This is a genomic window from Brachybacterium sp. EE-P12 (genome assembly GCF_003711805.1).
Taxonomy (GTDB): domain Bacteria; phylum Actinomycetota; class Actinomycetes; order Actinomycetales; family Dermabacteraceae; genus Brachybacterium.
Genome location: NZ_QXCP01000012.1, coordinates 286,142 through 342,176 on the forward strand (window position 1 = coordinate 286,142; position 56,035 = coordinate 342,176).

The 56,035-nt window shown below is 72.3% G+C and carries 48 protein-coding genes and 2 pseudogenes (1 of these 50 only partly in view); 18 read left to right on the forward strand and 32 right to left on the reverse strand.

Annotation, left to right across the window (positions count from 1 at the left end):
- Positions 1–3: 3 nt before the first annotated feature.
- Positions 4–1,056 carry an FUSC family protein gene (locus D1648_RS17175; RefSeq protein WP_122943807.1) on the reverse strand — a complete coding sequence of 351 codons (1,053 nt, stop codon included), beginning with the start codon at positions 1,054–1,056 and terminating at the stop codon, positions 4–6.
- Positions 1,057–1,270: 214 nt separating this feature from the next.
- On the opposite strand from D1648_RS17175, the gene D1648_RS17180 reads away from it, so the two are divergent.
- The 3 genes from D1648_RS17180 (at position 1,271) to D1648_RS17190 (ending at position 4,495) form a co-directional block, all read left to right on the forward strand.
- Positions 1,271–2,785, forward strand: a complete 1,515-nt coding sequence (locus D1648_RS17180) for a cytosine permease (RefSeq protein ID WP_122943808.1) — start codon at positions 1,271–1,273, stop codon at positions 2,783–2,785.
- Positions 2,786–2,941: 156 nt separating this feature from the next.
- Positions 2,942–3,544 (forward strand): cysteine hydrolase family protein, encoded by a 603-nt coding sequence (locus D1648_RS17185; RefSeq protein ID WP_122943911.1) that lies wholly within the window; start codon positions 2,942–2,944, stop codon positions 3,542–3,544.
- A gap of 105 nt (positions 3,545–3,649) precedes the next feature.
- Positions 3,650–4,495, forward strand: coding sequence for an SDR family oxidoreductase (locus D1648_RS17190; protein ID WP_122943809.1), 846 nt, complete (start codon positions 3,650–3,652; stop codon positions 4,493–4,495).
- A gap of 288 nt (positions 4,496–4,783) precedes the next feature.
- Here D1648_RS17190 and D1648_RS17195 read toward each other — a convergent pair whose 3' ends face one another.
- The 7 genes from D1648_RS17195 to D1648_RS17225 all read right to left on the reverse strand — a co-directional run bounded on the left by D1648_RS17195 (position 4,784) and on the right by D1648_RS17225 (position 13,366).
- Positions 4,784–6,001: a M4 family metallopeptidase gene (locus tag D1648_RS17195; protein ID WP_164518789.1), complete on the reverse strand. Its 1,218-nt coding sequence runs from the start codon at positions 5,999–6,001 to the stop codon at positions 4,784–4,786.
- 101 nt (positions 6,002–6,102) lie between these two features.
- The gene (locus D1648_RS17200; RefSeq protein WP_122943810.1) at positions 6,103–7,089 is read right to left on the reverse strand and encodes a TerC family protein; all 987 of its coding nucleotides are present in this window, start codon (positions 7,087–7,089) and stop codon (positions 6,103–6,105) included.
- 329 nt (positions 7,090–7,418) lie between these two features.
- Positions 7,419–8,738 (reverse strand): amidohydrolase family protein, encoded by a 1,320-nt coding sequence (locus D1648_RS17205; protein WP_122943811.1) that lies wholly within the window; start codon positions 8,736–8,738, stop codon positions 7,419–7,421.
- A gap of 122 nt (positions 8,739–8,860) precedes the next feature.
- Positions 8,861–10,543, reverse strand: a complete 1,683-nt coding sequence (hutU, locus tag D1648_RS17210; protein WP_122943812.1) for a urocanate hydratase — start codon at positions 10,541–10,543, stop codon at positions 8,861–8,863.
- Positions 10,544–10,662: 119 nt separating this feature from the next.
- Complete coding sequence (locus D1648_RS17215; RefSeq protein ID WP_122943813.1) at positions 10,663–11,541, reverse strand: alpha/beta fold hydrolase; 879 nt, start codon at positions 11,539–11,541, stop codon at positions 10,663–10,665.
- A 31-nt stretch (positions 11,542–11,572) separates the two neighbouring features.
- Complete coding sequence (locus D1648_RS17220; protein WP_122943814.1) at positions 11,573–12,373, reverse strand: IclR family transcriptional regulator; 801 nt, start codon at positions 12,371–12,373, stop codon at positions 11,573–11,575.
- Positions 12,374–12,445: 72 nt separating this feature from the next.
- Positions 12,446–13,366: a formate/nitrite transporter family protein gene (locus D1648_RS17225; protein ID WP_122943815.1), complete on the reverse strand. Its 921-nt coding sequence runs from the start codon at positions 13,364–13,366 to the stop codon at positions 12,446–12,448.
- Positions 13,367–13,413: 47 nt separating this feature from the next.
- Here D1648_RS17225 and hutG point away from each other — a divergent pair, with 47 nt between their 5' ends.
- A complete protein-coding gene (gene hutG, locus D1648_RS17230) occupies positions 13,414–14,448 on the forward strand; it encodes a formimidoylglutamase (protein WP_122943816.1) in 1,035 nt (344 codons plus the stop codon).
- Between the two features lie 63 nt (positions 14,449–14,511).
- Here hutG and D1648_RS17235 read toward each other — a convergent pair whose 3' ends face one another.
- Positions 14,512–15,519 carry a YdcF family protein gene (locus tag D1648_RS17235; RefSeq protein WP_122943817.1) on the reverse strand — a complete coding sequence of 336 codons (1,008 nt, stop codon included), beginning with the start codon at positions 15,517–15,519 and terminating at the stop codon, positions 14,512–14,514.
- Between the two features lie 40 nt (positions 15,520–15,559).
- Positions 15,560–16,483 carry a sulfite exporter TauE/SafE family protein gene (locus D1648_RS17240; RefSeq protein ID WP_122943818.1) on the reverse strand — a complete coding sequence of 308 codons (924 nt, stop codon included), beginning with the start codon at positions 16,481–16,483 and terminating at the stop codon, positions 15,560–15,562.
- Positions 16,484–16,591: 108 nt separating this feature from the next.
- On the opposite strand from D1648_RS17240, the gene D1648_RS17245 reads away from it, so the two are divergent.
- On the forward strand, positions 16,592–17,764 hold the full coding sequence (locus D1648_RS17245; protein ID WP_122943819.1) for a phosphotransferase family protein: 1,173 nt from the start codon (positions 16,592–16,594) through the stop codon (positions 17,762–17,764).
- Between the two features lie 102 nt (positions 17,765–17,866).
- The gene (locus tag D1648_RS17250; protein ID WP_122943820.1) at positions 17,867–18,655 is read left to right on the forward strand and encodes a fructosamine kinase family protein; all 789 of its coding nucleotides are present in this window, start codon (positions 17,867–17,869) and stop codon (positions 18,653–18,655) included.
- Positions 18,656–18,803: 148 nt separating this feature from the next.
- Here the strand turns inward: D1648_RS17250 and D1648_RS17255 are convergent, their stop codons facing one another.
- Positions 18,804–19,622: a helix-turn-helix domain-containing protein gene (locus tag D1648_RS17255; protein WP_122943821.1), complete on the reverse strand. Its 819-nt coding sequence runs from the start codon at positions 19,620–19,622 to the stop codon at positions 18,804–18,806.
- A 129-nt stretch (positions 19,623–19,751) separates the two neighbouring features.
- Between D1648_RS17255 and D1648_RS17260 the strand changes: the two genes are divergently transcribed.
- Positions 19,752–20,318, forward strand: coding sequence for a TIGR03086 family metal-binding protein (locus tag D1648_RS17260; RefSeq protein ID WP_122943822.1), 567 nt, complete (start codon positions 19,752–19,754; stop codon positions 20,316–20,318).
- Positions 20,319–20,502: 184 nt separating this feature from the next.
- Here D1648_RS17260 and D1648_RS17265 read toward each other — a convergent pair whose 3' ends face one another.
- The 6 genes from D1648_RS17265 to D1648_RS17290 form a co-directional block, all read right to left on the reverse strand.
- Positions 20,503–21,945, reverse strand: coding sequence for a hypothetical protein (locus D1648_RS17265; RefSeq protein WP_122943823.1), 1,443 nt, complete (start codon positions 21,943–21,945; stop codon positions 20,503–20,505).
- 187 nt (positions 21,946–22,132) lie between these two features.
- Complete coding sequence (gene gdhA / locus D1648_RS17270; RefSeq protein WP_122943824.1) at positions 22,133–23,476, reverse strand: NADP-specific glutamate dehydrogenase; 1,344 nt, start codon at positions 23,474–23,476, stop codon at positions 22,133–22,135.
- A 191-nt stretch (positions 23,477–23,667) separates the two neighbouring features.
- Positions 23,668–24,285, reverse strand: a complete 618-nt coding sequence (locus D1648_RS17275) for a TetR/AcrR family transcriptional regulator (RefSeq protein WP_122943825.1) — start codon at positions 24,283–24,285, stop codon at positions 23,668–23,670.
- A 34-nt stretch (positions 24,286–24,319) separates the two neighbouring features.
- Positions 24,320–24,865 (reverse strand): O-acetyl-ADP-ribose deacetylase, encoded by a 546-nt coding sequence (locus tag D1648_RS17280; RefSeq protein WP_122943826.1) that lies wholly within the window; start codon positions 24,863–24,865, stop codon positions 24,320–24,322.
- A gap of 16 nt (positions 24,866–24,881) precedes the next feature.
- Entirely contained in the window at positions 24,882–27,296 is a 2,415-nt protein-coding gene (locus D1648_RS17285) for a beta-N-acetylglucosaminidase domain-containing protein (RefSeq protein ID WP_164518790.1), read from the reverse strand.
- A 293-nt stretch (positions 27,297–27,589) separates the two neighbouring features.
- Positions 27,590–28,318: a glycerophosphodiester phosphodiesterase family protein gene (locus D1648_RS17290; RefSeq protein WP_122943828.1), complete on the reverse strand. Its 729-nt coding sequence runs from the start codon at positions 28,316–28,318 to the stop codon at positions 27,590–27,592.
- A 227-nt stretch (positions 28,319–28,545) separates the two neighbouring features.
- Here D1648_RS17290 and D1648_RS17295 point away from each other — a divergent pair, with 227 nt between their 5' ends.
- Positions 28,546–29,190 (forward strand): hypothetical protein, encoded by a 645-nt coding sequence (locus tag D1648_RS17295; RefSeq protein ID WP_126282003.1) that lies wholly within the window; start codon positions 28,546–28,548, stop codon positions 29,188–29,190.
- Between the two features lie 12 nt (positions 29,191–29,202).
- On the opposite strand, the gene D1648_RS17300 is transcribed toward D1648_RS17295, so the two are convergent.
- The 4 genes from D1648_RS17300 to D1648_RS17315 form a co-directional block, all read right to left on the reverse strand.
- Positions 29,203–29,970, reverse strand: a complete 768-nt coding sequence (locus tag D1648_RS17300) for a glycerophosphodiester phosphodiesterase family protein (protein WP_122943830.1) — start codon at positions 29,968–29,970, stop codon at positions 29,203–29,205.
- Positions 29,971–30,102: 132 nt separating this feature from the next.
- Positions 30,103–31,491 carry an ABC transporter substrate-binding protein gene (locus D1648_RS17305; RefSeq protein WP_122943831.1) on the reverse strand — a complete coding sequence of 463 codons (1,389 nt, stop codon included), beginning with the start codon at positions 31,489–31,491 and terminating at the stop codon, positions 30,103–30,105.
- 97 nt (positions 31,492–31,588) lie between these two features.
- Entirely contained in the window at positions 31,589–32,503 is a 915-nt protein-coding gene (locus D1648_RS17310; RefSeq protein ID WP_122943832.1) for a carbohydrate ABC transporter permease, read from the reverse strand.
- Positions 32,500–33,528, reverse strand: coding sequence for a carbohydrate ABC transporter permease (locus D1648_RS17315; RefSeq protein WP_122943833.1), 1,029 nt, complete (start codon positions 33,526–33,528; stop codon positions 32,500–32,502). Before D1648_RS17315 ends, D1648_RS17310 begins: the two co-directional genes overlap by 4 nt.
- Positions 33,529–33,952: 424 nt before the next feature.
- Between D1648_RS17315 and D1648_RS17320 the strand changes: the two genes are divergently transcribed.
- Both D1648_RS17320 and D1648_RS17325 read left to right on the forward strand, forming a co-directional pair.
- On the forward strand, positions 33,953–35,038 hold the full coding sequence (locus D1648_RS17320; protein ID WP_122943834.1) for a LacI family DNA-binding transcriptional regulator: 1,086 nt from the start codon (positions 33,953–33,955) through the stop codon (positions 35,036–35,038).
- Positions 35,039–35,254: 216 nt separating this feature from the next.
- Positions 35,255–35,776 (forward strand): ferritin, encoded by a 522-nt coding sequence (locus D1648_RS17325; RefSeq protein WP_122943835.1) that lies wholly within the window; start codon positions 35,255–35,257, stop codon positions 35,774–35,776.
- A 74-nt stretch (positions 35,777–35,850) separates the two neighbouring features.
- Here the strand turns inward: D1648_RS17325 and D1648_RS17330 are convergent, their stop codons facing one another.
- Positions 35,851–36,843 carry a LysR family transcriptional regulator gene (locus tag D1648_RS17330; protein ID WP_241155562.1) on the reverse strand — a complete coding sequence of 331 codons (993 nt, stop codon included), beginning with the start codon at positions 36,841–36,843 and terminating at the stop codon, positions 35,851–35,853.
- A gap of 89 nt (positions 36,844–36,932) precedes the next feature.
- Here D1648_RS17330 and D1648_RS17335 point away from each other — a divergent pair, with 89 nt between their 5' ends.
- The gene (locus D1648_RS17335; protein WP_122943837.1) at positions 36,933–38,687 is read left to right on the forward strand and encodes an FAD-binding protein; all 1,755 of its coding nucleotides are present in this window, start codon (positions 36,933–36,935) and stop codon (positions 38,685–38,687) included.
- Between the two features lie 62 nt (positions 38,688–38,749).
- Here the strand turns inward: D1648_RS17335 and D1648_RS17340 are convergent, their stop codons facing one another.
- From D1648_RS17340 to D1648_RS17350, 3 genes are all read right to left on the reverse strand, one after another.
- A complete protein-coding gene (locus D1648_RS17340; protein WP_122943838.1) occupies positions 38,750–40,030 on the reverse strand; it encodes an AAA family ATPase in 1,281 nt (426 codons plus the stop codon).
- Between the two features lie 127 nt (positions 40,031–40,157).
- Entirely contained in the window at positions 40,158–40,991 is an 834-nt protein-coding gene (locus D1648_RS17345; RefSeq protein WP_122943839.1) for a phosphosulfolactate synthase, read from the reverse strand.
- A gap of 33 nt (positions 40,992–41,024) precedes the next feature.
- Positions 41,025–42,485: an MmgE/PrpD family protein gene (locus D1648_RS17350; protein WP_122943840.1), complete on the reverse strand. Its 1,461-nt coding sequence runs from the start codon at positions 42,483–42,485 to the stop codon at positions 41,025–41,027.
- A 219-nt stretch (positions 42,486–42,704) separates the two neighbouring features.
- On the opposite strand from D1648_RS17350, the gene D1648_RS18550 reads away from it, so the two are divergent.
- From D1648_RS18550 to D1648_RS17365, 3 genes and pseudogenes are all read left to right on the forward strand, one after another.
- Positions 42,705–42,962, forward strand: a complete 258-nt coding sequence (locus D1648_RS18550) for a VOC family protein (RefSeq protein ID WP_370239935.1) — start codon at positions 42,705–42,707, stop codon at positions 42,960–42,962.
- Between the two features lie 204 nt (positions 42,963–43,166).
- Positions 43,167–43,415, forward strand: a pseudogene (locus D1648_RS17360) (LLM class flavin-dependent oxidoreductase); the annotation flags it as partial.
- 447 nt (positions 43,416–43,862) lie between these two features.
- Complete coding sequence (locus tag D1648_RS17365; RefSeq protein ID WP_241155563.1) at positions 43,863–45,200, forward strand: MFS transporter; 1,338 nt, start codon at positions 43,863–43,865, stop codon at positions 45,198–45,200.
- Positions 45,201–45,256: 56 nt separating this feature from the next.
- Here the strand turns inward: D1648_RS17365 and D1648_RS18555 are convergent, their stop codons facing one another.
- The 7 genes and pseudogenes from D1648_RS18555 to D1648_RS17405 all read right to left on the reverse strand — a co-directional run bounded on the left by D1648_RS18555 (position 45,257) and on the right by D1648_RS17405 (position 51,438).
- Positions 45,257–46,159 (reverse strand): hypothetical protein, encoded by a 903-nt coding sequence (locus tag D1648_RS18555; protein ID WP_370239922.1) that lies wholly within the window; start codon positions 46,157–46,159, stop codon positions 45,257–45,259.
- A gap of 367 nt (positions 46,160–46,526) precedes the next feature.
- Positions 46,527–46,889, reverse strand: a pseudogene (locus D1648_RS18560) (relaxase/mobilization nuclease domain-containing protein); the annotation flags it as partial.
- 140 nt (positions 46,890–47,029) lie between these two features.
- A complete protein-coding gene (locus D1648_RS17380; protein WP_122943845.1) occupies positions 47,030–47,617 on the reverse strand; it encodes a hypothetical protein in 588 nt (195 codons plus the stop codon).
- The gene (locus D1648_RS17385) at positions 47,614–49,035 is read right to left on the reverse strand and encodes a Rep family protein (protein WP_122943912.1); all 1,422 of its coding nucleotides are present in this window, start codon (positions 49,033–49,035) and stop codon (positions 47,614–47,616) included. Before D1648_RS17385 ends, D1648_RS17380 begins: the two co-directional genes overlap by 4 nt.
- A gap of 324 nt (positions 49,036–49,359) precedes the next feature.
- Positions 49,360–49,608 carry a hypothetical protein gene (locus tag D1648_RS17395; RefSeq protein ID WP_122943847.1) on the reverse strand — a complete coding sequence of 83 codons (249 nt, stop codon included), beginning with the start codon at positions 49,606–49,608 and terminating at the stop codon, positions 49,360–49,362.
- Complete coding sequence (locus D1648_RS18565) at positions 49,608–49,820, reverse strand: hypothetical protein (protein ID WP_122943848.1); 213 nt, start codon at positions 49,818–49,820, stop codon at positions 49,608–49,610. Before D1648_RS18565 ends, D1648_RS17395 begins: the two co-directional genes overlap by 1 nt.
- A 181-nt stretch (positions 49,821–50,001) precedes the next feature.
- Positions 50,002–51,438, reverse strand: a complete 1,437-nt coding sequence (locus D1648_RS17405; protein ID WP_122943849.1) for a recombinase family protein — start codon at positions 51,436–51,438, stop codon at positions 50,002–50,004.
- Positions 51,439–51,476: 38 nt separating this feature from the next.
- On the opposite strand from D1648_RS17405, the gene D1648_RS17410 reads away from it, so the two are divergent.
- The 4 genes from D1648_RS17410 to D1648_RS17425 form a co-directional block, all read left to right on the forward strand.
- On the forward strand, positions 51,477–52,304 hold the full coding sequence (locus D1648_RS17410) for an LLM class flavin-dependent oxidoreductase (RefSeq protein ID WP_122943850.1): 828 nt from the start codon (positions 51,477–51,479) through the stop codon (positions 52,302–52,304).
- 280 nt (positions 52,305–52,584) lie between these two features.
- Entirely contained in the window at positions 52,585–53,565 is a 981-nt protein-coding gene (locus D1648_RS17415; protein ID WP_122943851.1) for an exodeoxyribonuclease III, read from the forward strand.
- A gap of 255 nt (positions 53,566–53,820) precedes the next feature.
- Positions 53,821–55,470, forward strand: a complete 1,650-nt coding sequence (locus D1648_RS17420) for an alkaline phosphatase (protein WP_122943852.1) — start codon at positions 53,821–53,823, stop codon at positions 55,468–55,470.
- Between the two features lie 99 nt (positions 55,471–55,569).
- On the forward strand, positions 55,570–56,035 hold the 5' portion of the coding sequence (locus tag D1648_RS17425) for a hypothetical protein (protein ID WP_122943853.1). 473 nt of this gene lie beyond the right edge of the window; only the first 466 of its 939 coding nucleotides appear in the window; it begins with the start codon at positions 55,570–55,572; its stop codon lies beyond the right edge, outside the window.

Here is a 56,035-nt window from a genome sequence, read left to right on the forward strand (position 1 = left end):
AGCCTACGACCGTGCCCCGCGACGCTCCCAGGCGAAGCGCCCCAGGACCAGCGCGAGGCCGACGACGACTCCGATCGCGGTCTCGAGCACGCGCGCCTCGAGGATCGGGCCGACGGGCTGGGGATGGCCCAGCTGCACCATGAGCAGCGCCAGCGGGGTGATGAACAGCAGGGCGAGGGAGTAGTTGCGCAGCACGAACATCTCGGCGAGGAACTGGAGCAGGACCACCCACACCACGAGCTGCCAGGGCTCGGCCGGGAAGGACAGCAGGAAGGCCGTGACCCCGACGCCGAGAGTCGTCCCCACCAGGCGGTGCACCGCCTTCTCGACGCGGGCGCCGTGGCCGGGCGGGGCCAGCGGGGCGACCGCCGCGACCTGCGCCCAGTACGGGAAGGGCAGGCCCGAGAGGAGACCGAGTGCACCGGCGACGAGCGCCGCAGCGGTGTAGCGGACGAACTCGGTACCCAGCTCCCGGGAAGTGACGAGCTCGTGGTCCCGGCCCAGCACCACGTCCGGGTGCCGTTCCCCGGCCCAGTGGCCCAGCAGCCCGAGCACCACGCACAGCCCCGCGACCGCCGCGGCGATCAGGCCCGCACCCCAGAACGGGGCGGCGACCGGCGCGGAGGCCACCGCCGCGGTCGCGAAGACGGGGAAGATCGCCCCGCCGGGCTTGAGCCCGTTCGCGGTCACGAAGACCGCCGAGCCGCCGGCGACCAGAGCGGCGACGACGATGATCAGCCAGGAGGCGACCGCCTGCGGGAGCACCTCTCCGAGCTGGGCAAGGCCCGCGCCGAGCGCCACGCACAGGGCGAGCATCGCGCCGGCCAGGGACTGCCTCCGGAACCGCGTCCGCGTCGGCTCGTAGCGGGAGTAGATCCCGGTGAACGCCCCGAACCCGACGTACATCGCCCACTCGATGCGCCCCGCGAGCAGCAGCACGGCCAGCGGGATCGCGAGCCCGACCGCGATGCGGAAGGCGGGGACGTGGTCGACGCGGGCAGGGGCGATGGTGAGCAGGCCGCGCAGTCGCGCGGAGACGGACTCGGTCCGGGGCACGTGGCTCCTTCCGTGGGACGGACGCGACCGCTGTCGGGGCGCACGAGGAGGAGGCACGACCGGGGTCGTCGTCGAGGGTGGGATCCGGCCCGGCCGGGCGCATCGGAGGCGCGGGGGCGGAGCACGGGGTGCTCTCAGGATACGCCCGCCCCGTCGGCCCCCGCCATGATGCAGCAGACACCGTGCGGGGCTGTGACGTGGGAGACTCTCGCTCATGTCCCTCTCCTCGCCCGCGCCCGAGGGCGCCCGCACCTCGCCCCTCGTCGAGACCACCGGCATCGAGATCATCGCCGAGTCCGAACGGACCGCCCGCCCGCGCGACCTGTTCTGGCCGTGGTTCGCCGCGAACGTGTCCGTGTTCGGGATGAGCTACGGCTCCTACCTGCTCGGCTTCGGGATCAGCTTCTGGCAGGCGACCGTCGTCGCCGTCATCGGCATCGTCATCAGCTTCGCGCTGTGCGGCCTGGTCGCGATCGCGGGCAAGCGGGGCTCCGCGCCGACGATGGTGCTCTCCCGGGCGGCCTTCGGCGTGCACGGGCAGAAGGTGCCGGGGATCGTCTCGTGGCTGACCTCGATCGGCTGGGAGACCTCGCTGGCGATCTCCGCCGTGCTCGCGACCGCCACCGTGTTCGAGATCCTCGGCATCGGGGCGGGAAGCGCCGTCACCGTCATCGCGGCGCTCGCGATCGCGGCGCTGATCGTCGGCGCCTCCGTGCTCGGCTATCACACGATCATGCGCCTGCAGTCGATCCTGACCTGGGCGACCGGCGCGATGACGATCCTGTTCATGATCCTCACGATCCCCCACATCGACGTCGCCGCGGTGCTCTCGGCGCCGGCCGGACCGCCGCAGGCGATGATCGGCGCGCTCGTGATGGTCATGACCGGCTTCGGCCTGGGATGGATCAACATCTCCGCGGACTGGTCGCGGTATCAGAAGCGCTCGGCGTCCGACGGGTCGATCGTGCTGTGGAACACGATCGGCGGCGCGGCCGCACCGGTGGTGCTGGTGATCTTCGGGCTGCTGCTGGCGGGCTCCGATCCCGCGCTGGACACGGCGATCGAGTCGGACCCGATCGGGGCGCTGATCTCGATCCTGCCGCTGTGGGCGCTGGTGCCCTTCTGGATCGTGGCCGTGCTGACCCTGGTCTCCGGCGCGGTGCTCGGCATCTACTCCTCGGGGCTGACGCTGATCAGCCTCGGCATCCGCATCCCCCGCCCGGCCGCCGCCGCGGTCGACGGGGTGATCCTCACGGCCGGCACGATCTGGGTGGCGTTCTTCGCGCAGAACTTCATCGGCCCGTTCCAGAGCTTCCTGATCACGCTCGGCGTGCCGATCGCGGCCTGGGCCGGGATCCTCATCGCCGACGTCCTCTCCCGCCGCGCCGACTACGACGAGCAGGCGCTGTTCGATCCGCGGGGCCGCTACGGCTCGGTCGACTGGATCTCCGTGGGGACCATGGTCGTCGCCTCGGCGATCGGCTGGGGCCTGGTGGTGAACTCCTTCGCGGAGGACGCCCCGTGGAACAACTGGCAGGGCTACCTGCTCGAGCCGCTGGGTCTGGGCACATTCGTCGCGGACCCGGCCGGGGCGTACTGGGACGGGAACTGGGCGTACGCGAACCTCGGCGTGCTCTTCGCGCTGCTGTTCTCCTTCGCCGTGACCTGGTTCGCGCGGCGCGGCCGGATCCGGGCGCAGGAGCGGAGGGCGTGCCTCCCCGCGTCCTGAGCGGCAGGCCGGGCCCCGTGCCGCCCCGCGCCACTGCAAGAACTGGCGCTGAGCCAGCATCCACCCCCGTGTATCGACCTCGATGCCGGCTCAGCGCCACTGTTCGCAATGCCCCCCGAGACGCCCGCACCGGATCGGCCCTCTACAGTGCCGATCATGGACCCCACAGCGCGGAGCGCGGGCGCCCCGGCCCCCTGGCTCCTGATCATCGACCCGCAGCGGATCTTCGCCGATCCCGGCTCGGACTGGGCCTCCCCGTTCTGGGAGGGGGCCTGGGCGCGGATCCGGGAGCTCGCCGCGCTGGTCGGCCCCGAGCGCACGCTCGTGAGCCGCTGGCTGCCGACGGCCGATCGCGAGACGTCCTGGGGTGACTACTTCGCGGTCTGGCCCTTCGCGGACGTCCCCGCGACGGATCCGCTCTACGATCTGGTCGACGGCGCCGCGGAGCTCACCGCGCACCCGACGCTCGACGAGCCGACCTTCGGCAAGTGGGGACCGCAGCTGGTCGAGCGTCTCGGCACTGCGGCGACCCGGGCACCGCTGCTGGTCACGGGGGTCTCCACGGACTGCTGCGTGATCACGACCGTGCTCGCCGCCGCGGACGCGGGTGCCCGCCTCACGGTGGTCACCGATGCGTGCGCCGCCTCGGACGAGGCGAGCGGCGCCGCCGCCCTGCACACCATGAGCCTGTTCGGCCCGCAGGTCGCGCTCGCGAGCACGGCCGAGGTCCTCGCCCGTGCGGCCGGACCTGCGCGCTGAGGCCCCTGGCAGCGGATCGACGCCGTGCCGGCCGGGGCTCCCACCCCACTCGCGGGGCACGAAAAGTGCTGGCCGCGGCGGCGGAGCGCTCCGTAGGGTGCGTCCATGCACCTCGCCCCTGCTCTTCCCCGCACCGCCCTGCTCACCGGCGTCGGCCGACGGCGCGGGATCGGTGCCGCGATCGCGCGCGGCCTCGCCGAGGACGGCTACGACCTCGCGCTCTCCTTCCACGCCGACTACGACCGACGCGTGCTCGGGGAGGACGCCGACGTCGAGCTGCTCGCCGAGGAGCTGCGCGCCAGGGGCCGACGTGTCGAGCTGCTGCCCGGCGACCTCGCCGCTCCGGCCGTGCCCGCCCGGCTGGTCTCCGCCGCCCGCGACGCGCTCGGGCCGCTCGGCGCCCTGGTCATGTGCCATTGCGAGTCGGTGGACTCCTCGATCCTGGACACGACGGTGGAGAGCTTCGACCGTCACTACGCGGTCAACGTGCGCGCGAGCTGGCTGCTGCTGAAGGCCTTCGCGGAGCAGGTGCCCGCCGGCGCCGGCGACACCGCACGCGTCGAGGGCGCGGGCAGGAGCGCGAGCGGAGCGGACAGCGGTGGCGACGCGAGCGGCAGGGGCGGCGCGGTGATCGCACTGACCAGCGACCACACCGCGCACAACCTCCCCTACGGGGCGACGAAGGGGGCGCTGGACCGCCTGGTGCTGGCCGGAACGCACGAGCTCGCGGACCGCGGCATCCGCACCAACGTCATCAACCCCGGTCCGATCGACACCGGCTGGATGGACGAGGAGACCCGCACCGCCTGCGCCGCGCAGACCCCCGGCGGGCAGCTCGGCGGCCCGGGCACGGTCGCGGACCTGGTGCGCTTCCTGGTCTCCGAGCGCGGGGCCTGGATCCGCGGGCAGCTGCTGCTGTCCAACGGAGGCTTCGCGACCCCGGCGGTGTGAGCGCGGGGGCTGCGCCTCACGGCTCGCCGCGCGCGGCTCCGTCCGACGGACCGTCCTCCGAGCCCGGCAGGTCTCGCGGGTCCGACCGACCGTCCGGCTCCGTCTCCCGCACCGTGCCGCATCTCCAGCACGGCACGCGCGGGTCCCGCGCCCCCTCGCCCTCCGGCATCGCCCCGCACTCCGGGCACAGCATGCCCAGCCAGCACGCCGCCTCGCCCTCCGGGACCTCCTCCATCCCGGGCAGCCCGGCCCGGCCCGTCCCTCCCGCACCGTCCTGGTCCATGTCGCTCAGCTCCTCCCCGTCGGCGCCGAGAGCACGCCGACGGTGCGCCAGGCCTGCTCGACCGCCTCGTGCTGCGAGGAGCCCTCGCCGTGGCGCGATGCAGCGGCCGCGAGCGTCGCCTCGGCGAAGGTCGCGAAGTCCGCGTCCTTGGGCAGGCCGCCGCGGGTGAGCGCGTCGTACCAGAGCGGGCCCGCCCCCTCCCAGGAGCGTCCCCCGATACCCGTCGCGGCGAGATGGAAGGCCCGGTTGGGGATGCCGGAGTTGATGTGCACGCCGCCGTTGTCGTTCGCCTCGTCGTGCGGGAGATCCGCGTAGTGCGCCATCGAGTCCGGCTGGGGGTCCTTGCCGAGCACGGGGTCGTCGTAGGCGGTGCCCGGCGCCTTCATCGAGCGCAGCGCCTCGCCCTGGACCGCAGCGGTGAACACGCCCTGGCCGATCAGCCAGTCCGCCTCGGCCGCCTCCTGGCCGAGCACGCGCTGCTTGACCATCGCGCCGAAGCAGTCCGCGATCGACTCGTGCAGAGCACCGGGCTGGGCGACGTAGATCAGCCCCGCGGTGTACTGCACGACGCCGTGCGTGAGCTCGTGCCCGATGACGTCCACCGCGCCGGTGAAGGAGGCGAAGCGGATCCCGTCCCCGTCGCCGAAGATCATCTGCTGCCCGTCCCAGAACGCGTTGAGGAAGTCCTGGCCGTAGTGGACGGTGGCGACGAGTCCGAGGCCCTCCCCGTCGAGGGAGTCGCGGTCGAAGGCCTGGTCGAAGAGCTCCCAGGTCGCGCCGAGGCCGTCGTAGGCCTCGTCGGCGGAGGCATCTCCCGTCGGCTCCTCGCCCTCGGCGCGCACGAGTCGGCCGGGCAGGGCGGTGCCGCCGCCGGCGTCGTGGACGCTGCGATGCGGGGCGGGCTGCTCCTCGGCCGCGGTGCGGGGCGCGAGGGCCGCCCGGTCCGGGACCCGCTGCGCGAGATGCGGGGGCAGCAGGCCGGCGCCGGACCCCGGCACGTCTGCTCGAGAGGCACCCGTCTCCCGGCCGACGGGCCCCGGCGCCCCGGGGCGTCGAGCGCGGGCAGCACGCACCTCGCGGCGTCCGGCCAGGTCGCGCCCGACGGCGAGGGTGCGCTCCGCGGCGCGCTGCGCCGGCTCGGCGTCCGCGAGCCGGCGCAGCAGGTGCGGGGGGACGATCCCGTGCACGGGACCGTCCCGGCGGGGCCTCTGGGCGGTGCTCATGAGGCCATCCTCGTCCTCCGCCCGGACGGGCGGAAGCCCCGCCCGGGCACGGCGGGCGGCCGCAGGCTCGCTGCGTGCCCGGCCGGGCACCGGCCCGGCCGTCAGTCGCGGGTGATCGTCTCGCCCTCGCGTCGGCCGGCGACCACGAGCGACGCCGCGATCGCGACGCCCATCGCCACCACGATGAAGCCCAGCGACAGCCAGATCGGCACCTCGGGGATCCTCTGCAGGACGTCGAAGCCGGGCACGAAGCCCAGCGGAGCCTCGTGGATCGCGTGGATCACCAGCTTCACGCCGATGAAGCCCAGGATCGCGGCGATGCCGTACTTGAGGTACGCCAGGCGGTCCAGCATCCCGCCGAGCAGGAAGTACAGCTGGCGCAGACCCATGAGTGCGAAGATGTTCGCGGTGAACACGAGGAACGGGTTGCGGGTGACGCCGAAGATCGCGGGGATCGAGTCCAGCGCGAACATCACGTCGGTGACGCCCAGGGTGATGAACACCAGCAGCATCGGGGTGAACAGCTTCTTGCCGTCCACGACGGTGCGGAGCTTGTTCCCGTCGTACTCCTCGGAGACCGGGATGAAGCGGCGTACCAGGCGCATGACCGGCGACTCCGAGTCGTCGTCATCGTCGCCGAAGGCCTGCTTCCACGCGGTGTACAGCAGGAACAGGCCGAAGATGTAGAACACGCCGACGAAGTGCTCGATGATCACGGCGCCGGCGAGGATGAACAGGCCGCGCGCGATGAGCGCGATGATGATGCCCACCATCAGCGCTTCCTGCTGATACTTCCTGGGCACCCCGAACTTCGCCATGATCAGGATGAACACGAAGAGGTTGTCGATGCTCAGCGAGTACTCGAGCAACCAGCCGGTGAGGAACTCCGAGGACGGCTTCGAGCCGCCCACGAAGAACAGCACGACCGCGAACACCAGCGCGAGGCCGACGTAGAAGCCGATCCAGCCCGCGCATTCCTTCATGGAGGGGAGATGCGGCCGCTTGATCACGATCAGCAGGTCGGCGACGAGGATGGCGCAGAGCACAACCAGCGCCGCGATCTCGAAGCCGAGGTGCAGTTCTCCCATGGGACTTCTTTCAGGGGGCTCCGGGGGCAGGCGCTCCGGGGCGGCGGACGGGGCGTGGCGGCCGCTCCAGGACCTTCGGGGGCGGGCGGCGACCCTCAGAGTACCGCCCGACGCCGCTCCCGACCCGTCCGCGCGGGGTGAACATGCTCATCGCCGACCTCGCGCCGCACCGACGCACCGACGCACCGACGCACCGACGCACCGACGCACCGACGCACCGACGCACCGACGCACCGACGAGTGCGCAGTTCTGAACCTCTCCGGGCACGATTCCGGTTCAGAATCGAGCATTCCTCGGCGCCGGGGCCCTGCGGCCAGGGCAGGCTGGGTCACGCGATCCGCTGCCCGCGCCGCCGCACCTGGTGGGTCAGCGGCATGCCGGGCCGGTAGGCGAGGTGGATCGCGGCCGGCGCATCGAGCACGTGGAGGTCGGCGCGGGCGCCGACGGCGAGGTGGCCGACGTCGCCGCGGCGCAGGGCGAGGGCCCCGCCTCGGGTCGCGGCACGCACCGCTTCGGCGAGCGAGAGACGCATCTGCAGCACGGCGGTCGCGACGCAGAAGCTCATCGCGCTGGTATAGCTCGTGCCGGGGTTGCAGTTGCTCGCGATCGCGAGGACGGCGCCCGCATCGAGCAGCTCACGAGCCGGGGCGAGCGGGGCGCGGGTGGAGAGATCGCAGGCGGGGAGCACTGTGGCGACGGTCGGCCCGGCGTCGACGGCGAAGCGGTCCGGGGAACCGTCGACCGGGGCGTCCGCACCGGCTGGCTGCGAGGCTGCGGGCTCCGCGGCCACCGGCCGGGACGCGGTGGCCGCGAGCGCCTCGACGTCGCCGGTCGAGAGGTGGTTGAGGTGGTCGACGCTCGCAGCGCCCAGCTCGACGGCGAGCGCGACCCCGCCGCTGCGGCCCAGCTGGTTGCCGTGGACCCGCAGGCCCAGCCCCGCTGCGGCCCCGGCGCGCAGCACCCGCGCGGACTGCTCCGGGTCGAAGGCCCCCTCCTCGCAGAACACATCGATCCAGCGCACGTGCGGGGCGACCGCGGCGAGCATCTCCCCGGCGACGAGGTCGACGTAGTCCTCGGCATCCGGGCGGCCGTCCCGCCCGTCGTACTCGCCCGGCACGAGGTGGGCGCCGAGGAAGGTCACCTCGTCGAGCTCGCCGGCCGCGGCGAGCCCCCCGAGCAGGCGGGCGGCGCGCAGCTCGTCGGCGAGGGTGAGCCCGTAGCCGGTCTTGGTCTCCATCGTGGTGGTGCCGCCCGCGGCGGCCTCGGCGAGTCGAGCGCGCACGAGGCCGCGCAGGCGCTGGTCAGAGGCGTCCCGGGTGGCCGACGTGGTCACGCCGATGCCGCCGGCGGCGTAGGCCTGACCCGCCATCCGCGCCTCGAACTCGGCGGCGCGGTCCCCGTCGAAGACCAGGTGGGAGTGGGAGTCGACCCAGCCGGGCAGCACGGCCCGGCCGCCCAGGTCCTCAGCCGCGTCGGCCGCAGGTGCCTCGGCGGCGGGGCCGGTCCAGGCCACGCGGCCGTCCTCGATCACGAGGGCGGCCCCGCGCAGCACCTGCTCCTCGGTGACCTGCCCGGGGCGGGCGGGGTCGTCGAAGGCGGGGTCGAGGGTCCAGAGCTCGGACATGCCGGTGAGCAGGGTCGAGGTCATGGCGGGGCCTCCTGCGGTGACGGGGCGGGCGGTCGAGGTCGGGCGGGGACGGGCGCGGTCGGTCCCGCCGGGCGGGGCGGGCCCGGTGCGCCGCCGACGCGCGGGCCGCACCGGGAGGGGGATCAGTCCCGACGCACCGGGGGCATCGGGATGCGCACGCCGCGCTCGTGGGCGACCTGGTCGGCGCGGGAGTAGCCGGCGTCGACGTGTCGGATCACGCCCGTGGCGGGGTCGTTGGTCAGCAGGCGCTCGAGCTTGCGGCGGGCGAGCTCGGTGCCGTCAGCCAGTCCCACCTGGCCTGCATGGATCGAGCGGCCGATGCCGACGCCGCCGCCGTGGTGGAGGGAGACCCAGGTGGCGCCGGAGCCGGCGGCGGTCAGGGCGTTCAGCAGCGGCCAGTCGGCGATCGCGTCGGAGCCGTCGAGCATGCCCTCCGTCTCGCGGTAGGGAGAGGCGACGGAGCCGGAGTCGAGGTGGTCGCGGCCGATGACGATCGGGGCTGTGACCTTCCCGTCGCGCACCAGGTCGTTGAAGAGCATCCCGGCCTGGTGCCGCTCGCCGTAGCCGAGCCAGCAGATGCGGGCGGGCAGCCCCTCGAACTCGACGTGCTCCCCGGCGGCGTCGAGCCAGCGGTGGAGGTGCTCGTCCTGGGGGAAGAGCTCCTTCAGCGCCGCGTCGGTGACGGCGATGTCCTCGGGATCACCGGAGAGGGCGACCCAGCGGAAGGGGCCGAGGCCCTCGCAGAACAGGGGCCGGATGTAGGCGGGGACGAAGCCGGGGAAGGCGAAGGCGCGCTCGTACCCGGCGTGGCGGGCCTCGTCGCGGATCGAGTTGCCGTAGTCGAACACCTCGGCGCCCGCGTCCTGGAACTCGACCATGGCGCGCACCTGCCGGGCCATCGCCTCGCGGGCCTTCTCGGTGAATCCCTCCGCGTCGGCGTCGGCCTCCCGCCGCCAGTCCTCGACGGCGATCTCGGTGGGCAGGTAGCTCAGCGGGTCGTGGGCCGAGGTCTGGTCGGTGACCACGTCGATGTGCAGGTCACCGGCGCGGTGGCGCTCGAGCAGGGCGGGGAAGACCTCCGCCGCGTTGCCGACGATGCCGATCGACAGACCGCGCCTCTCGGCCTCGGCGGCGTTCGCGCGGGCGATCGCGTCCTCGAGGTCGCCCGCGATCTCGTCGAGATAGCGCTTGGCGACACGGCGCTCGAGGCGGGTGCGGTCCACGTCGACGATCAGGCACACCCCGTCGTTGAGCGTGACGGCCAAAGGCTGCGCGCCGCCCATGCCGCCGCAGCCGCCGGTCAGGGTGATCGTGCCGGCGAGGGTGCCGCCGAAGCGCTTCCTCGCGACGGCCGCGAAGGTCTCGAAGGTGCCCTGGAGGATGCCCTGGGTGGCGATGTAGATCCACGACCCGGCGGTCATCTGGCCGTACATCGTGAGCCCCTCGGCCTCGAGCCGGCGGAACTCGGGCCAGGTCGCCCAGTCGCCGACGAGGTTCGAGTTCGCCAGCAGCACCCGCGGCGCCCACTCGTCGGTGCGCAGCACGCCGACGGGCTTGCCGGACTGGACCAGCAGGGTCTCGTCGTCCTCGAGGTCGCGCAGTGTCTCGACGATCGCGTCGAAGGCCTCCCAGGAGCGGGCGGCGCGGCCGGTGCCGCCGTAGACGACGAGGTCGTCGGGCCGCTCTGCGACCTCGGGGTCGAGGTTGTTCATGAGCATGCGCAGCGGCGCCTCTGTCTGCCAGGACTTCGCGCTGAGGTCGGTGCCGCGCGGGGCACGGACGGGGCGGGCTCCGGGGAGTGTCATCGTCGGCTCCTTCGTCGAGTGGCGTCTCGCGATTCCCCACAGGACATCACCGCCACAGGGCCGGGTCGAGAGTCGGGACCGGAGTGATGTCCGGGATACCGGACGCCGGGAGCCGCTCGTCAGCTCCGCGCGCTCGCGGTGGCCACGATCTCCGCGAGGATCTCCCGGACCCGCTCGGGCTGCTCGACCCACGGCAGGTGCCCTGCCTCGGGGACGACCCTCTTGCGGGGAGCTCGGGCATGGGCGGCCAGCGAGACCACGGGACCGACGGGGCGGGGGTCCTGCATGCCGTGGAGGAACGTGATCGGGCAGCGGACCGCGGTCGCCCAGGTGATCTGATCCATGTCGTCGAAGCGCATCAGCGCCCGATTGACCTGGTGGGCGATCGCGTGCGGAGAGGTCGCCATCGGTTCGGCGAGGTCGTAGCCGGACCGGGGATCGGCGTAGTCCGTCGCCCAGCTCAGACGTCGCCACTCCACCTCCTCCGCGGCGGTGCGCTCCCGTCCGTCCAGCGCCGCGAAGCGCTCCGCCCAGGGCGCGAGGCGGCGCGCCCGCTCGGCACGGTACGGGGTGCGCCAGTCGCCCACCCCCACCCCGTCCACGTACCCGAGGGCAGAGACTCGGTCGGGATGGGTGCCGGCGTGCGCGAGGGCGAGGGTCGCCCCGAAGGAGTGGCCGACGAGGGCGACCCGCTCGTGCCCGAAGGCCCGGCGCAGCTCCTCGATGTCCTCGACGAAGCGCGCGATGGTGAGGTCGGCGGGCAGGCCGCCGGGGGCTCGAGGTGCCCCGCCGCTGCCGTCGGGACCGGTCGAGTGCCCGCAGCGCCGCTGGTCGTAGTGGTGCACGGTCGCGCGGTCCGCCAGCAGGCCGGCGAGCGGGGCGAGGTAGTCCCAGAGCCCCGGGCCGCCGTGGACCAGGATCACCGCCGGCGCGTCGGCCGGCCCCGGGTCGGTCCACGTCGCCAGGCGGGCGCCGTCGCTCATCGTCACGAAGTCCATGCCCGCACGCTACGGCCCGGCGGGCGCCCGGTCACCTTCCGGTCAGGGACGTCCCCACCGTCTCCGCCCGCCCGCCGAGTCGCCGTGTGATCTCCTCCGCGCCGCGGCGCACGGAGGTGGCGAAGCGCTTGCGCTCGGCGGAGCCGACGCGGGCCTCGACGAAGGTCAGCGCCACGGCGGCGGCGGGCCATCCGGCGTGGTCGCGCACCACGGCGGCGACCGAACCCATCTCGTCGCTGACCTCCCCGGATTCTCTCGCGACCCCCTCTGCGCGCACGGCGGTCAGCACCTCCCGCAGCGCCTTCGGGGTGGCGGGGCCGGGAGCGTCGGTGCGGGCGGAGAAGTCGGCGGCGGTGCCGTAGAGGGCGCGGAGCTGAGGGGCAGGCAGGTGGGCGAGGATCGCGCGGCCGCTCGCGGTCAGGTGGGCGGGGATCCGCACGCCGACGTCGGTGACCAGGCTCGGCCGGTTCCGGGCGCGCTCCTCGACCACGTACAGCACGTCCCGGCCGTGGAGCACCGCGAGGTGGCCGCTCTCCCCCACCTCGTCGACCATCGCCTCGATGACGCGGCGGCCGATCCGCGCCAGAGGCTCCTGGCGCAGGTAGGCACCGGAGAGCTCATGGGCCGACGGGCCGAGCCCGTAGAGCCGCTCCTGCTCCAGGTGCATCACGTAGCCGTGCCCGACGAGGGTCGCGAGCAGATCGTAGGTGCGTGAACGCGGCAGGTCCAGCTCCTCGGCGATGCAGGCGGCGGCGACCGGCGCGCGGCGCGAGGCGAGGAAGGTCAGCAGGCGCAGCGTCGCGTCGGCCGCCGGGACTTTCGGGGAAGGCATGGGCGAAGCATGCCACCGACCGGCGCGGACGTCAGCGCTCCGGGCCGGCGGTCGGTGCGCAGCAGCCGGCACTCATCTGATCGGGGCCGACACCACCTCGTCCGCCCCGCCGGCCGACCGTGAGCGCTGCGCCTCCCGCTCGGCCTGCACCAGCTCCCAGGTGCGCACGAGCCGCGGCAGGGTGAGGATCACCAGGCCTCCGACCATGTTCAGCGGGATCACCCACGCGCACCAGATCAGCCACTCGAGGTAGGTGGTCTCGGCGCCGGCGTGCATGGCCGCGAAGATCACCGCGGAGCTCAGCGCGCCGTGGAACATGCCCAGCCCCACCACCAGCAGGCCGGAGATGAGCGAGTTGGCGAGCGTGGCGATACCCTCGCTGGAGCCCTGGCTCATCCGCGTCACCAGCGTGATCGTGAAGCCGGCGAGGATCGCCAGGGAGGCCGTCTCGAGGTTCAGGCCGGGCTCCATGTACTGCGCGGTCGACTCCAGCAGCACGTCCTCGAAGCGCGGGAAGGCGGCGACGACCAGCCAGGTCAGCGCCCAGCCGCCGGCGAGGTTGGTCACCAGCGTCACGCCCCACAGCCGCAGCAGCTGCCACCAGGTGCCGTGTCCGGCCACGATGGCGTTGATCGGGACCAGGAACTCCTCGGTGAACAGCTCCGAGTGCGCCAGCCGCAGCGCGTACAGGCCGACGCCGAAGGCGAGCCCGCCCAGCAGCTCCGACCCGGTCGCGTCGATCACCGCGAGCATCGCCAGCAGGCCCAGGCCCACGTCGATCCCGCCGAAGAGCCCGGTGACCACCAGCGCCCTCCAGGTGCGGTTCAGCCGGTTCGCGCCCTCGGTGACGGTGTTCTCGAACTCCTGGACCAGGGCGTCCTCGACCGCGTGGTCGCTCGTGCCGAGACGGCGGCGCTCCTCGGTCTGGCCCGGTCGGTCGCTGCGTGCATCGTGACTCCTCGTCGCGGGTCCCGTGCTCCGGCACGGTGCCATGATGGGGCGAACCTACCCCCCCCTGACGAGGCGATGAGGAGCCATCGATGACGACCTCCCCCACCCCTGCGTCCCCCTGGAGCGGCCGGCACGACGGCGACGGCCCCGAGCACGCCCGCTGGCATCAGGCCGTGCAGGTGGTCGAGGCGCCGTCGCCGGACGGGTCACCGGTCGACGCAGTCTCCTCCTCCGGCGCCCCGGACCCGGCGGCGGACCACGTCGCCCTGCTCGGCTTCCGCTCCGAGGAGGGCGTGCGCCGCAACCGCGGGCGCGTCGGCGCGGCGGAGGGTCCCGCGGCGCTGCGCCGGGCGCTGGCGCCTCTCGCCCTGCACGGCGTGCTCGCGAGCGGCGAGGTCCAGCTGCACGATCTCGGCGACGCGGAGACCGTCGGGGAGGACCTCGAGGCGGGGCAGGCCGCCGCCGCGGCGCTGACCTCCCACGGCCTGGACCGGGCCGGGTCCCGCCTGACCGTGGTGCTCGGCGGCGGTCACGAGACCGCCTGGTCCTCCTATCTGGGGCTGGTGGGCTCCGGATTCGGTCCCCGCGCCGGGCAGCGCTGGGGCGTGCTGAACCTCGATGCGCACTTCGACCTGCGCCGCGAGCCGCGCCCCACCTCGGGCACGCCCTTCGCGCAGATGGCCGAGGCGGAGCGCGCCGCGGGGCGGGATCTGCGCTATGCGGTGCTGGGGATCGCCGAGACCTCGAACACGGGCGCGCTCTTCGCGAGGGCACGGGAGCTGGGCGTGCGGTGGTGGACCGACGAGCAGTGCCTCGCCGCGGGGGCCGAGGGGGTCTCCCGCTTCGTGGAGGAGTTCGTCGCCGAGCTGGACGTGCTCTACCTGACGATCGACCTCGACGTGCTGCCGGCCGCGGTCGCGCCAGGGGTCTCTGCGCCCGCCGCCCACGGGGTGCCGCTGCCGCTGATCGCCGCGGCGGTGCGCGCCGCCGCGGGCAGCGGGAAGCTCGCGCTGCTGGACGTGGTCGAGCTGAACCCGCGCCTCGACGTCGACGGCCGCACGGCGCGTTCGGCCGCGCGGCTGATCGACGAGGCGGTGCGGACCGTGACCGGCGCGTCGGCCTGAGCCCCCGCCGCCGCGCGGCACCCGGGCGGCGCGGCACCACGCCGCCGGTGCCCGCCTCTGCGGCTACCCGATCAGCACTGCGCCGAGGAGGACGGCGAGCGCGAGCCCGGTCGTCGCGAGCACGACGTTGAGCACGGTGTGCATGCGCAGCACCGCGATGAACTCCCGGATGTAGGCGCTGGGCACGAAGTAGCGGGCGGTCGGGGCACCCGCCACGTCCGCGTCCACCCCGATCCTGCGGGAGAGCAGCGCGGTGCGCGGGACGTGATACCCGTTGGTCACCACGAGCAGCTGCCGGCCCCTGGCGTCGGGCCGCTCATCGGCCAGGGCGCGGCTGAAGCGCAGGTTCTGCTCGGTGCTGCGCGAGCGGGTCTCGGCGAGCACCTCCCCGCGGGCGTACCCGGACTCGACCAGGTACTCCGCCATCGCCTCGCCCTCGGAACGCGGCTCGTCGGGCCCCTTGCCGCCGCTGGTGATGAGCAGGGGCAGGGTGCTCGCGGCGGTCGTCTCGGCCATCTGTCGGCCGCGGTCCAGCCGGCTGCGCAGCAGCGGCGGCACCTTCCCGCGGATCAGTCCGGAGCCGAGCACGACGACGGCGTCCGGATCGGGGCGGGGCGGGCGCCGCTCGTAGAGCGCGGTGAACGTGTAGAAGATCGCGAACTGCACGCCGAGCTGCGCCGATCCCCACAGGATCAGCAGCGCCGCCGCCCAGGCCACAGGCTCCTGGCTGAGCACCAGCAGCACGGCGACCACCGGCAGCACGAACAGCGCGATCCCGGCCAGCAGCGAGAGGGAGTTGCCGAGGGAGCGTCCCTCCCGGCGCACCATCCGCAGGCCGTTGCGCACCAGCATCGCCGCCAGCACGAACACGGACAGCGGCAGCAGGGCGAGGACCACGAGCACCAGCAGCCCGGCGCCGGGCAGGAAGTACGTGACCGCCTCGACCGTGACGGAGAGGGCGAACCAGCCGGCCAGCAGCGCGAGCGCTGCGGCGCGCAGCCGACGCGGCTCCCTCTCCCACAGACGGCGGAACCACCACCAGCATCCGACGGCAAGGATCGCGCTCAGCATGCGGCGATCCTGTCATGGCGCGGTGTGTGCTCGGGACCGTTCACAGCAGCAGCGTCTCGACGAGGGTCACCGCCGCGACTCCGGCGAGGAGGGCCGCGAACAGGAGCGTGAGGGTCGAGGGGCGCGCCTTCGCCGACAGCGGCCCGCCGATGATGCCGCCGGCCGCGGAGCCGGCCGCGAAGATCAGCGTGGTCGCCCAGTCGATCTGCACCTCGGTGCCGACGCGGGCGAGGAGGCTCGCGGCGGTCGCGATGATCATGACCAGCAGGCTGGTGCCGGAGGCGCGGCGCATCGCGAGCCCCAGGGCGATCACCAGCATCGGCACGACGATGAACCCGCCGCCCACGCCGAAGAACCCGGTGAGGAAGCCGGTGAGCGAGGCCGCTGCGATCACGAACCCGAGCCGCGGGGAGGGCGGCGGCGCCGGGGAGAGCGGCAGCTCGGGCTCTCCGTGATGGTGCTGGATCCCGTCGGCCGTCTCGACCGTGTCGGGGCCGGGCTGGTCCAGCACCGGGTCGTCGTGGGAGGCGATCGGCGCGGCGTCGTCGGCGAGCGGAGCGGTGCCGAGCGCGGCGGCCTCCGCGTCCTCCGTGCGACGGGTGCGCAGCCCGCGGCGCAGCATCGCCGCCGCGACGAGGACCAGCATGATCCCGAACAGGGTGAGCAGGGCGTCCGCCGGGACCAGGGCCGAGATCCGCGACGCGATCACCGCCCCCAGGACCGACACGGCGGCGAACACGAGCCCCGCCCGCCATTCCACGTTCCGCTGCCGGGCGTGATGGGGCAGGCTCGCCACCGCCGTGATCAGCACGATCACGAGGCTCGAGGCGGTCGCGGCGTGCGGCGGCATGCCCAGCAGGAACACCAGCACCGGCACCGCGAGGATCCCGCCGCCCGCGCCGAGCGCCCCCACCACGATCCCCACCCCGACGCCGACGGCGATCGCGAGCAGGACGAGCTCCATCGTGGCGGACTCCTTCGGACGGCGGGCACGGGCCGGCCCATCATATCCGCGGCGGTCAGCGTCGATAGGATCGGGGCATCCTCGCAGAGGACTCGGAGAGGAGCTGCCATGGCCCCGGAGCCGCACCCCGATGCACCGGCGCGGCCGGACTCGTCGGCGCCGACGCTCCTGGACCCCGCCTCCCCCGCGATGGGCGAGCGGATCCTCGAGGCATGGCGTCGGGGGGCGCTCGTGCTGCCCCTCCGGGACGACGAGGCCCCGCTGCGCCTGCCCGGCCTGCACCGCTCCGCGCTCCCCGCCTCGCTCTCCGGCCGGGCGCGCGCGTCCCTGGCCGGGGTCGGCGAGCGCTTCGCCGCCTGGCGCCTCACGCCGCAGGAGAACGCCCCGGTGATCGTGCGGATCGCCCATGTCGCCCCGGAGGAGCTGCACCAGGACCTCGCCCATGAGATCGCCGCGCTGACCCTGATCCCGCCGGGGACCGGCCCCTCCCCCGTCGCCGTGCACGACGAGGCGACGACGAGCCCGCTGGGCCACCCGTACGTCGTGACGACCGACGTGCCGGGGGTCGCCGCCGCGCCGGAGGCCTGGACCGGCGCGCACCTGCGCTCCCACGCACGCCTGCTCGCCCGTCTGCATGCCGTCCCCGCCCCGGGGAGGGGCCCGGTGAGCTTCGGGCAGGAGCCGTGGTCGGCGGTGCCCGTCGGCCCGCAGCACCTGCTGGCCGAGGTCGAGGCGGAGGTCGAGGCCTGGCGCTCCCGCCACGGCGCCCTCCTGGCCGAGCACGGCCTCGAGCCGTTCCTCGAGGCGGCGCTCGCGCGGGTCGCCGGGATCGAGGACCAGATCGCCTCCCTCGACGCCTTCTGCCTCTGCCACGGGGACCTCTGCTCGACGAACATCCTGTGGGACGGCGCGGATCCCGCCACCGGGTCCCCGTGCGTGCAGTACATCGACTTCGAGTGGGCGCAGGGCGACGACCCCGCCCGGGACCTCGCGATCATCGGCGGGCGCGTGCACGGCGGCCCCTGGTACGTCCCGCTCGAGGAGGAGCAGGTGACGCGGTTCGTCGAGGAGTACGTAGGTGCGCGCGGGGAGCTCGGCGAGGTGCCGGCCGCGGTCGCCGACGTCGGCGCGCTGCGGGAGCGGATGAGGGCCTGGACCGCCTACGAGCGCACCGCGATGCTCGTGCACGTCGCCTCGCGGGCGGCGACCCGCGCCTCCCACCGCCGGGTCCTGCCGCTGCTGCGCGACACCCTCGCCGAGGAGCTCGGGATCGGGGGCTGACCCCGGACGCCGGCCCGCGCCGGACACTGCGGCTGTCCTCCCCACCACATCGCCGGCCTGCGCAGTGGCGCGATCCGGGCGACCTCTGCTTACGGTGGGCCCATGAGCGACTTCGTGAAGAACGCACCGAACGCCCCCAAGGGCTATGCCGCGGCCGAGGCGGCGGGGCTGCGCTGGCTCGCCGAGCCGGGCGCGGTCCCCGTGGTCGAGGTGCTCGAGGAGGGCAGGGACCGGCTGCGCCTGGAGCGGCTCGAGCCCGTCGCCCCCACCCCCGAGGCGGCCCGCGAGCTGGGCCGGGGCCTGGCCCGCCTGCACGACGCGGGCGCCCCCGATTTCGGCTGGTCACCGGCTGATCCCGCCTTCTTCGGCCCGCTCGAGAACCCCTTCCCCGTCTCGACGCAGACGGAGGAGGAGTTCTCGAGGTACTGGGCCGAGGAGCGCCTGCGCCCCCTGGCCGACAAGGTCACCCGCACCCTCGGGGCCGACGGGCACGACACCGTCGACGAGGCCATCGACGTGATCGCCGACGGCGCCTTCGACGGCGTCAGCGGCCAGGGCACCGAGGCGCCCTCTCGCGTGCACGGCGACCTGTGGGCGGGGAACCTGATGTGGACGGCCGACGGGGCGGTGCTCATCGACCCGTCCGCGCACGGCGGCCACCGCCTCGAGGACCTCGCGATGCTCTCCCTGTTCGAGGCCCCGCATCTCGAGGAGATCTTCGAGGGCTACACGGAGGAGCATCCGCTGCCGGGCGACTGGGAGCAGGACCTGCCCGCGCACCTCTTCTTCGGACTGCTCGCGCATGTGCACCTGTTCGGCGAGGCCTACGTGGACCAGGCCATCGCCACCGCCGAGGCGATCATCGACCGGGCGGACGAGCTCGGGTTCTGAGCCCGGGCGTCCACCGGCCCACCAGCCCACAGACATCGAGTGCTGCATCTGGACCGCTATGGCTGAGTCATAGCGGTCGAGATGCAGCACTCGATGGTGAGATGGGGGCGGGGGACGCCTCCGACCACCTTGCCTGGACTGCCACGTCTCACTGCGCGCGCCATCGCCGGGCGAGCTGCCCCGGCGTCGACCCGGTGGCAGTGCGCACGTCATGCGTGAAGTGGGACTGGTCGGCGTAGCCGAGCCGGGCGGCGAGCGCGGCGAGGTCCTCGTCGCCGCGCAGCCCGTCGGCCGCCTCGTGCAAGCGCCGCCGACGGATCAGCCACGCGGGCGTGAGGCCGAGGCGCCGTGCGGTGAGCCGCTGCAGCGCGCGCTCCCCGAGCCCGACCCGGCCGCCCAGCTCCCCGACCTCGCAGAGCGTCGGGTCGTTCTCGACCTCCTCGATCAGCGTGTTGACCAGGAGATCCTCTTCCCCAGGCGGGCCGAGCCGGGCGATGCGCTCCTCCACGAGCGCGCAGCACGCCGCGTGGACCTCGTCCTCGGCGGGCCCCTCCTCCATCAGCCTCCGCAGCGGCGCGGTGAGCCCTGCGAGCATCGCGACGTCCTCGAGGTCACGATGACGGCCGGTCAGCTCGCGCATCTCTCCCCCATGCAGCACCGCCCCCGCCGCCGGGGCGAACATGACGCCGAATCCCCAGGCGCGTCCTTCGAGCACGGTCCTGGAGAGCCCGGGATTCGGTCCGACGAACCGTGAGTAGGCGGGGGTCGTGATCGCGAGGCAGACGGGGTACTGCAGCACGCGCTGCTCGGCCCGCTCGCCTTCCGGCACGTCCCAGACGGGGATCCAGTAGCGACGCAGCCAGGGGCGGAGCGACGCGGGCGGGAGCCGACGGGCGATCGCGAAGGTGCGGTCGGCCGGGTCGCGCAGGTGCGCCCGCTCGATGTCGTCCGACGCGCGAGGGACCATGCCCGCACAGTAGTCGGGCTCCGGCGCCGGGGAGACGGTGTCGGGAATCCACAAGACGGGCCTTCGGGGGCTCAGTAGCGTCGACCTCGCCCGCCCGGGAGGTCCGAAGCGGGGTCCCGAGGAGGAGACATGAGTTCCACTGCACGACCCGCCGCCCCCGAGGTCGCGGCCCGCTGGCGCGAGCGTTCCGCGCCCTTCACCGCAGAGGTGGAGGCGATCGAGGATTGGGACGCGCCGAGCCCCTGCGAGGGCTGGACCGCCCGGGACGTGCTCACCCACGTCATCGACACCGAGCGGGAATTCCTGACCCGCGTGGACCTCGCCGCGGAGGAGACCGTCGAGGCGGGCGGGGACCCGGCCGCACGCTGGGCCGCCCACCTCGCCGTCGTCCAGTCGCTCCTGGCCGACTCCGCGGTGGCCGCCCGCCCTCACGACGGGGCCTTCGGGCCGACGACCGTCGGCGACGTGCTGCTGGACTTCTACGGCTTCGACCTGATCGTCCACCGCTGGGACCTGGCGAGGTCCCAGGGGCGCGAGGCCCGGCTCTCCGAGGCCGAGCTCACGCTCGTCGACGCCGCGGTGGACGGCTGGGGGGAGCATGCCTACGCCCCCGGCATCTTCGGAGCGCCCGTGGACGTCCCCGCCGGGGCCGACGCGCAGACCCGCGTGCTCGCGAGGACCGGCCGCCGCGCCTGATCCGCGTCGGCCGGCAGTCCGGCCCCGGCCGCCGAACACCGACGCACCGACCCACGGCCCCCCAGACATCGAGTGCTGCATCTGGACCGCTACAGCTGAGTCGTAGCGGTCGAGATGCAGCACTCGATGGTGAGGTGGATCCGGACACTCGGTGGGGGCTCCGGGTCAGGGGACCCGGGCCGGCTCAGTGGTCGTGGCCCTCGTGGGAGTCCTCGGCGCCGCCCTCGTCGCTCGCGCCGTGGTCGTGGCCCTCCTCGCCCTCGTGGTCGTGGCCGTCCTCTTCACCGTGGTCGTGGCCCTCGTGGTCCCCCTCGGACTCGTCCGCGCCGGGCGCGATCTCGTACTCGCCGGAGGCGGTGCCGGTGGTCACCTGGATCTCGTGCGGGACGACGGGCAAGTCCAGGGTGCGGTAGACCTCGCCGCTGGCGACGTCGACCATGGTGAGCTTCTTCGCCTCGGGATCCACGACGAAGGCGGTGCCGTCGGCGACCGAGAGCATCGGACCGGCCTCCTGCCAGTTCTCGCCCTCCTCCCACTCACCGGTCACGGGCACCTCGTGGAGGATCTCGCCGCTCTCCGGGTCGAGGATGTTCAGCTCGCCGTCGTAGGTGAGCACGAGCGCTTCGCCGTCGGGGCCGCGGTCGAGGCTGCGGAACCAGTACGGGGAGCCGAGGTCGACGAGCTGCTGGGTGTCGTCGCGGGTGTCGATGAGCGCGATCTCGGTGGGGCGCTCGATGCCGCCCTCCGGCTCGGCCTCGACCTTGTGGTCCGCGAGCACGATCGGAGAGTCCTCGTGGCCCTTCTGGTTGCCGGAGCGCTGGTAGTCGCCGTCGATCGCGACCTTGTGGAATTCGCCGTCGCGGTAGATCACCGAGCCGTTCTCGCAGCCCAGGGAGACGACGTCGCCGGACTCGGTGGGCTGAGCGGCGGCCTCGCCGTGCACGCCGGGGCAGTCGTCGGTCTCGGCGGTGACCTTGCCGTCGGCGTCGAGGACCTGGACGGTGCTGCGGGAGTCCTCGGTGCCCTGCGTGGTCAGCAGCCCACCGTCGGACAGCGGCACCGCGACCCCGTGATGCGGATCCTCGGTCGAGGTCTCCTCGAGCACGTCGAGCTCGCCGTCGCCGAGCGCGGAGGGATCGATCAGGGTGATCGCTCCGGTCCCGTCGGCGAAGATCGCGGTGCGGTCGCCGTGGGGGACGACGTGGCCGGGGTGCGGTGCCTCGACGGAGAGGTCGGTGAGCGCGGGGTCCTGGACGTAGTAGTGGAAGTGGTCGCCGTGGCCCTGGGCGAGCAGGCCGGTGTCGTACATGGTCACGGCGTCGGAGGCGCTGACCGCGACGTGGCGGCCGTCTCCGGCGGGATTCAACCGGACATAGCCCTCGAGGTCGGTCTCGTCCAGCACGGCGCCGTCGGCCGAGTCGAGGGTGACCACGCCGCCCTCATGGGCCAGGACGATCCGGGGGCTGAGCGCGCCGACCTCGGTGCGATCGGACGACGGGGCCTCGGCGGCGCCGGTCCCGTCGCCCTCGACACCTCCCGCGTCGGAGGCTCCCCGGTCGGAGCCGGAGCCGCAGGCGGCCAGGGCGAGCACGCCCGCGCCGAGGAGAGCGACAGCTCGTCGCTTCATGACAATGCTTCTCATCAGGTGCATGCCAGGAAGCTATCAGCGAATGAGAATCTTTCGCAATTGGAGAGCGGTGACCTGAGTCACGGCGGCCATGAGGGGCCGACAGCATGGAGCCGGGAGGCACCCCGCACGACGACGCCCGCCCCGCGGGATGCGGGACGGGCGTCGTGGCCGGAGCGGGCTCGGCTCAGATGACGCCGAAGGCGATCATCGCATCGGCCACCTTGCGGAAGCCGGCGACGTTGGCGCCGACGACGTAATCGCCGGGGCGCCCCATGTCCTCGGCGGTCTCGAGGCAGGTGGTGTGGATGTTCTTCATGATCTGAGTGAGGCGCTCCTCGGTGTGGGAGAAGCTCCACGCATCGCGGCTCGCGTTCTGCTGCATCTCGAGCGCGCTGGTCGCGACGCCGCCGGCGTTCGCGGCCTTGCCGGGGCCGTAGGCGACGTCGGCCTCGCGGAACACGCCCACCGCCTCGGGGGTGCAGGGCATGTTCGCGCCCTCGGAGACGGCGAGCACGCCGTTCTTGACCAGGGTGCGGGCGGCGGTGCCGTCGAGCTCGTTCTGGGTGGCGCTGGGGATCGCGATCTCTGCCGGGACATCCCAGACGCTGCCGCCCTTGACGAAGCGGGCGCCCTCGCCGCGGCGGTCCGCGTACTCGTGGATGCGGCCGCGCTCGACCTCCTTGATCTGCTGGAGCAGGTCGAGGTCGATGCCGTTGTCGTCGACGACGTATCCGGAGGAGTCGGAGGCGGTCACGGGGATGCCGCCGAGCTGGCGGGCCTTCTCGATCGCGTAGAGCGCGACGTTGCCGGAGCCGGAGACCGCGACGCGGCGGCCCTCGAAGTCCTTGCCGCGAGCCTTGAGCATCTCGTCGGCGAAGATGGCCGCACCGTAGCCGGTGGCCTCCTTGCGCACGAGCGAGCCGCCCCAGTCCAGGCCCTTGCCGGTGAGCACGCCGGCCTCGTAGCGGTTGGTGAGGCGCTTGTACTGGCCGAAGAGGTAGCCGATCTCGCGGGCGCCCACGCCGATGTCGCCGGCGGGGACGTCGGTGTACTCGCCCATGTGGCGGTGCAGCTCGGTCATGAAGGACTGGCAGAAGCGCATGACCTCGCCGTCGCTGCGGCCGTGCGGGTCGAAGTCGGAGCCGCCCTTGCCGCCGCCGATGGGCAGGCCGGTCAGGGAGTTCTTGAAGATCTGCTCGAAGCCGAGGAACTTCACGATGCCGAGGTTGACGCTCGGATGGAAGCGCAGGCCTCCCTTGTAGGGGCCGAGGGCGGAGTTGTACTCGACGCGGAAGCCACGGTTGACCTGGACCGTGCCCTGGTCGTCGACCCAGGGGACCCGGAAGATGATCTGGCGCTCGGGCTCGCACAGGCGCATGAGGATCCCATGGTCCTGGTATTCGGGGTGCCGGGACTGGACGACCTCGAGGGACTCGAACACCTCCCGCACTGCCTGGTGGAACTCGGGCTCGCCGGCGTTACGGCGGAGAACCTGGTCGTACGTGGCCTGGAGCGTCGAGTCGAGCATCGCAGTCCTTTCAGGGGCCCGGGGGCCCTGTTCGGCGGGGCCCTCGGTGACGGAGGGCGGAGCGGGCCCAGAGTACGCGCACCCTCCGTGGCGGTCACGGGACGTTCGGTGAGTGAACATGCATCCGCCTGTCTCCCCATGCATCGACGAGACCGACGTCACGTCGCCGCTGCGGAGGAGCCCGCGTCGCCTCAGCGCTCCCCGCGCGCTCGCTCGATCGCCGCGGCGGCGATGCGGGCCACGCCCTCCCGGGCCAGGTGCGGCCTGGGCGCCTGCAGGTGCAGGGCCTTCTGGATCACGAGCCCCTCGTTCAGGGCGTCCAGCAGCACTGCGGTCTCCTCGTCGACGAAGGGCTCGAGACATGCCCGGGTGCGGGCCATCCAGGCGCTGGTGATCTCTCGGAACTCGGGCCGACGGGCGGCGAGGGTGTAGAGCTCGAGGGCGAGGACCAGCTCGCGATCGGTGCCGAAGACGTCCTCGTCGATGTTCGCCTCGAAGCCGGCGAGCGCCTCCTCGAGCGTGGCGGCGGAGGCGGTGCGGGCCTCGACCCGGACGGCCGACTCGTCCGCGAAGCGGGTGAACGCCTCGTGCAGCAGCTCGTCCATGCCGGAGAAGTGGTAGGTCATCGAGCCGAGCGGCACGTCGGCCGCGGCGGCGATCCGGCGGTGGGAGGTGCCGGCGACGCCGCGCTCGGCGATCACCTCGAGGCAGGCGTCGATGATGCGGTCGCGGCGGTCCGGGTCGTGCCGGCGGGCCCTCGGGGCACGGGCGGCGGCCTCGGCGGCGTCGGGGCTCGACGGTGCGGTCATCCCCCGACGGTAGCGGCTCGGTGCGAGGCCGTCGTCAGTCCTCGCCGAGCGCCGCCTCGTAGGCGGCGAGGGTCTCGTCGTCGAAGAGCACCAGGCGCAGCTGCCACTTCCCGCCGAGCCGCGCGGCCGTCTCGCGCAGGCTCCCGATCGCGATCCTCGCGGCGCGGTCCAGGGGGAAGCGGTAGGCGCCGGTGGAGATCGAGGGGAAGGCGAGGCGGCGCAGGCCGTGCTCGTCGGCGACCTCGAGGCAGCGTCGGTAGCAGGAGGCGAGCTCGTCCTCGCGCCGGGCGCGGCCCGCCTCGTCGGCGTGGGCGGACCAGATGGGGCCGACGGTGTGGAGCACGTGGCCGACGGGCAGGTCGTGCCCGCCGGTGAGCTTCGCGTCCCCGGTCTCGCAGCCGCCGAGGGTGCGGCACTCGGCGAGCAGGCCGGGCCCGGCGGCGCGGTGGATCGCGCCGTCGACCCCGCCGCCGCCGAGCAGGGTGGAGTTCGCGGCGTTGACGATCGCATCGACCTCGCTCTCGCGGGTGATGTCCCCGCGGTGCAGGGTGATCAGCGGTGTCTCGGGCGCGGGGGTCATGTCTGTCCTCCTCCGGTCAGGCGGCGGGCGGCTGCTCGGCGAGGGCGAACTCGCGCACCTGCACCCACTTCCCGCCCTCGTTCTCGGCGGTGACGCGCAGCCGTGCGGCCAGGGTCTCGAGCGGGGCGTCGAGGGTGGCCTCGAGCAGCGGGGAGCCGTCGGTGCGGGCCACCTCTGTCCAGTCCTCGCCGTCGGGGGAGAGCTCGAGCACGCCGTGCTGGATCTGGTCGCCGGCGGTGTCGTCGCTGCGCGCCATCTGCACGCGCACGAAGGTGATCTCGTGGCTCTCCTCGAGGTCGATGCGTACCTCGTCGCCGGTCTCGGGAGCGCCGTCGGACCAGAAGTACGTCGAGAGGTCCCCGTCGACCATGAGCTCCGGGGAGTGGTCCTGATAGGTGCCGAGCGTCGTGCTCGCGGTGGCGGGCAGGCCGCGGAAGGGCAGCGACGGGTCCTCGGGCAGCTCGGCGCGCAGCACCTCCCAGGCGCGGGCGGCGAAGGTCTCGAAGAGCCCGGCGCCGACGACGGGGACGATCTGGTCCTCCTTGTACACGCCGTCCTCACGCTGGTCGGGCACGGTCGCACGGCCGGCGAGCGCGAACTGCTCGGCAGCGCGCGCCGCGGCCTCGGAGGCGGCCTCGTGCTCGCCCGCGCGGAGGGCGGTCATCATCTCGTGCTGGGCGAGCAGGCCCTCGGCCCACTGGGCGCCGGCGACGGTCCAGGGGAGCACGTCCTGGTAGAAGCCCTGGGAGGCCATGTCCGCGAGGGCGTCCTCGAGTCCGGCGATGCGCTCCAGGCGCTCGACCAGCGCGGTGCCCTCGGCGCCGCCGTCCTCGTCGGCCTCCCAGTAGTCCGCGAGGTCGGCCTCGAGGGCGGGGGCGAGCGGCGAGCCGTCGCGATAGGGCCAGTTCTGGTGCAGGTCCGTGAGAACGCGCAGGTCGGAGCGGATCTGCTCGTCCTCGCCGGAGAGCTCGTCGACGATCGCGCCCCAGGAGTCCGCCGCGTCGTAGACCGGCGGGTTCCAGCAGTAGTCGGCGTAGTTCCCCAGCGAGATCAGCGAGGCGTAGGGCTGGATCATCGGGTTCGCGGTGAAGCCGGCGAGGTGCTCGTGGAGCGTCGAGGCGCGGCCCTCGAGGGGGTTCAGGAAGAGCCGCTCGCGTCGGCCGTCGTTGACCGGGAAGTTGTCCCAGATGTAGAGGTGCTCGGTGCGATAGGACTCCACGGCCGCGATCACGGACTCCTCGGTGACCGAGGGGGAGAAGACGCCCTCGCCGGTCCACTGGACGCGGATCGCGGGGTCGATGCCCTCGCCGAAGGCGGTCTTGTAGTCGCTCGGCCCCGAGCCCCAGTACTCGGTGGGGACGGTCTGCAGCGGGGCGAGGTCGTGGGCGAGCACGTACTCGGTCTGGACGCGGCCCAGGTAGTGCGCCTGGGCGTCGGCGAGCGAGTCGAACTGCGCGGCGTCCTCCTCCCCGAGATCCCACGGGATGTCGTCGAGTGCGATGTAGAAGCTGGCGACGCCCAGCTCGCGCAGCTGCTCGAACTTGGTCACCGTCGCCTCGAGGTCCTCGTCGGAGCCGTAGACGATGTCGTTGCCGGGCGAGAGGGCGTAGGTGAAGTCGACGTGATGGGCGTTCGCGGTCTCGACGAGCTCGGCGAGCTGCTCGAGGTCCTCGCCCTCGTACAGCTCGCGCCACTTCGAGCGCAGCAGCAGGTCGTCCTTGGGCGTGTAGATGTAGGTGTTGAGCTTGTGCCGTCCGCAGAAGGCGAAGAGGTCCAGGCGGGCCTGATGCGACCAGGGGATGCCGTAGAAGCCCTCGATGGCGCCGCGGATCTCCATCAGCGGCTCGTCGCGCACGACGACCTCGGGGACCATGTCGCGACCGGCCAGGAGCTGGCGGAGGGTCTGGACCGCGTAGAAGGTGCCGCGTGCGTCATGGCCGGCGAGGGCGAGGACGGTGCCGCGGTCGCGGCCGGCGGCGAGCACGTACCCGTCGGCGGCGAGGTCAGCGGGCCCCTCGACGCCGAGTCCCTCGAGCACGGGAGCGAGGGTCGCGGTGTCCTCCGGGGTGCCCAGATGGATGCGGGTGCCGGTGAGGCCGGCCGCGTCGGTGGCGGGGACCCGCTCGGCGCGGCAGCCGACCTGCTCGAGCAGCGTGAGCAGCTCCTGCGTCGCCGGCTCGTCGGCATCCTCCCCCACGATGAGGCTCGCCCGGCGGGTCAGCGGCAGGAGCTGACCCGTGCCGGTGACGGACTGCGGCGCGGGGCGGGGGGCGGGGAGCGCGTCGCGACGGCCGCCCTCGGCGCGGGCGGGGTCGATCGGGAGCAGCGCCGCACCGCCCGCTGCGAGGCCGAGGCCCAGCGCGGAGCGCCGGGTGAACGGGCCCGGCAGCGGGAGGGAGGAGAGCGAGGGGACGTCCGCAGAACGATTCACAGCAGGAGCCTTCCGATCCGCGCACGCGGCCGGCGTGGCGGTGTGGGGGATGCACGGGGCGCCGACGGTCACTGCGATGTGAGGCGCCCCACAGGGCGTTGCCCACCGTATCAACCGTGCCCGGAGACGTCACGGGAACCGACCGGAGGGCGCACGTGACGGCGGCCGGGGCTCACCCGTCGGCGGCGGTCTCCTCCGGGGTGAGGACGTCCTCGATCCGGGCCTCGAAGAGGCGGGCGATCGTCGAGACGGTCCAGGGCCGCGGAGCGCCCGTGGCGCCCTGGACGGCGAGGTCAGCTGCGCACGTCGAGCTCCCGCTGCAGCCAGGCCGGATCGTCGGTGGTGATCGTGTCGACTCCGCAGGCGAGGGCCACCTCGAGCTGCGCGGCGCTGTTCACGGTCCAGGGGTTCAGACGCAGGCCGGCCTCGCGCACGGCGCGAGCAGCCCCCAGCGAGAGCCCGTCGATCCCGGGACCGACGCCGGAGGCGCCCAGCTCCCCGGCCACGCGCAGCACCTCCTCGTCGACCGCACGCACCAGGTAGGAGACGGGCGTGGCGGGGGCGCCGCGCCGGATCTCGGCGAGCGCCTCGGCGTGGAAGCTGATGACGGTCGAACCTGCGGCCGGATGCTCAGCGGGCAGCTCCTGCAGCAGCGCCGCCACGGCTGCGGCCGCCGCCGGTGCCTTGACCTCGATGAACAGAGGGACGGCGGTCATCTCGAGCAGTGCGGACAGGCTCGGCACGTGCTCGCCGCCCTCCAGCACGACGGTGTCGAGCTCGGCGCGGGTCAGGTCGCCGATCGCCCCGCTGCGCAGCGGGGAGTCCGCCGCGGCGGTGCGGTCGATGGTCTCGTCGTGCATCACGATCACCTCGCCGTCGGCGCTGAGGTGGACGTCGCACTCGAGGAGCTGGGCGCCGTCCTCGATCGCGCGACGGAAGGCGGCGAGCGTGTTCTCGGGGGCGTGGGCGCTGGCTCCGCGGTGGCCGACGATCACGGGACGGGCGGGGTGCTGCGGGGTCATGGTTCTCCTTGAGCGGTCGGGTGGGGGATCGGGACGAGCGTGCTCGTCGGGGCGGACGGGGTGGTCGGGCGGGGTCGGTGGTCGGGCGGGGTCGATGGTCGGGGCGACCGGGCACGGCGCCCCCTGCTCTGGACCTCCAGCATGCCGCGCGTCACACTGACACCCCGTGCTCGACACGGGCGCGGGGCCCGCCCGCAGGGGCGGACACGACCGGGAAGGGGAATCCCATGCCCACCGCACGACCCACCACCGCCGTGCACGACGCCGTCGCGCGAGCCCGTCGGCGCCGGCCCGGAGCCCTGACCCCGCGCGGCGGCCGACGAGCGCTCATGCCGCTCGCGGGCCTCGCCGCGGCCGCGGCGCTCCTGGCCGGCTGCGGCGGCGCCGAGGAGGACCCGGCCGAGGCGCCGACCTCCGCGGCCGTCGAGCAGAGCGACGGCGGCGGGACGACGACCTCGACCGACGAGCAGGACGCGGACGAGACTCCGACGGACGACGAGGCCTCGGACGGGCCGACCGACGACGACAGCTCGGACGGCGGGGGCGGCACCGACGAGGCCGAGGAGCCCACCGAGCCCGCCGACGACGCCCCCGAGGGCGAGAACCTCTTCACCGGCACCTGGGGCTTCGGCCACGACGAGAAGACGCTCGACGCCGCTCAGCTCGCCGCCCTCCTCGAGGAGGAGGCCGAGGCGAGGGGCCCGGCCGAGATGAGCCTCTCGGTCGAGTGCGGGGACGGCGTGGACACGGGGACGCAGGACTACGAGGCCGAGTGCATCGCGTACGCCGACGAGGGCGTCGAGCACCTCTGGCTGATCAGCGTCGGCCCCGCGGACGCCGGGCTCGAGATCGAGGTCGAGAACGCCGGGTGACCCACGACCGGCTCAGACCAGGGCGTGGCGCGCCATCAGCGCCGCCGCCCAGACGGGGTCGTCGACGGTGAGGGTGTCGCAGCCGAGCTCGAGCGCACGCTCGAGCTCCTCCTCGGTGCGGGCCGTCCACAGGTTCAGCGCGACCCCGAGCTCGGCGGCGTGCTCGACGTCGGCCTGGCGGGCGTCGGCGATCCTCACGCCTGCGTGGGCGACCTTCAGCGCACGGCAGGAGTCCCACCACTCCGGGCTCGTGGCCGTGGTGGTCCGCATGCGCGGGATCCACGGCGCGACCCGCTGCGCGAGTCGCAGCGGCTCCTCGTGGAAGGAGAGGACGCAGGCCGGGGCGTGTGCCGGGTCGGACCAGGCCGCGGCGTCGCCGCCCCCGAAGGTCCCGCCGAGGATCTCCAGCACGCGCTCGGCGGCGGCGGGGGCCTTGATCTCCACCAGCAGCGGCACCCGCGTGCCGTCCTCGCGCACGGCGGCCTCGAGCACCTGGGCGAGGGTGGGGATGTGCTCGTCCTCGCCGACGAGCACGCGGTCCAGCTGGGCGCGGGTCAGATCGGCGACCGCGCCGGTGCGCAGCGGCGAGTCGGCCTGTGCGGTGCGGTCCAGGGTCGCGTCGTGGATGATCACGTCCTGCCCGTCGGCGCTGAGGTGGACGTCGCACTCCAGCAGCGCCGCCCCCTCGGCGACGCCGCAGCGGAAGGAGCGCAGGGTGTTCTCGGGGTCGAGTGCGGCGGCGCCTCGGTGGCCGACGAGGACGGGCGAAGAGGTGGTCATGGACGGTGCTCCAGGGTCAGCGGCGCGGGGCGCCGGGCAGTTCGGGATCGGGTCGGGCGGGGTCGGCTCGGGTGGGATGTGCGGGACGGGCCCGGCCGACGTCGCGACCGGGCCCGCTCCGGCGGGCGAGGCTCAGCTCCAGCCCTCGAACTCCACGGCCTCGTAGTCCTCGCGGTCGTCGTCGAGGGTCTCCTGCAGGCCGGCGGCGAGCGCGTCGAGCACGCCCTTCGCCTCCGCGCCGTCGCCGTAGACCTGGCCCATGGAGGCGCCGATCTCGGTGACCGAGCCCTGGTCCCAGTTGGTGTAGTCCGCGGTGCGGGCGTTCTCGAGCTGCGCGAGGGCGACCCCGTAGTTGGGGTTCTCCGCGACCAGGTCCTTGACCGTCCGGGTCTCGGCGGCAGCCTGGACGATCGGGACATAGCCGGTGCCGGCGTGCCACTCCGCGGACTTCTCCGGCTGGGCGAGGAAGCGGAACAGCTCGGCGCAGGCGTCCTGGCGGTCCTGGGAGTCGCCGCGCACGATCGACAGACCGGAGCCGCCGGTGGGGACCTGCTTGTCCTGTCCCTCCTTGGAGAGCATGAACGCGGTGCCGATCTCGAACACGCCCTCGGTCGCGGCGGTCTGTCCGGTCAGCGAGGCGGTCGAGCCGCGCCAGCCCGCGGTCAGGCCCGAGGCGAAGTCGGTGCCCGAGTCCTGGGCGAGATAGCCGAAGCCGTCCTCGTGGATGAACTTCCGCTGCCACTCCAGCCACTCGACGCCGGCCTCGTCGGCGATCGTGACCCGGAAGTCCTCGGTGGAGTTCGCGCCGCCGAAGCCCCAGATGTCGGCCTGGCCGTGCCAGGCGTCGGCGCTGAACGCGAGTGCGGACAGCGGGCGGCCCTCGACCTCGATCTTCGCGAGCTCGGGGGCGAACTCGGCGAGGTCCTCCCAGGTCTCGGGGCCCTCCTCGGGCAGCCCGGCCTCGAGGTAGCGGGTCTTGTTGTAGTAGAACAGCGGCGTCGAGCGGGCGAAGGGCACCACGTAGGTCTCGCCCGCGGCCTTGCCCTCTGCGACGTAGTTCTGGATGTAGACGTCGAGGTTCCACTCGTCGTCGAAGTAGCCGTCCAGCGGGGCGAGCGCACCGGAAGCGTGGAACTGGAGCCACTGCATCTCCGGGAAGCAGACGATGTCCGGGACGGTGCGGGCCTGCAGGGCGGCGGTGAACTTCTGGTTGAGGTCCGCGTAGCCGCCGACGGACTCCGCGATCGCGACGATCTCGTCCTGGGACTCGTTGAACTCGGTGAACTGCGCGGAGAGGACCTCGTAGTTGGTGTCGGTGAAGGGCGCCCAGAACAGGATCGGGGTGCGCCCCTCGTACTCCGACGGGACGGTGAGGTCGGCCTGCGAGAAGCCGTCGCGCGCCCCCTCGCCGCCGTCGCCGCCGGCGGGGGCGCCGCAGGCGGCGAGGCCGGCGGCGCCGGCGCCGAGGCCGAGGGCGCCGAGCAGGCTGCGGCGGGAGAGGTTCACGGGACTGCGGGACATGGGTGCTCCTTGGGATCCGGGCCGGGGGCCGGGGCGGTCGTGCGGGATGACGTCGTGCGGGACGGTCGGGGACGGGGCGTGACGGGCCCGTCGGGCCTCACTTCATGGCGCCGGCGGCGAGGCCGCCGATGATGCGCTTCTGGGCGAGGAAGAAGAGGATCAGCATCGGCAGGGAGACGAACACGGCGCCGGCCATGATCGCGCCCCAGTTGCTGTAGCCCTCCTGGCTGCGCAGGAAGAGCAGGCCGATGGGGAGGGTGCGCATGTCCGTGGTGGAGGTGACGATCAGCGGCCACACGTACTCGTTCCACTTCCCGACCATCACGATCAGGGTCGCGGTGAGGATCATCGGACTGGACAGCGGCACCACGATCGTGAGCATGCGGCGGATGTGCCCGGCCCCGTCGATCTCGGCGGCCTGCAGGATGTCCTTGTCGATCGTGCGCATGTACTGGAACAGCAGGAACATCGCGAAGGCGCTCGCGATGCCCGGCAGGATGATGCCGGCGTAGGAGTTCAGCCAGCCGAGGTTCGCCACGGTCATGTAGTTGACGATCAGCGTCACGTGGCCGGGCAGCATCATCGAGCCGATGATCAGCACGAAGGCGATCTTCTTGAACCGGAAGTCCACGAACACGAAGGCATAGGCGCACAGGATCGCGAGGGTGAGCTCGAGGACGGTGCCCACCCCGGTGGTGATGATCGAGTTCAGGAAGAACCGGTCGAAGGGTGCGGCGTTCCAGGCCGCGACGAAGTTGTCGAAGGTCAGCTCGCGCGGCAGCCACTGCAGCGGCCAGCTGTAGATGTCCTGCCGCGGCTTCAGCGCGGAGGAGAACAGCCAGTACAGCGGCACCGCGAACACCGCGATCGTGGCGAGCACGCCGGCGATCAGCAGGGCGGTCGCCCAGGGGCGTCGGCGCGGGCCGCGGCGGCGGCCGGTGTTGCGGGGCGCAGCGGCCGAGGAGGCCTGGACCGGGACCGTCGCGGAGGGGGAGGAGCTCAGGGCGCTCATGACTCGTAGTTCACCTTCTTCTCGCCGTAGCGGACCTGCACGTAGGTGATGACCAGCAGGATCGCCAGCAGCACGGTCGCGGCCGCCGAGGCGCTGCCGATGTCGAACTTCTGGAAGGCTTCTTCGTAGACCATCCAGCTCAGCGTGCTCGAGGAGGTCCCGGGTCCGCCGCTGGTCATGATCGAGATGATGTCGAAGGCCTGCGCGGCGGAGATGATGCCCGTGATCGCGAGGAAGAACGTGATCGGGCTCAGCAGCGGCAGGGTCAGGTGGCGGAACAGCTTCCAGCCGTGCGCGCCGTCGAGGGCCGCGGCCTCGTAGAGGTCCTTCGGCAGGTCGAGGATCGCGGTGTAGCAGATGACCGTGACGAAGCCGAGGCGCTGCCAGGTGTAGGCGATGGTGATCGACCACAGCGACCAGTCCGAGGTGGTGGTCCAGGCCGGGGAATCGGCGCCGAACAGGGAGAACGCCCAGCGGGAGAGTCCGTAGTTCGGGTCGAACATGAACAGCCACAGGATGCCGACGGCCGCGCCGGGGAGCATGTGCGGGGCGAAGGCCATGGTCTGCGCGAAGCCGGTGAGCGGGACCTTCGTGGCCAGCAGGCTGCCCAGCAGCAGGCCCAGCGCGAGCGAGCCGACCACGCTGACCCCGGTGAAGATCAGCGTGTTCATCAGGACCTGGCCGAAGCTCGCCGAGGTGAACAGGGAGGCGTAGTTCTCCAGCCCCACCCATTCGGGGACGGGCTCGACGAAGTCCCAGTCGAAGAAGCTCAGCCCGATGTTGTACAGCGCCGGGTAGTACGAGAAGACGATGATCGCGATCAGGTTCGGCGCGATCAGCGCACCGAACAGGAGCGCGTCGCGGCGCGCTCGGCGGCGACGCTGCGGGGAGCGCCGACGGACGGGGCGCTGCGCGGCGGGCGTCGCCCCGCTCTGCGCGGACCCGGCGGCCGCCTGGGCCGACGGCGCTGCGGCGCCGGCGCGGACGGCGGGGTCCGAGCCGTGCGTGCGGACGGGAACTGTCATGAGAGCGCTCCCAGCTTCCTGGTCGGGACGGCCCGGAGGGCAGTCGCGGGTGTGGATGACGCGGCCACCGTAGGGACGCCGCCGACGCCGCGCCAAGCAGCGGCCGATTCCGGTGAACCGACCGTGAACAGCGCCTGACCTCGCAGGTGGGAGCGCTCCCACGCTGCGCGCGGAGGCCCTCCGAGCCCCCTGCGGCACCCGCGGTGCATCGACCGTCCACCGCAAGTTCATCGGCGCGGCGCCGAGAATTCGCCGACGGCCCGGACGCGCCCCGGACCCCCTCCCCCGGTCTTCACCTGCAGGCCACCTCCCCGCTCCGGCGCGCCCTGTCCGACGGACTATCCTGCGCCGACCGGTCGCCGCACCGCGCGGCCCCGCACTGGTTCCGCGACCCGGTCGGAGGCCGGGTCCGGAAGGAGGAGAGATGCTGAGCCAGCCCACCATGGAGGACGTCGCCCGGGCATCGGGGGTCTCGCGCTCCACCGTCTCGCGGGTCTTCCAGCACGACGGCGAGAAGGTCTCCCCCGACACCCTCATCGCCGTCCACGAGGCGGCGACCCGTCTGGGCTACGTGCACAACCTCGTCGCGAGCGGACTCGCGATGCGCCGCGGCCACCAGTTCGGTCTGCTCGTGCGCGATGCGACCAACCCCGCCTACGGGCACCTGCTGGCCGAGACCAACCGTGCCGTCGAGCGTGCCGGCCGCACCCTGATCTCCGTGACCGCCTCCCGCCACGACTACGGCACCGCCGAGGTGGCGGGGCTGCGCCGCCTGCTCGGCCAGCGAGTCGCCGGGGTGCTCGTCGGCACCGGCGTGACCGCAGCGGAGGATCTCGTCCGGACGGTCACCTCGGTGCCGCTGATGATCGTCGGCCGTCCGAACGCGCACCCGCAGATCGAGTCGGTCAGCTACGACGAGCGCGCGCACGGCCGGATGGTCGCCGAGCAGATCGCCGCCCTCGGGCATCGCCGGATCGTGGCGCTCACCGCTCCTCTGCTCTACTCGCGCGTCTTCGACCTGCGGATCCGCAGCCTCGTCGAGCGGTGCGGGGAGCTGGGCGTGGCGACGGTGCCGGTCGACCTGCTGCCGGTCGAGCAGGGGGTGGCGCGGGCGCTGGACGCGGCGCGCGCGGAGGGGGCGAGCTGCATCGCCTGCCCGGTGGACTACGTGGCCCTGGACCTGCTGCGCGCCGCGGCGGAGCGGGGCGTGCGCATCCCCGAGGACGTCAGCACCTTCGGCTTCGACGGTCTCGGCGACGGCCTGGATCTGGTGGGCCTGGCGACGGTGCGCCTGCCCGTCGCGGAGGTCGCCTCCCGCGCCGTGGAGCGCATGGAGGAGCTGCTGGCGAGCACCCAGGAGGACGCCGAAGGGCCGCCCTCGGGGCACGGCGGCGGGCAGGGGGACGCGGCGCTCGTCGAGGGGCCGACGACGGCTCGGCACGAGATGGTCGCCGGCCGGCTCGTGCCCGGTCGGTCGCTCTCCGCGCCGCCGGAGCATCTGCGCGGCTGAGAGACCGTGCCGCTGAGCACCCGCGCCAACGGGCGTCCCGACGCTTCCGAGACCCCTGGACACATCGGTGAGGCAGCCCTTACCTTGCCGGTGGAGACTCGCCCCGTCCGACCGTCCCGGACAGGGTGAGGCGAGCCTGCCCGAAGTGCAAGAGTGCAGGTCAGGTGAGCCTTTCCATGGGTGACAAGCGGCGCTGAGGGGACTAACGTCCTCCCCATGAAGATGAGCAACGATCTCGAGAAGAAGTTCCAGGACCAGATCACCCTGGAGTTCGCCGCATCGATCACCTACCGCCAGCTGGCCATCGAGGCCGACGAGCAGGACCTCCCCGGCATCGCCGCGTGGCTGCGCCACCAGGCGGACGAGGAGATCGTCCACGCCAACAAGTTCATCCAGCACGTCTCGGACCGCGGCAACCACGCCGCGATCGGCACGATCACCGAGCCCGGCGTGAAGCCCGGCCTGTCCGTGCTGGAGATCTTCGAGGCCTCCCTCGCCCACGAGGAGAAGGTCTCCGAGTCGATCCGCGAGCTCTACCGCAGCGCGGACAAGGAGGGCGACTACGACTCCCGCCCGCTGCTGAACTGGTTCGTCGACGAGCAGATCGAGGAGGAGGCCACCGTCTCCGAGATCATCGGTCGCGTGAAGCTGATCGGCGAGGACGGCTCCGGCATCCTGCGTCTGGACGCCGAGCTCGGCCAGCGCCCCGCCGGGGGCACCGAGGCCGACGACGAGTGACCTCGTCCCGCTGACCGACGGGCCCGGATCCCCGCACGGGGATCCGGGCCCGTCGCCTGTGCGGTGCGCTCGCCTCACCGGCGCATGCGCAGCACCCCGGGGCGGTCCATCGCGGCGACGGTCCGGTCGACCAGGCGCTCCATCTCCCGTGCGGCCGCGGGGAGCACCGCCCCGGCGCGGCGGGCGAGGGTGACGGTGCGGTCCAGCTCGGGGCGCACCAGGCGCGACCAGTGCAGGCCCGGCCGGTCCACGCCCAGCATCGCGGGGACCACCGCCACCCCGAGGCCTCGCTCGACGAAGCGCAGCACGGCGTCCATCTCCGCCCCCTCGACCACGACTCGCGGGGACAGTCCGTGCGCGGCGAAGGCGGCGTCGGTCGCGGCCCGCAGGTCGTAGCTGCGCGCCGGCGCCACGAGCGGCAGCCGGGCGAGCTCGGCGAGGGTGACCTCCGCCGGCAGCGGGGGCGTGCGCCGTGCGGAGGAGATCACCGCGAGCTGCTCGCGCAGCAGGGGGATCAGCTCGGGGCCCGGGGGCCTCGCCCCCGGTCCCGGCGCGGCGGCAGCGCCCCCCGCCTCGATGACCTCGGCCGCCTCGCGCCCGGGAGCACCGAGCCCGCCCTCCCGGGTCACCACGAAGGCCAGGTCGAGCTCCCCCTCCTGCAGCTGCTGGACCAGGGCGAGGCTGCCGGCCTCGCTCACCTCGAGCTCGATGCCCGGATACCGCTCCACGTACTCGGCCAGGACGTCGGCGACGAGGGAGGCGCACACGGTGGGCGGCGCGCCGAGCCGCACTCGGCCGCGGCGCAGCCCGGCGAGCTCGTCGAGGGCGAGGCGCGCGGAGTCCGCGTCGGCGAGGATCCGCCGCGCCAGCGGCAGCAGCGCCCTCCCCGCCTCGGTGGGCACCGCACCCTGGTGGCCGCGGTCCAGCAGGGGCGCGCCGAGCTCGCTCTCGAGCGCGGCGATGCGGCGCGAGAGCGACGGCTGGGCGAGGTACAGCTCCTGCGCGGCGCGGGTGAAGGTGCCGCGGCGCACCACCGCCTCGAAGGCCTGCAGATCCTCGATCCTCACGCTCCACCTGCTCCCATAGTCGATGCGCATAGTCTGCACGCCGAAATCCTCTTGGAGGTATCGCTCCTGGTGGGCCTAGCGTGCACGGCATGAGCACCGACGCTTCTCCCCTCCCCGACCGTCTGATCTCCACCTCCGTCCTCGTGATCGGCACCGGAGGCGCCGGGCTGCGCGCCTCGATCGAGCTCGCCGAACGAGGGGTGCAGGTGCTCGCCGTCGGCAAGCGCCGCACGCACGACGCGCACACCACCCTCGCCGCCGGCGGCATCAACGCGGCGCTGGGCACGATGGATCCCGAGGACTCCTGGCAGCATCACGCCGCGGACACCCTGCGGGAGTCCTACCTGCTGGCGGACCCGGCGATCGTCGAGCAGGTCGCGCGGAACGCCGCCCGCGGCATCGAGGACCTCGAGCGCTGGGGCATGCCCTTCGCGCGGGAGGCCGACGGCCGCCTCTCCCAGCGCTTCTTCGGCGCGCACACCTACCGCCGCACCTGCTACGCCGGGGACTACACGGGGCTGGAGATCCAGCGCACCCTCATGCGCCGCGCGGCGGAGCTGTCGGTGCCGATCATCGACACCGTCTACGTCACCCGTCTGCTGGTCGCGGGCGGGACGATCTTCGGCGCCTACGGCTTCGACGTCGTCACCGGCCAGGGCGTGCAGATCCTGGCCGACGCGGTGATCCTCGCCACGGGCGGGCACACCCGGATCTGGCGCGTGACCTCCTCGCGCCGGGACGAGAACACCGGGGACTCCTTCCGCCTCGCGGCGCTGGCCGGGGCGCGGCTGCGCGATGCGGAGCTGGTGCAGTTCCACCCCTCGGGGCTGCTGGAGCCCGAGGACGCCGCCGGGACGCTCGTCTCCGAGGCGGCCCGCGGCGAGGGCGGGGTGCTGCGCAACGCGCTCGGCGAGCGCTTCATGGAGCGCTACGACCCCCAGCGCCTGGAGCTGTCCACCCGCGACCGGGTGGCGCTGGCGAACTTCACCGAGATCGCCGAGGGGCGCGGCACCGAGCACGGCGGGGTGCTGCTGGACGTCTCCCACCTCCCCCGCGAGCAGATCCTCGAGAAGCTGCCGCGGGTGTATCGCACGCTGATCGACCTGCAGATGCTCGACATCACCGAGTCCCCGATCGAGGTCGCGCCGACGGCACACTACTCGATGGGCGGGGTGTGGGTGCGGGCCGAGGACCACGGCACCGGGGTCGAGGGCCTGTTCGCGATCGGCGAGGCGGCCTCGGGCCTGCACGGCGCGAACCGGCTGGGCGGCAACTCGCTGATCGAGCTGCTGGTCTACGGACGGATCACCGGCGAGGTCGCGGCCGAGCACGCGGCCTCCCGCACGCGCGTGGACCGCGACCCGGAGGCGGTGCGGGAGGCGCGGGCCGAGCACTCCGCGCTGCTGTCGGGCGAGGGGACGGAGGTGCCGCGGCGCCTGCAGCGCGAGGTGCGGGAGGTGATGACCGAGCACGCCGGGGTGGTCCGCTCCGAGGAGGGCCTGCGGGCGGGGATCGAGAAGATCGCGGCGCTCGAGGAGCGGGCCGGGCACGTCACCGCCCATCCGGACGTCGCGGGCTTCGACGACCTCGCCCACGCCTTCGACCTCAAGGGCTCGCTGCTCGCCGCGCGCGCGACCCTCGAGTGCGCGCTCGAGCGGCGCGAGACCCGCGGCTGCCACAACCGCTCCGACTTCCCCGAGCAGGACCCCGCGCTGCGCGGGAACATGACCTGGACCCCGCAGGGCGGGGCGGTGTTCGAGCCGCTGCCGGAGATCCCCGCCGCGCTGCGCGAGCTCGTCGAGCGCCCGGCCGACGACTCCCCCGCGGGCAAGCTCGTGGAGTGAGGTCGTCGGCGGTGCTGAGCGGACGATGACGTGGCTCTCGGCGTGCAGCCGGGAGCGCGGCCTCAGCCGATCCCCTCGGCCGATGTCGACTCCCGCTCAGCATCTCCTGCAGGAGGATCCGGCCAATAGGTGGTCAGGTACGCCTCGACGGCGCGGTGGCGGAACGCGTACGGCTTCCCGCGAGTGATGATCCCGCGGACGGAGTCCAGCCGCTGCGACGTCGGGCCGGCATCGGACCCTCTGCGCAATCCCATCTTCCGGGCGATCGTGGTCAGAGTTCGGTCGGCGGGTTCGAGGCCCGCCATCTCCTCGAGGAACTCGCGTTCGCGGGACGGGAGTCGCGCGAGGATCCGCTCGACGTGGGCGGCGGCTTCGGAGCGGACGCCACCCCATCCTCTGATGACCTGGTCGCGCGTGATGACGTCCCCGGTCCCCGCGTACCAGGCCTGCTCCCCGGCAAGCTGGAACAGGAACGGTTCGCCCCGGGAGAGGTCGACGATGGCCGCTCGGGCCTCCGGCTCCATGAAGACCCGGGTGGCGCCCTCGCGATCGTCGGATATCTCCCATCCCTCGACGAGGAACGGCTGGAGCGCGCTGGCGAGGTCGTCATCGCCGAGCGGGCCGAGCGTCGTGGTCCGGAAGCGGCGAGCGAATGTGGCGCCTTTTCGCGCTCCGGCCATGTCCGCGAACTCGGGGAGTCCGGTGAGATAGACCGCGAGCGGCAGGGTGCGTGCGATCAGCATCCCGCCAGGCACCTCGACGTCCTCCTCGTGCGTGAGCGCGTCGCCGAGGGCCACGAGGAGCTGGGACAGCGCGTCCTCCGAGGCGATGTTCTGGACCTCGTCGATGTGTATCAGCACCATCACGTCGCCACGGCGGATCGCAGCGCGTCCGATCTCGACCAGCAGTTCCGTCAAGGTGGAGTACGGCTCGGGCCCTTGCTGCTCCCTCAGCGTCAGCGACACTCCCGCCGCGGCGACGGCTTCGACGCGATCGAGGAGCGTGCCGATCCGCTTTTCCCGTGATGTCGCCAGGTGAGCCTGTCGCGCGACGTCGAGAAGGGCCACCGCGACGCGCTTGAGGGGATCCGTGCCCGAGGGGATTCGCAGCTGCGGCGTCACCCAGTCGCCGCGCCGGGCAGCATCGGCCGCGATCTTCCGCACCAGCGACGACTTGCCGAGGCCGGCTTCGCCGAGGATCGTCCGCCCCCGCTCGGGGAGGCCGGCGAGCCGGCGTGGCCGGACCACGTCACGCCAGTCGCTGAGCTGGGCGGTACGCCCCGCCCATACCTGGGGGACGGTGTCGGAGCCGGGGCTGAACGGGGAGTCGAGAGGCGTCCGCATGTTGATAACATTATCAGGCGCGACTCTCGCTGTTAACTTTATCGAGCGCAGACATGCCTGCGCCGACCGGCCGGCGTCGAGGACCAGGCGGGAGCTCTCCTCGGCGCCCGGCAGGACAAAGCACCGCTCACGCGGGGTTGATGACGCGGCCCCACGTCGACTTGTTGCCCCAGATGTTCTGCCGCAGGCCCTCGAGCTGGAGGACCTGGGAGTGGTCGACGAAGAGGTTCACCTCGTTGCCGTAGTTCTTGATGTACCACTCGAAGACGGGCCCGTCGGCCGCCTCGAACATGACGTTCTCGATGCCGAGGCCGTTCATGACGGCGGCCGCGGCGCCGGTGTTCCAGGTGGTGACGTTCTCGGTGATGCCCTCGGACTCGATCATGATGATCTCGGCGCCGGCCTCGAGCGCCTTCCTGCCGCGGTCGATGAGGTCGCCGATGTCCTTGGCGCCCTCGGCGGCGAGCTCGGCCTCGCCCGAGTCGCCGCCGGAGCCGATCTGGATGCCGAGCTCGGGCTTGGCCTTCAGCCCGGCCTTGACGACCTTCTCGACCAGGCGCTGCAGCCCGGAGGTGGAGAGCATGATGAAGCCGGTGGAGATCTCGATGACGTCGAAGCCGACCTCCTTGGCCTCCTTCAGGTACTGGTCCACGGCGTCGTCCCCGTAGCGCAGCACGGTCTCGATCCAACCGCCGGAGGAGACGTAGGCATCGTGCTCATGGGCGATGTCGGAGAAGGCGCGCACCTGCTCGGGCGGGACCAGGGCGAAGGAGCCTCCGGCCCACTTGATGCCGTCGATCCAGGGTGCGGCCACGTCGAAGACGTCACGCAGGTGGCGAGTGCCGAAGGTCGAGTAGTAGGGGGCGCGGATCTCGGTGATCCCGTGGCTGCGGGGCTTCGGGGGCCGCGCGGCCCGCGGGACGAAGTTGAAGGACACGTCGAAGGGGATCTGGTTGCTCATGGTTCTCCTCTGGTGGTGAGACGGCGGGGGCGCTCAGGCCCTGGTGGCGCTGACCTTCGCGAGCGCGGAGGTCAGGTCCGCGACGCGGAGCTGGTCGAGGTCGTGGACGATCCCGGCGATCTCCTCGCGCAGATCGGCGGTGGTGAACGGGGCGGCCAGCAGGTCGAACTTCGCGCGGGCGCCCTCCCAGCTCAGCGGGTCGGTGTGGAAGCCCTCGTAGGAGTCCTGGGCCGCGTGGAAGACGGTGCCGTCGGCGAGGGTGACCTCGAGATCGGCGGGCATCGCCTGCGGGAACCGGTCGGAGAAGCCGGGATCGGGGACGATCTCGACCTTCGCCATGAGGTCCTGCACGTCGTCGGCCACGATCCGCTCGTGGTGGTACTGGGCAGGGGTCAGCTCCCCGTCCAGGAGCACCGCGGCGAGCATCCACGGCAGGGAGTGGTCGGCCTCCTCCTTCGTGCGGATGGTGCGCTTGTCCCCCTCCTCGCCGCCGCCGATGATCGAGTGGGCGACGTCGAAGGTGCGCAGGCGCACGTGGCTGATCGCGTCGACGTTGAAGCCGTCCTGGGCGCGCACGTCCTGGGCGGCGTCCAGCGCCGTCTGGGAGTGGATCTCGGCGTTGTGCCGCTTGATGATGGTGCGGCGCACCGACTCGAGGTCCTCGGCGGACCAGTCGATCGTGAACTCCCCGGCGATCGAGTCCTTGAAGCCCTTGTTGCCCTCGAACACCTCCTCAGGGCCGGTGATCCCGCGGCCGGCGAGCAGGGCGGCGAAGGTGCCCTCCTTGGCGACCTGCGGATAGGCGAGACCCTTCCAGTGGGAGAGGTTCCCGGTGCGGGTGACGCGCAGGGCGTTGTTCGCGGTGCCCGAGATCGCGATCGCGTGGGCGATCTGCTCGGCGCTCAGGCGCATGCCCTTCGCGGCCGAGGCGGCCGCGGCGTAGGCGCCCTGGGTGGTGTGGTCGAAGCCCTTGGCGCGCACGGGGGCGACGTCGCTGAGGCGGGTGTGGACCTGGTAGGCGACGGCGAGGGCCGTGAGCAGCTCCTGGCCGGTGCCGTCCACGGACTCGACCGCGGCGAGCACCGCGCCGAGGTTGTCGCTGGGGTGGTTGGTCTCGCCCTTGGCGAGATACGAGTCCATGAAGTCCAGGTAGCGCGAGAGGGCGCTGGTGTGGAAGGCGGCGCGGTCCGGGGCGGTGCGTCCGCCTCCGATCAGGGTGGCCTGCGGCGTGCCGCCGAGGTCCCCGACGAGCTCGCGGATCGCGATCAGCGGCGGGGCGTCCAGGGCGCCGATGGCGACGCCGAGGGTGTCCAGGACCCGCACCTTCAGCTGCTCGACGGCCTCGGCGCTCAGGTCCTCGTAGCGGGCGGCGGCGACGAAGTCCGCGAGCTGCTGGACCTCGGTGCGCCCGGTCGAGCCCTCGACCGACGTCCGCGCGGCGGCGGTGGTGGTGGTGTCAGTGGTGGCGCCTGCGGCGCCGGTGGTCGTGCTCATGTGCGTCCTCCTCGGAACGACGGCGCCCCGGTCGGGGCGCACGGACTCGGACGTCCGTCAAACGTAAGGTAAGCCTTACCTCACGAACAGCTCCAGTGTGGTCCGAATTTATCTTGATGTCAAGAGATCTTCGCGGCGAGGTCGCGCGACGACCTCTCGGGCTTCCCCTACACGCCGCCGCCCGGCGCCGTCGCCCACGCGACCCTCACCGGGGGGCTGCTGACCGTCTCGGGCGGCGACGCGATCGCCGGCCCCGGCGAGGAGCTGCCACCGCTCGGCTCCGAGGTCTACTCCTTCCTTGTCGGGCTCGACGAGGTCGAGGCGGCGCGGAGCCTGATCGCGAGGATCGCCGAGGCGGGCGGGAAGGCCACGATGCCCTTCGGGCTCGCCCCCTGGGGCGACCACTACGGCGAGGTCCGCGACCGCTTCGGCGTGAAGTTTGCGCTGGTCGTGGCCGGGGGCGCCGTGCAGCACTGAGTGCGCACGGTCCGGGGGCGCGCCTCCTCGACAGGCTGATCGCGACCGACGGGGCGTGCAGCGCCGCAGTAAGGCCTCGGCGTCCCTGCCGCGCCGCCGGCCATCGACCCACCCGCTGCACAGCGCCCCGGGCACTGAGGCGCGGGGTCGGCCCTGCGTTCCCACATCTTGCTTCAACAATCAACTACTAGCTAGGATGCCGTCATGCGCGCCTTCGGATTCCTCAGCTTCGGCCACTACGGCGGCGACCCCGCCCGGGGAGGCATCACCGCTCGTCAGATGCTCCACGACGCGATCGACATCTCCGTCGGCGCCGATGAGCTGGGCGTGAACGGTGCGTACTTCCGCGTCCACCACTACGCGCGGCAGTCCGCCGCGCCGATGCCGCTGCTGTCGGCCGTCGCCGCGCGCACGGAGCGGATCGAGGTGGGCACGGGCGTGATCGACATGCGCTAGCGCATGTATAGGTTGCGACACTGGTGACTCTCCATGACAAGTATTGAGCCATGGGTCACGCGTGAGCGCGGCACCATCTTGGCGCGTGTGCCGCCTCGCTCGCTTGGTACTTGGAGTCGGCAACCACAGGGGTGGCCTGGACCCGGCCCACTCAGATTCGCAGTCACTGGCCCCGGGCAGTACAATCGTCAACATGTCAGCATCTTCGTGCTCTGCCGCCTGCGCGGCAGTGACCAGGACCTCCCGCTAGCGGCGGGACGTCCTCCTCACACCACTTACCTCCTGGAACGTCCAGTCGCTTCGTGATCCATCCGGAGCGGCCCTTTGTGCTGCTCGAAACTCTTCAGAGCGACGGAGCAATCGATGCTTTCAGGCATTTCCTCTTCTACCCGCGGGCTCAGTCCCGTTCCTGTGCGCGTATGGCTCGTGCTATGCGCGATGTCCATGCTGCAGTTCTTCATCGCGGTCGACGTGACCGTGGTCAACATTGCGCTGCCCTCAATCGGCGCGGACTTCGGCGTCGAGGGTCACTCCCTGACGTGGGTCGTGGTCGGTTACACCATCACCGGTGGCGGGCTGCTGATGCTCGGCGGACGACTCGGTGACCTTCTGGGCCGCCGCCGCACACTACTGGTCGGCACGACCCTCTTCGGCGCGGCATCACTGCTGGCGGGCCTGGCACCCTCGTTCCCGGTCCTGGTTGCCGCGCGCCTGCTCCAGGGAGCAGGCGAGGCCATCGCGCTGCCCGCGGCGATGGCGACCATCGTGCTGCTCTTCCCCGAGGGGCCGCGCCGGTCGCGCGCCTTGAGCGTGTGGGCCGCAGTGGCCAGCTGCGGACTGGTGCTCGGGTTCGCCCTTTCGGGGATCATCACCGCTCATCTGGGCTGGCGGTGGATCTTCCTAATCTCGGTTCCGTTCATCCTGGTCGTGATCGTGGCCGCGCTCGTACTGGTCCCGGCAGACCGGTCTCGGTCTCGTGAACGGGTCCGTCTGGACCTTCCGGGATCACTCCTGCTGACGGCCTGCCCGCTGCTGTTCGTCTACGCCGCGGTCGAGGCCGGCGAGCCTGGGACAAATCCGTGGGTGAGCGTGGCCGCGCTGGTCGGCTCGGTGCTAGCCGCCGTCGGGTTCGTGTGGGTCGAGTCGAAGTCGCAGAACCCGCTGGTTCCGCTGGCCTTCTTCGCGGACCGCGCGCGGCTGCGAGCGAACCTGACGACGATGCTGCTCAGCGGCGCGTTGTCGACTTCCTTCCTGCTGTTCACCTTCTACCTGCAGGAGAGGCTGGAGATCGGTCCGCTGGGGGCAGGTCTCACGATGCTGCCCCTGGCCGTAGCGCTGATCGCGGCCTCGGTGCTTGTTCCACGGCTGCTGGGGCGCTGGGGCGCACGCGCCTGCGTTCTGGTCGGGCTCACGGCTGCTGCGGGCGCGATGGCGGTGGTCGCGCTTGTGGCGGTCCTGGGCGGTGGGGCAGCGTGGCTGCTCCCTGCGATGCTGCTGATCGCGGCAGGAATGGGATTCGGACTCGTGGGTCTGCAGTACATCGCGGTCAGCGGGACCACCGACGAGGATGCCGGGATCGCATCGGGCGTCCAGCGAGCGGCGGACCAGCTCGGAGGAGCCAGTGGCGTGGCCGTGTACGTGGGCCTCGGGTTCGCCCCGGCCCTGCACGCCGGCGATCCCTTCGTGATCGCTGCGGTGCTCGCCGTCGCCGGGTTGGTCATCGGTGCCTTGGTCATCTCCCGGTCGCCGGCTAACACTGCGGTGCAGCCGCAGGCCGAATAGCAGGAAAGAGATCGACTCTACGCCGCTGCTGAAAAAGCAGCGGCGTAGAGTTGCACCTACTTCTTCCACCGGGGCCACTTCGGCATCCCGCGGCTCTTCCACATCTCCACCAGGCTTGTAATCCAGCGGACGGAGGCGAACAGCCCGTAGCCGGACGCAACGAGGCCTATCGCGACCACGAGCCAGCGTCCGATCCCGAGCCACACAGTCCCGTTCACGTCCAGCGCCCACTGAGCGCCCGTGATGAGCCCGGCTACGGCCATCCAGAGCCCAGCGACGACCACGGTCACCGGCAGGAGTACGAGGCACATCGCGGCGGCAGCCGACCAGAGCTGACGGGCCTCCAGCTTCGCCGTGGCAGCGATGATCCGCTCGGCCCGCTCGTTCGAGGCGTCGAGATTCGCGGTCATCGTGGCGGTGGCCTCCCCGGAGACCTGCTCGACGGCCTTCTCGACCCGCTCCTCGGTGCGCTTCTCGATCCGCTGCACCGCGCCGCCGACCTGGCTCACGAGCTTCTGGTTCGCTGTGGCCTGCACCTTCAGACCCTCAATCGCCGAGGCCGTAGCCGCGCGATTCTTCTGCGCCTCCGCGACCAAGGTCCGCGACGCGGCGTTCAAGTTCTCGCCGTTGAGACTCTGCGCGAACTCGCCGAGCGTGCTCGCGATCTCGTTCTGCCTGCTCTCGATACTCGCGATCCTCGCGGACACGTCGCTGGAGGGCGAGGAGGTCGACGCCGGGGCTGTGATCCGCTCCAGTCGCCTCGTCGTCTCCTCGTCCATGACCTTCACGAACCCCGCGAGCTTCTTCTGCTGCTCGGTCAGCGTGGCGATCCTCGTATTCTGCGCCTCGACGGCGGCGAGGATCGAGGTCAACAGCTCCATCGTCTCCGGACTGCCGAGCTGCTGCTGCGACTGCACGGGCCCGTTCTGCTGCTTCAGCCTGTCGAGTGCTGCGCTCATGTTCCTGCTCCTTCTGCTGCTGGTGGTAGTCGAAGAACGCCTGCGCGCCCTCCGGGGTGAAGTCCGCCGAGAGAGCGCTCGTGCGCTTGCGGCGCTCAGCACGCCTGGACTCGCCGCGGCGGTCCTCGATGTAGAGCGTCCAGGTCTCCTGACCGGCACGCTTACCCTTCTTGCTGACCGGGCTGTGCAGACGCATCCGCGGCACCCGATCCCCGTCATCGCCGAGTTGCTGGCTCTGTTCCTCGATCACCGCTTCGAGACCGGCCTTGTCCACCGCGCGGGGATCGGCCAGCGCCGCGCTCATCCGGTCGCCCATCTCGCGGTCGAGCGACCCCTCGGCGAAGTCCTCGCGGCGCAGCTCCCAGTCCTTCGGCGCGTGCCCCAGCCGCTTCACGACCGAGAGCCCGTGCTCGCGCATCAGCTCGTCGTTCGCCGACTGGACGCCCTTCTGGTTCCCGGCCTTGCGGTCGTGGAATGTGCGGTAGTCCGAGAGCGCCTTTCCCGTGCGGTTGTTGTGATTGAGAACCAAAATATGATTGTGCGGCTTCTTTCCCCGCCCATCCACATGACTGACGACGAGGCAGTCGGAATCCGGGTGCATCTTCTTCGCGAGCTGGTAGCCCAGATCGTTCACCCGCTGCACGTGTTCGGGGTTCTTCGGGTCGAACTCCTCGTCGCTGAACGACTGGCGGTAGTGCAGCGCCTCGACCTCGCGCGTCGTGTTCTGCATGAGCGCCCGAGCGCGCGCCGAGAACGAGCCGGGGCCTCCCGGCACATCGCACGTGATCGCGACGCCCCGCTCGTCCTCCTTGCCACGGATATAGCGCTCCGTGTCGGCGGCGCTCGTGCTCGGGCTGTAGTGCGTCGTGCTCACGAGGCCGTCCGATCACCGAGCAGGGCGCGGACCTCGCGCAGCAGCTCGATCAGCTCGGGCACCTCCGCCGACAGCGCCACCGACTCACCAGCCCGCGCCCGGCGGTCCAGGTCGTTGACGTTGATCGCCAGCGGGCGGATCTGCGCGGCCAGCTCGCGCGCGTCCGCCGACACCTGCGCGCGCGCCTCGACCCCGAGCAGGTGCGCGGCCACGGCGGCGTCCAGCTCCTCGCTCCGAGAGGCGTGGAGGGCATCCCGGACGACGGCCCGCACCCACGTGCTCGGAGCCAGCCCGAGCCGCTTCGCACGAGTGCGAAGCGCCGCGAGCGTGGCCTCTCCGAAGTCGGTATCGAGCTTCGCGCGGCCCCCACGACGACGCTTCGCGCCGCCGTGACTCTGGCGCACAGCCTCCGCATCAGCCCGACCGGTGTTCACCTGGGAGTCGGTCTGCTGCTCCACCTGTACGCCAGAGTGGCAAGCAGTAGGCCTGTCGGACACATCGCTGACGCTCGTGTCCTCCAGCCCTGCTTGCGAGGGGCCTCCGGCCCCCTCGACCCCCTGGAGTACGGTGCTGTCGGCGCTCATGCGGCACCTCCGATCAGTGCCAGCGGCACGTCCGGGCTCCGCACCGCGAGCCCGCCCAGCAGCTCAGCGACCGCGCCGTCCGCGTCGTGTTCCGCCGAGGTCTCCGGACCGTAGGTCAGTTCCCGCGACCCGGCGTTCTGGTGGTAGGCGTTGCCGTACATGCCGGGCGTGTGCGCGGCGACCGGAACGCTGCACTGGTGCCATTCGTAGGGCTCGATCTTCCCGATGTGCTGCACGAGGTAGCGGTTGATGTCATCGGCGCGGAAGACCTTCACGACCGAGGCCAGGCGGCGGATGAACTGGTCCAGCGCCTCGTCCACATTGCCCTTCTGGCGGGCGTAGTAGAAGAACTCGACGGGCTCGATCGTCGCCGTCATGACGATGAGGCGCGGAGCCACCTCGCCCTTGTTCTTGTACCGAGCCTTCGCAGGCGAAGCGTTGTACGGATCGAGCAGCAGCAACCAGTCGTTCGCGTCCATCGCCGAGGCCCGCAGATCGTCCAGCAGCAGCACCTCCTCGCCTCGCCAGTCATCAAGCGGATTCCCCGTCGCGGCCCGGTAGACCTGCCACCGCTCGCCGTGCGCGTTCGCCGCATTGATCGCCTCGGTGATGAAGTCCGTGGCGAACCGGGTCTTGCCGATCCCAGCATCCCCATGGACAAACACCACGTGCGTCGAGAAAGCACCGGCGCGCAGCTTCGCCGCCGCCCGGTACGCGCGGCGCTGGCCGTAGGCCGACAGCGCGTCGTCGATCTCCCGCTGATGCCGCGAGTAGATGTCGAACAGCCCATCGGTGAGCATGATCTGATCCCGCGTGATCTCGCCCTGGAGCACGCGCTCGCGCATGTCCTCGAAGTTCTCCGCGACGACCTTCTTTTTCACGTGGGCACGACCCTTGAGCCACGTCTCCCGGCGCTGGGCGTCGATCCCGAGGTAATCCGGCCCGCGCACCGTGGCGACCTCCGAGGGCGCGTACTGATGCTTGTCCGCGTACTTCACGTGCGTCAGGTACGACAGCATGTTGTCGAACGCATACCGACCGCGCCCCGGCTTCTCGACGTACTGCGGCTCGACGCCGATGCCGAACGCGAGCCGATCCAGCGGTGCGCTCTTCGCACGGCTCGCGAACTTGATGACCGCGTGCAGGTGATCGGGCTTTGGCTCGACCACCAGAGCCTTCTCCGCGTCGCTCCAGACCTCGCGCTCATCCCTGTCGTGCACGATGCCGTAGGCCTCGATGACCTCGCAGCCGATGGCCTCGAGTCGCTCGACCAGGTACGACAAGATCGCCCCGGCTCCCTGCTGGAGCAGTGCGGCACCGCTCGGATCATCGGCGGCCCAAGTCCAGTACGACGGATCGAGCTGCTGCGCGAGGCCGATGCTCGTGGGGTTGTTCTCCTGCTTAGCCACGACGACCACCGCCAGCGACATCGTAAGGAGCATGCGGCGCCTTAAATGACCCCCTATTGACCCCCAAATGAGACCCCAAATGATCGCGCGAGGTCACACGACTGCGCGAGACCGGAACCGGCTCCTGACCAGGCATGTTGTTGCAAGGCGCGGCAATCGACAAGCCCTTGCCGCGCCCGTAGGAACGAATAAGGCTCCCGAAACTCTTGGGGTGCGAACGGGAGTTGCGAACCGTCATGACGACGGGCAGCCCGCCTGCGGCGGGTGCCAGGTCAGGCCCTCCGGGCGGGGTCAGGTCGGCGGACACGAGGGCGCTGGTGCGGTCGGTGGTGCTCATCGGGCACCGCCCTTGCTGTAGCGCTTGATGACGGCCTGGTGCGTGACGCCGAGGGCGTCGCCGATCTTCGCCCAGGTCACCCCATCGGCGCGGGCGTCGGCGACGGCGATCTCGACGGACTCCTCCAGCACGGAACGGAGCACACCGAGGTCGTAGAGACGAGCCTCGGAGTCGGCGAGGGCGGGGTCGCCCTGACGCCAGCGGAAGCCGGTCAGGTGATCGAAGGCGGCGGAGTTCGCACTCATCAGCGACCACCGCCCATCACGGCGGCGACGGCGGCGCGCTGTCGCGGCGTCAGCGGAGTGAGAGCCAGACGCTCACCGGCTCGGCGACCGGCGGCGCGGGCGGCGGCGATGACGGGATCGAGCCCATCAGCATGCGGAACGGGAGTCGAGGCCTGGTCGAGACCAGGGCGGTCAAGCGCAGATGCGCGGGGAACGTCGATAACGACAGACATCGGAAGTCCTCAGACATGAGTATCTTCCGGTTCCCCGCCACGGTAATTGGGCTGTTTGACCGGCTACTCATCCGGGAGCAGAACCCCGCGCTTCTAAGTCGCGGCCCCGGTGGGATCTTCTTGTCTGCAACCATTCTCCCATGACTCGACTCACCATTGCAATGACGAGTCGAGTCATGAGTCAGTCGCTTCTCGGCTCGATCCGCACGAGATCGGGGTCGAACTTCACGTGACCCGGCATTATGGGCTCGATGGTCACCGTCACCAGCTCGTCCACGAGCATCCGGCGACGGTCCATGTCCAACGCCTTCCACTTCGACTCGACGACCTCACGACGCTCCGCGGTGCCGACCGCCTCCTCCACGCCCGCCAGCAGCTTCGCCGCCACCGACACCGAGCGGTCCAGCAGCTCCGTGTCGATCTCATCGATGCGGGCCTTCACGTCGTTGATCGCCGCGGTGATCTCCAGGACCGGCTGATGGATGTCGCGCAGCAGCGGGCTCAGCTCTTTCACACGCTCGACCAGGGCGTTCCGCTCGGTCAGCAGTTCCTCGCGATCCGGCCCGTCGTCCTCCTGCGGCATCACGAGGTCGTGCACGTCCACGGACGACAGGCGCGTGAGCACCGCCTCGGTGACCATCGCATCGACGGGCTCGCGCTGGCGGGTGAGGTGGAACTGCTCGCCACAGCGGTACGTCGGCTGCTTGCGGCTATTTGTCCCCGAGACGAGCGTCGCGCCGCACTTCCCACAGAGGCCGATCGTGGACAGGAGGTACTTCGGCTGGTTGCCCTGCCTCGCCGACCTCCGCACGTTGTCCTCCAGCTTCGACACCGCAGCCCGCCACGTCTGCTCCCCGACGATGGGCGGGAACGCCTCGCCCTGCACCGGGTACAGCTCGCCGGAGGCGTAGTGCTTGATGAAACCAGCGTAGAGCGGGTTCGCCAGGAGGTAGCGCACGGCATCGACGGAGAACTCCGACCCGCGGGCGGTGAGGTGACCGGCACTGTTCAGATCCTCGCGGATTCGCCGGATCGACAGCGACGGCTCGCCGAGGAACGCGTCGAAGGCCCGCCGAACCGCGTCAGCCTCCTCCTCGATCAGTTCACCTTCTCTCGTCCAGCCGAATGCCTTCCAGGCGGACGTGGGAATACCCTCGGCACGTCGGCGCTCGTTCGATCTGATCTGTCGCTCGGCCTTGCGTCGCGCCTCGAACCGGGCCAGCGCGGCGAGCATCGTGGCCCGGAACTCACCGTCTGCCGTCGAAAGGTCGATCTCGCCGTCCACGGTGACGACCCGCAGGCCGAGATCGATCAGCGTGTTGAGGTCCTTCGTGCTGCGCAGCAGCCGGTCCATGTCCACGGCGACCACCATCGAGAACCGGCCCGCGCGGGCGTCGTCCAGCATCTCGGCCCAGCGGGTGCCAGCGCGGCGCTTCTTCGTCGCCGACACCGCGTTGTCCTCGTAGACCTCGACGACGTTCCAGTCCTTGGCCTCGGCCAGCGCCCTGATCTTCCTCAGCTGCGTATCGACCGTCCAGCGGTCGCCCTTGCGGTCCATCGAGGCGCGGACGTACGCGGCCACCTCGTTCGTCTTCCTCAGCGCTACCAGTTCGACCATGCAGCCAAGCTTACGTGAACGGGTGTTGCAACCGCGACATGCGCTACGAGAACCCGCTGTACCTCGCCGAGGAGGCTGCGGCCCTCGACCACATCGCCGACGGGCGGGTGGCGCTGGGCATCTCCCGCGGCGCGCCCGAGGCGGCCGACCGCGGCTGGGAGTCCTTCGGCTACACCGGCTCCACCGACCCGCGCGGCGCGGACATCGCCATGGCGAAGTTCGAGACCTTCCTGCAGGCCATCCAGGGGCATCCGATGACCCGCGCGGCCGCGCAGCCATACATGTCCGACGCCGCCCCGCACGCCCCGCTCTCGATCGAGCCGCAGTCCGAGGAGCTCATCCGCCACATCTGGTGGGGCTCGGGATCCCGCGCCACGGCCGAGCGCACCGGCGCGCAGGGACTGAACATGATGAGCTCCACCCTGCTCACCGAGGCGAACGGCGCGGCCTTCGGCGACCTGCAGGCCGAGCAGATCGACGTCTTCCGCGAGGCGTTCCGCGAGGCCGGGCACACGCACGTCCCGCGCGTCTCCGTCTCCCGCAGCGTCTTCCCGGTCCTCACGGACCGCGACCGGATGCTCTTCGGCCCCGGCGGGGGCAGCAGCGGCGACCAGATCGGCATCATCGACGGCACCCGCTCGACCTTCGGCCGCACCTACACCGGCGAGCCGGATCAGCTGATCGAGGAGCTGAGGGCCGACGCCGCGGTGCAGTCCGCGGACACCCTGCTGCTGACGATCCCGAGCCAGGCCGGGGTCGAGCTGAACCTCCGGATCCTCGAGAACTTCGCGACGCACGTCGCCCCGGCGCTCGGCTGGCGGCCCAACACGGAGGGCCCCGTCGCCGGCGACCCCGTCACCGCCTGAGGGCGGGGGAGGCGCCAAGCCGGCAGACGACCGCGCCCGATCCGGCCGCCCCCATGTCACGGACGAGCCGGCGGCGCCCATGTCACGGGCGGGCTCATGGCGGCACGAGGTGGCTATATCGCCATCTCGTGCCGCCATGAGCCCGCGCACGACATCGCCGATCGGCGGCGGGGCGGCTCCGCGCCGACGACGAGTCGGCGACCGATCGGCTGCCAGCCCCAGGAGGGCTGGGCGTGCCCCGCCGGCGACCTCGTCCCGCAGCACCCCGTAGCCTGCGGGGATGCTCCGCATCGCGTCCGCCAACGTCAACGGGATCCGTGCCGCCCACCGCCGGGGCTTCGGCGACTGGCTCGCCGCGCGCGGCTGCGACGTGATCGCGCTGCAGGAGGTGCGGGCCCAGGCCGCGAAGCTGCCCGAGGTCGCGTTCGGCGATTACCACGTCGCCCTCGAGACCGGCACGCTGCCGGGGCGCAACGGGGTGGCCGTGCTGACCCGTCGGCCGCCCGCGGCGGTGCGCAGCTGGCGTGGTGCGGCGCTGCTCGGCGGCCCGGCAGGAGAGCCCGCACGGCTCGCCACGACGACGGGCGAGGAGGTACGGCTCGACGACGCGCCCGGCCCCGCCCTCACCCCGATCCCCGCGCAGGACCGAGTGCCGCTCGCGCGGGGCCTGTCACGCTTCGTCGCCGAGGGCCGCTATCTCGAGGTGGACCTCGCCGACGCCCCGCTCACGATCGCCTGCCTCTATCTGCCCAAGGGCGGCCTGCCTGCGCATCTGCAGCGGCCCGAGCGGATGCGGGAGGCGCCCGACGGGGGTGCGAAGTACGCCCGGAAGATGCTGTTCATGGACGGCTTCGCGCGCTATCTGACGCGCGCGCGCCGCGCCGCCGCGGCCGACGGGCGCGAGTTCCTGCTGATGGGGGATCTGAACATCGCCCACACCCGGCAGGACCTCGCCGCCTGGCGCCGGAACCAGCAGACCGACGGTTTCCTGCCCGAGGAGCGGGAGTGGCTCGGCGCGCAGCTCTCCCCGCGCACGCTCGTGGACGTGGTGCGGCGTCTGCATCCCGAGGAGGACGGGCCCTACTCGTGGTGGTCCTGGCTCGGGCAGTCCTTCGCGAAGGATGCGGGCTGGCGGATCGACTACCACCTGGCCACGCCGCGCCTGGCACGGGCCGCGGTGCGCGCGGAGGTGGACCGGGAGCACCACGGCGTGCGGCTGTCGGACCACTCCCCCGTGGTCGTCGACTACGACTGGCCCTGAATCGGGGTCGCTCGGATGCGGCGGCTTGCCCCGGCAGCGCCGCAGGGCCGCGGGGTTGCGGGGGCCGGCAGCGCCTCAGAGCCGCGTGGGCAGAGCCGCCTGCCGCCCGGTCGACCATGGCGGACGCGTGAACCGTCCGGCACGCACCGATGAGCACCTGATGCACATCTTTTCCGCTCCGGACAACATGTCCGCGCATCATTTCCAGCAGGCCCAGCATGGTCCTCGCCCCGCCCCTGACGGACAAGGACGACCATGGACCTCTCCTCCGACCTGCGCCCCGCCGAGCCCGTGCAGCCCACCCGCTTCATCGCCCCCGACCGGGGCGCGAACCTCGCCCGTCGGCGCCGCCTGAGCAGGCGCCACTTCACCGCCGCCTCGCTGACCACGCTGAGCGCCGCCGGGGTGCTCGGCGTGCAGCCCGCCCACGCCGATGACGGGTCCTGGCGCCGTCAGGACCCCTTCACCCTGGGCGTCGCCTCGGGCGATCCGACCTCGAGCTCCGTGGTGCTGTGGACCCGCCTGGCCGTGGACCCGCACGTGCTGGACGGACGCGGCGGCATGCCCTCGGTGCCGGTCGAGGTGCGCTGGGAGCTCGCCCGCGACGAGCGCTTCCGCGACATCGTCCGCCGCGGCACCGAGACGGCCCTGCCCGAGGAGGGCCACAGTCTCCACGTCGAGCTCGAGGACCTCCCCGCGGACTCGGAGTTCTTCTACCGCTTCCGCACGGGCCGGCACGTCTCCCGCACTGGCCGCACGCTGACCACCCCCGCCGCGGGCAGCACCCGGAACCTGCGCATGGTGCACCTGTCCTGCTCGCACTGGGAGGGCGGCTGGTTCACCGCCTACCGCCGCGCCGCCGAGGATCGACCCGATCTCGTCTTCGCGCTCGGCGACTACATCTACGAGGGCGGGCCCGGCAGCTCCGAGATCCGCAAGCACCCGCACCGGCTGTGCACCACGCTCGAGGACTACCGCCTGCGCTACGCGACCTACAAGACCGATCCCGACCTGCAGGAGCTGCACGCGACCGCCCCGTGGATCGTGACCTGGGACGACCACGAGATCCAGGACAACTGGGCGGGCGTGCACCCCAAGGACGGCGTGCCCAGCGACGCCTGGATGGCCCGGCGCATCGCGGCCCAGCAGGCGTACTACGAGAACATGCCGCTGCGGCGCAGCAGCGCCCCCGTCGGCTCCTCGATCCAGCTGTTCCGCCGCCTGCACTGGGGGGACCTGGCGACCTTCCACGTGCTGGACACCCGCCAGTACCGCGACCTGCAGGCCTGCCACGACGGCGGCAGGACCTGGTGGTTCACCGACTGCGCCGAGCAGGAGGACCCCTCGCGCACGATCCTCGGCGAGGACCAGATGCAGTGGCTGCAGGACGGGATGATCGAGGCGGGGACGACCTGGCAGCTGCTGGCCCAGAGCGTCTTCTTCGCCAAGCGCGACAACGCCCCCGGCCCCACGACGACGCTGGGCTCCGACGGCTGGGACGGCTACCGCGCCGACCGCGACAGGATCGTGCGCACCTGGGACGAGCACCAGGTCGCGACCCCCGTCGTGCTCACCGGCGACGTGCACGTCCACTTCGCCAACGAGCTCAAGGCCGACTTCTGGGAGCCGGACTCCGCCACGCTCGGCGTGGAGCTGGTGACCACCGCGATCACCTCGGGCGGCGACGGCAGCGACAAGGCCAACGGCGAGGACGACGTGCTCGCCGAGAACCCGCACATCAAGTACATCAAGAGCCGACGCGGCTACGTCCTCTCGGAGTACTCGACCGAGGAGCTGCGCGTGGACTACAAGACCCTCGCCGAGGTGACCCGCCCCGGCGCGGAGATCCAGGTGGACCGCACCTACGTGGTGCCCGCCGGGGAGCCGGCGCTGCATCGGGGGTGAGCGCGGGCGGGCCCCCTTCCCCGCCGGTTCCCGTCGAGTAGGATCGCGCGTGCGAGCGTCGGTGGGGCGCCCGCCCTGCGCACTCCACGGAGGACCGTGATGCCTCAGCACGCCGCCGCGCCTGCTGCACCCTCCTCCCCCGCCCCCGGCTCGACCGGCACCGAGGCCTCGCGCCGGCTGCTGCACCCGGAGTCGTCGGCGCCCGCACTGACCCTGTGGGGCTCCTCCTCGATGAGCTCGGAAGGCGGGGCGGAGGCGACCGCGGTGCCGGTGCGGATCCATGAGCACCTCGCCCTGGCCGCGGCGCCCGCTGCCGTGCACCCTTTCGGCGTGGGGGCGACGAGATCCCCGCACACGCTGCTGCAGCGCGGTCTGGTCAGCCCCGCGCTCCGGCCCGAGGGGGGCCCGGAGCCGGGCACCGGCCGCCGCGCGGTCACGCTCGACTCCGAGCTGCGGCCTGCGGGTCCGCTGCGGATCCCCGGACGGGTGGACGGTGTGGAGGGGATCCTCGACGGCAGCTCCGGGGACTGGTTCTTCGTCCCGACGGACCCGGCCGACGAGATCA

What these genes read in the sequence shown, in the direction of transcription:
- D1648_RS17180 (WP_122943808.1), top strand. Translation starts at nt 1,271, where the DNA reads ATGTCCCTCTCCTCGCCCGCGCCCGAGGGCGCCCGCACCTCGCCCCTC.
- D1648_RS17185 (WP_122943911.1), top strand. Translation starts at nt 2,942, where the DNA reads ATGGACCCCACAGCGCGGAGCGCGGGCGCCCCGGCCCCCTGGCTCCTG.
- D1648_RS17190 (WP_122943809.1), top strand. Translation starts at nt 3,650, where the DNA reads ATGCACCTCGCCCCTGCTCTTCCCCGCACCGCCCTGCTCACCGGCGTC.
- D1648_RS17195 (WP_164518789.1), bottom strand. Translation starts at nt 6,001, where the DNA reads ATGAGCACCGCCCAGAGGCCCCGCCGGGACGGTCCCGTGCACGGGATC.
- D1648_RS17200 (WP_122943810.1), bottom strand. Translation starts at nt 7,089, where the DNA reads ATGGGAGAACTGCACCTCGGCTTCGAGATCGCGGCGCTGGTTGTGCTC.
- D1648_RS17205 (WP_122943811.1), bottom strand. Translation starts at nt 8,738, where the DNA reads ATGACCTCGACCCTGCTCACCGGCATGTCCGAGCTCTGGACCCTCGAC.
- hutU (WP_122943812.1), bottom strand. Translation starts at nt 10,543, where the DNA reads ATGACACTCCCCGGAGCCCGCCCCGTCCGTGCCCCGCGCGGCACCGAC.
- D1648_RS17215 (WP_122943813.1), bottom strand. Translation starts at nt 11,541, where the DNA reads ATGGACTTCGTGACGATGAGCGACGGCGCCCGCCTGGCGACGTGGACC.
- D1648_RS17220 (WP_122943814.1), bottom strand. Translation starts at nt 12,373, where the DNA reads ATGCCTTCCCCGAAAGTCCCGGCGGCCGACGCGACGCTGCGCCTGCTG.
- D1648_RS17225 (WP_122943815.1), bottom strand. Translation starts at nt 13,366, where the DNA reads ATGGCACCGTGCCGGAGCACGGGACCCGCGACGAGGAGTCACGATGCA.
- hutG (WP_122943816.1), top strand. Translation starts at nt 13,414, where the DNA reads ATGACGACCTCCCCCACCCCTGCGTCCCCCTGGAGCGGCCGGCACGAC.
- D1648_RS17235 (WP_122943817.1), bottom strand. Translation starts at nt 15,519, where the DNA reads ATGCTGAGCGCGATCCTTGCCGTCGGATGCTGGTGGTGGTTCCGCCGT.
- D1648_RS17240 (WP_122943818.1), bottom strand. Translation starts at nt 16,483, where the DNA reads ATGGAGCTCGTCCTGCTCGCGATCGCCGTCGGCGTCGGGGTGGGGATC.
- D1648_RS17245 (WP_122943819.1), top strand. Translation starts at nt 16,592, where the DNA reads ATGGCCCCGGAGCCGCACCCCGATGCACCGGCGCGGCCGGACTCGTCG.
- D1648_RS17250 (WP_122943820.1), top strand. Translation starts at nt 17,867, where the DNA reads ATGAGCGACTTCGTGAAGAACGCACCGAACGCCCCCAAGGGCTATGCC.
- D1648_RS17255 (WP_122943821.1), bottom strand. Translation starts at nt 19,622, where the DNA reads ATGGTCCCTCGCGCGTCGGACGACATCGAGCGGGCGCACCTGCGCGAC.
- D1648_RS17260 (WP_122943822.1), top strand. Translation starts at nt 19,752, where the DNA reads ATGAGTTCCACTGCACGACCCGCCGCCCCCGAGGTCGCGGCCCGCTGG.
- D1648_RS17265 (WP_122943823.1), bottom strand. Translation starts at nt 21,945, where the DNA reads ATGAAGCGACGAGCTGTCGCTCTCCTCGGCGCGGGCGTGCTCGCCCTG.
- gdhA (WP_122943824.1), bottom strand. Translation starts at nt 23,476, where the DNA reads ATGCTCGACTCGACGCTCCAGGCCACGTACGACCAGGTTCTCCGCCGT.
- D1648_RS17275 (WP_122943825.1), bottom strand. Translation starts at nt 24,285, where the DNA reads ATGACCGCACCGTCGAGCCCCGACGCCGCCGAGGCCGCCGCCCGTGCC.
- D1648_RS17280 (WP_122943826.1), bottom strand. Translation starts at nt 24,865, where the DNA reads ATGACCCCCGCGCCCGAGACACCGCTGATCACCCTGCACCGCGGGGAC.
- D1648_RS17290 (WP_122943828.1), bottom strand. Translation starts at nt 28,318, where the DNA reads ATGACCCCGCAGCACCCCGCCCGTCCCGTGATCGTCGGCCACCGCGGA.
- D1648_RS17295 (WP_126282003.1), top strand. Translation starts at nt 28,546, where the DNA reads ATGCCCACCGCACGACCCACCACCGCCGTGCACGACGCCGTCGCGCGA.
- D1648_RS17300 (WP_122943830.1), bottom strand. Translation starts at nt 29,970, where the DNA reads ATGACCACCTCTTCGCCCGTCCTCGTCGGCCACCGAGGCGCCGCCGCA.
- D1648_RS17305 (WP_122943831.1), bottom strand. Translation starts at nt 31,491, where the DNA reads ATGTCCCGCAGTCCCGTGAACCTCTCCCGCCGCAGCCTGCTCGGCGCC.
- D1648_RS17310 (WP_122943832.1), bottom strand. Translation starts at nt 32,503, where the DNA reads ATGAGCGCCCTGAGCTCCTCCCCCTCCGCGACGGTCCCGGTCCAGGCC.
- D1648_RS17315 (WP_122943833.1), bottom strand. Translation starts at nt 33,528, where the DNA reads ATGACAGTTCCCGTCCGCACGCACGGCTCGGACCCCGCCGTCCGCGCC.
- D1648_RS17320 (WP_122943834.1), top strand. Translation starts at nt 33,953, where the DNA reads ATGCTGAGCCAGCCCACCATGGAGGACGTCGCCCGGGCATCGGGGGTC.
- D1648_RS17325 (WP_122943835.1), top strand. Translation starts at nt 35,255, where the DNA reads ATGAAGATGAGCAACGATCTCGAGAAGAAGTTCCAGGACCAGATCACC.
- D1648_RS17335 (WP_122943837.1), top strand. Translation starts at nt 36,933, where the DNA reads ATGAGCACCGACGCTTCTCCCCTCCCCGACCGTCTGATCTCCACCTCC.
- D1648_RS17340 (WP_122943838.1), bottom strand. Translation starts at nt 40,030, where the DNA reads ATGCGGACGCCTCTCGACTCCCCGTTCAGCCCCGGCTCCGACACCGTC.
- D1648_RS17345 (WP_122943839.1), bottom strand. Translation starts at nt 40,991, where the DNA reads ATGAGCAACCAGATCCCCTTCGACGTGTCCTTCAACTTCGTCCCGCGG.
- D1648_RS17350 (WP_122943840.1), bottom strand. Translation starts at nt 42,485, where the DNA reads ATGAGCACGACCACCGGCGCCGCAGGCGCCACCACTGACACCACCACC.
- D1648_RS17365 (WP_241155563.1), top strand. Translation starts at nt 43,863, where the DNA reads ATGCTGCAGTTCTTCATCGCGGTCGACGTGACCGTGGTCAACATTGCG.
- D1648_RS18555 (WP_370239922.1), bottom strand. Translation starts at nt 46,159, where the DNA reads ATGAGCGCAGCACTCGACAGGCTGAAGCAGCAGAACGGGCCCGTGCAG.
- D1648_RS17380 (WP_122943845.1), bottom strand. Translation starts at nt 47,617, where the DNA reads ATGAGCGCCGACAGCACCGTACTCCAGGGGGTCGAGGGGGCCGGAGGC.
- D1648_RS17395 (WP_122943847.1), bottom strand. Translation starts at nt 49,608, where the DNA reads ATGAGTGCGAACTCCGCCGCCTTCGATCACCTGACCGGCTTCCGCTGG.
- D1648_RS18565 (WP_122943848.1), bottom strand. Translation starts at nt 49,820, where the DNA reads ATGTCTGTCGTTATCGACGTTCCCCGCGCATCTGCGCTTGACCGCCCT.
- D1648_RS17405 (WP_122943849.1), bottom strand. Translation starts at nt 51,438, where the DNA reads ATGGTCGAACTGGTAGCGCTGAGGAAGACGAACGAGGTGGCCGCGTAC.
- D1648_RS17410 (WP_122943850.1), top strand. Translation starts at nt 51,477, where the DNA reads ATGCGCTACGAGAACCCGCTGTACCTCGCCGAGGAGGCTGCGGCCCTC.
- D1648_RS17415 (WP_122943851.1), top strand. Translation starts at nt 52,585, where the DNA reads ATGCTCCGCATCGCGTCCGCCAACGTCAACGGGATCCGTGCCGCCCAC.
- D1648_RS17420 (WP_122943852.1), top strand. Translation starts at nt 53,821, where the DNA reads ATGGACCTCTCCTCCGACCTGCGCCCCGCCGAGCCCGTGCAGCCCACC.